52 protein-coding genes, 1 rRNA gene and 2 pseudogenes (1 of these 55 cut by a window edge) are annotated in these 55,552 nt (G+C 65.9%); 28 read left to right on the top strand and 27 right to left on the bottom strand.

Annotated elements, in window-relative coordinates:
* The first annotated feature begins 126 nt into the window (after positions 1 to 126).
* Complete coding sequence (locus tag LU688_RS23880; RefSeq protein ID WP_023631654.1) at positions 127 to 498, top strand: translation initiation factor Sui1; 372 nt, start codon at positions 127 to 129, stop codon at positions 496 to 498.
* A 152-nt stretch (positions 499 to 650) separates the two neighbouring features.
* Entirely contained in the window at positions 651 to 2,564 is a 1,914-nt protein-coding gene (gene speA / locus LU688_RS23875) for an arginine decarboxylase (RefSeq protein WP_023631655.1), read from the top strand.
* A 70-nt stretch (positions 2,565 to 2,634) separates the two neighbouring features.
* Here speA and LU688_RS23870 read toward each other — a convergent pair whose 3' ends face one another.
* A complete protein-coding gene (locus LU688_RS23870; RefSeq protein WP_160290631.1) occupies positions 2,635 to 3,522 on the bottom strand; it encodes a LysR substrate-binding domain-containing protein in 888 nt (295 codons plus the stop codon).
* 78 nt (positions 3,523 to 3,600) lie between these two features.
* Here LU688_RS23870 and LU688_RS23865 point away from each other — a divergent pair, with 78 nt between their 5' ends.
* Complete coding sequence (locus LU688_RS23865) at positions 3,601 to 4,365, top strand: sulfite exporter TauE/SafE family protein (RefSeq protein ID WP_104444876.1); 765 nt, start codon at positions 3,601 to 3,603, stop codon at positions 4,363 to 4,365.
* Here the strand turns inward: LU688_RS23865 and LU688_RS23860 are convergent.
* Positions 4,355 to 4,669 (bottom strand): putative quinol monooxygenase, encoded by a 315-nt coding sequence (locus LU688_RS23860; protein ID WP_023631587.1) that lies wholly within the window; start codon positions 4,667 to 4,669, stop codon positions 4,355 to 4,357. The two genes, LU688_RS23865 and LU688_RS23860, sit on opposite strands and share 11 nt — an antisense overlap.
* 158 nt (positions 4,670 to 4,827) lie before the next feature.
* On the opposite strand from LU688_RS23860, the gene mdaB reads away from it, so the two are divergent.
* The 3 genes from mdaB (at position 4,828) to ggt (ending at position 8,215) form a co-directional block, all read left to right on the top strand.
* Positions 4,828 to 5,418, top strand: a complete 591-nt coding sequence (mdaB, locus tag LU688_RS23855; protein WP_160290630.1) for an NADPH:quinone oxidoreductase MdaB — start codon at positions 4,828 to 4,830, stop codon at positions 5,416 to 5,418.
* A 114-nt stretch (positions 5,419 to 5,532) separates the two neighbouring features.
* Positions 5,533 to 6,429: a LysR family transcriptional regulator gene (locus LU688_RS23850; protein ID WP_160290629.1), complete on the top strand. Its 897-nt coding sequence runs from the start codon at positions 5,533 to 5,535 to the stop codon at positions 6,427 to 6,429.
* Between the two features lie 118 nt (positions 6,430 to 6,547).
* Positions 6,548 to 8,215, top strand: coding sequence for a gamma-glutamyltransferase (ggt, locus tag LU688_RS23845; RefSeq protein WP_160290628.1), 1,668 nt, complete (start codon positions 6,548 to 6,550; stop codon positions 8,213 to 8,215).
* 80 nt (positions 8,216 to 8,295) lie between these two features.
* On the opposite strand, the gene LU688_RS28065 is transcribed toward ggt, so the two are convergent.
* The 3 genes and pseudogenes from LU688_RS28065 to ypfJ form a co-directional block, all read right to left on the bottom strand.
* On the bottom strand, positions 8,296 to 9,000 hold the full coding sequence (locus LU688_RS28065; protein WP_371918342.1) for a methyl-accepting chemotaxis protein: 705 nt from the start codon (positions 8,998 to 9,000) through the stop codon (positions 8,296 to 8,298).
* 198 nt (positions 9,001 to 9,198) lie between these two features.
* Positions 9,199 to 10,080, bottom strand: a pseudogene (locus LU688_RS28060) (methyl-accepting chemotaxis protein); the annotation flags it as partial.
* A 359-nt stretch (positions 10,081 to 10,439) separates the two neighbouring features.
* On the bottom strand, positions 10,440 to 11,324 hold the full coding sequence (ypfJ, locus tag LU688_RS23835) for a KPN_02809 family neutral zinc metallopeptidase (RefSeq protein WP_038706842.1): 885 nt from the start codon (positions 11,322 to 11,324) through the stop codon (positions 10,440 to 10,442).
* A gap of 199 nt (positions 11,325 to 11,523) precedes the next feature.
* Between ypfJ and pcaH the strand changes: the two genes are divergently transcribed.
* From pcaH to LU688_RS23815, 4 genes are all read left to right on the top strand, one after another.
* A complete protein-coding gene (pcaH, locus tag LU688_RS23830; RefSeq protein WP_160290627.1) occupies positions 11,524 to 12,243 on the top strand; it encodes a protocatechuate 3,4-dioxygenase subunit beta in 720 nt (239 codons plus the stop codon).
* Between the two features lie 11 nt (positions 12,244 to 12,254).
* Positions 12,255 to 12,860, top strand: coding sequence for a protocatechuate 3,4-dioxygenase subunit alpha (gene pcaG / locus LU688_RS23825; RefSeq protein WP_023631026.1), 606 nt, complete (start codon positions 12,255 to 12,257; stop codon positions 12,858 to 12,860).
* Between the two features lie 243 nt (positions 12,861 to 13,103).
* On the top strand, positions 13,104 to 14,663 hold the full coding sequence (locus tag LU688_RS23820; protein ID WP_160290626.1) for a collagen-like triple helix repeat-containing protein: 1,560 nt from the start codon (positions 13,104 to 13,106) through the stop codon (positions 14,661 to 14,663).
* Between the two features lie 91 nt (positions 14,664 to 14,754).
* Complete coding sequence (locus tag LU688_RS23815; RefSeq protein ID WP_160290625.1) at positions 14,755 to 16,425, top strand: ShlB/FhaC/HecB family hemolysin secretion/activation protein; 1,671 nt, start codon at positions 14,755 to 14,757, stop codon at positions 16,423 to 16,425.
* A 91-nt stretch (positions 16,426 to 16,516) separates the two neighbouring features.
* Here LU688_RS23815 and LU688_RS23810 read toward each other — a convergent pair whose 3' ends face one another.
* Both LU688_RS23810 and LU688_RS23805 read right to left on the bottom strand, forming a co-directional pair.
* On the bottom strand, positions 16,517 to 16,924 hold the full coding sequence (locus LU688_RS23810; RefSeq protein WP_023632522.1) for a response regulator: 408 nt from the start codon (positions 16,922 to 16,924) through the stop codon (positions 16,517 to 16,519).
* A gap of 47 nt (positions 16,925 to 16,971) precedes the next feature.
* Entirely contained in the window at positions 16,972 to 17,154 is a 183-nt protein-coding gene (locus tag LU688_RS23805; protein WP_023632521.1) for a Flp family type IVb pilin, read from the bottom strand.
* Positions 17,155 to 17,443: 289 nt separating this feature from the next.
* Here LU688_RS23805 and cpaB point away from each other — a divergent pair, with 289 nt between their 5' ends.
* From cpaB to LU688_RS23765, 8 genes are read left to right on the top strand one after another with little or no spacing between them, the layout of a single operon-like run.
* Positions 17,444 to 18,391 (top strand): Flp pilus assembly protein CpaB, encoded by a 948-nt coding sequence (cpaB, locus tag LU688_RS23800; RefSeq protein ID WP_038706840.1) that lies wholly within the window; start codon positions 17,444 to 17,446, stop codon positions 18,389 to 18,391.
* A 19-nt stretch (positions 18,392 to 18,410) separates the two neighbouring features.
* A complete protein-coding gene (locus tag LU688_RS23795; protein WP_052062228.1) occupies positions 18,411 to 19,703 on the top strand; it encodes a type II and III secretion system protein family protein in 1,293 nt (430 codons plus the stop codon).
* On the top strand, positions 19,700 to 20,890 hold the full coding sequence (locus LU688_RS23790; RefSeq protein ID WP_038706839.1) for a CpaE/TadZ family protein: 1,191 nt from the start codon (positions 19,700 to 19,702) through the stop codon (positions 20,888 to 20,890). The genes LU688_RS23795 and LU688_RS23790 overlap by 4 nt, the downstream gene beginning before the upstream one ends.
* On the top strand, positions 20,887 to 22,143 hold the full coding sequence (locus tag LU688_RS23785; RefSeq protein WP_038706838.1) for a TadA family conjugal transfer-associated ATPase: 1,257 nt from the start codon (positions 20,887 to 20,889) through the stop codon (positions 22,141 to 22,143). Before LU688_RS23790 ends, LU688_RS23785 begins: the two co-directional genes overlap by 4 nt.
* Positions 22,140 to 23,021 (top strand): type II secretion system F family protein, encoded by an 882-nt coding sequence (locus tag LU688_RS23780; RefSeq protein WP_160290623.1) that lies wholly within the window; start codon positions 22,140 to 22,142, stop codon positions 23,019 to 23,021. The genes LU688_RS23785 and LU688_RS23780 overlap by 4 nt, the downstream gene beginning before the upstream one ends.
* 2 nt (positions 23,022 to 23,023) lie before the next feature.
* Positions 23,024 to 23,911, top strand: coding sequence for a type II secretion system F family protein (locus tag LU688_RS23775; RefSeq protein ID WP_104444882.1), 888 nt, complete (start codon positions 23,024 to 23,026; stop codon positions 23,909 to 23,911).
* A gap of 38 nt (positions 23,912 to 23,949) precedes the next feature.
* Positions 23,950 to 24,651: a tetratricopeptide repeat protein gene (locus tag LU688_RS23770; protein ID WP_094012497.1), complete on the top strand. Its 702-nt coding sequence runs from the start codon at positions 23,950 to 23,952 to the stop codon at positions 24,649 to 24,651.
* 12 nt (positions 24,652 to 24,663) lie between these two features.
* Entirely contained in the window at positions 24,664 to 24,924 is a 261-nt protein-coding gene (locus tag LU688_RS23765) for a DUF3613 domain-containing protein (RefSeq protein WP_038706834.1), read from the top strand.
* Positions 24,925 to 24,966: 42 nt separating this feature from the next.
* Here LU688_RS23765 and LU688_RS23760 read toward each other — a convergent pair whose 3' ends face one another.
* Positions 24,967 to 25,749 carry a response regulator gene (locus tag LU688_RS23760; protein WP_201754850.1) on the bottom strand — a complete coding sequence of 261 codons (783 nt, stop codon included), beginning with the start codon at positions 25,747 to 25,749 and terminating at the stop codon, positions 24,967 to 24,969.
* Positions 25,750 to 25,862: 113 nt separating this feature from the next.
* Positions 25,863 to 26,333, bottom strand: a complete 471-nt coding sequence (locus tag LU688_RS23755) for an A24 family peptidase (RefSeq protein ID WP_038706832.1) — start codon at positions 26,331 to 26,333, stop codon at positions 25,863 to 25,865.
* 75 nt (positions 26,334 to 26,408) lie between these two features.
* On the opposite strand from LU688_RS23755, the gene LU688_RS23750 reads away from it, so the two are divergent.
* Together LU688_RS23750 and LU688_RS23745 are read left to right on the top strand one after the other, a co-directional pair.
* Positions 26,409 to 26,852, top strand: coding sequence for a TadE family protein (locus tag LU688_RS23750; RefSeq protein ID WP_023632045.1), 444 nt, complete (start codon positions 26,409 to 26,411; stop codon positions 26,850 to 26,852).
* Positions 26,849 to 29,485, top strand: coding sequence for a PAS domain-containing sensor histidine kinase (locus LU688_RS23745; protein WP_232888280.1), 2,637 nt, complete (start codon positions 26,849 to 26,851; stop codon positions 29,483 to 29,485). Before LU688_RS23750 ends, LU688_RS23745 begins: the two co-directional genes overlap by 4 nt.
* Here LU688_RS23745 and LU688_RS23740 read toward each other — a convergent pair.
* From LU688_RS23740 to LU688_RS23710, 7 genes are all read right to left on the bottom strand, one after another.
* Entirely contained in the window at positions 29,470 to 31,425 is a 1,956-nt protein-coding gene (locus tag LU688_RS23740; RefSeq protein ID WP_232888279.1) for a pilus assembly protein TadG-related protein, read from the bottom strand. The two genes, LU688_RS23745 and LU688_RS23740, sit on opposite strands and share 16 nt — an antisense overlap.
* Before the next feature lie 149 nt (positions 31,426 to 31,574).
* A complete protein-coding gene (locus LU688_RS23735; RefSeq protein WP_023630953.1) occupies positions 31,575 to 32,135 on the bottom strand; it encodes a DUF4136 domain-containing protein in 561 nt (186 codons plus the stop codon).
* Positions 32,136 to 32,154: 19 nt separating this feature from the next.
* Positions 32,155 to 32,787, bottom strand: a complete 633-nt coding sequence (locus LU688_RS23730) for a DUF4136 domain-containing protein (RefSeq protein ID WP_094012502.1) — start codon at positions 32,785 to 32,787, stop codon at positions 32,155 to 32,157.
* A 20-nt stretch (positions 32,788 to 32,807) separates the two neighbouring features.
* Complete coding sequence (locus LU688_RS23725) at positions 32,808 to 33,557, bottom strand: methyltransferase domain-containing protein (protein ID WP_038706829.1); 750 nt, start codon at positions 33,555 to 33,557, stop codon at positions 32,808 to 32,810.
* Entirely contained in the window at positions 33,554 to 33,859 is a 306-nt protein-coding gene (locus LU688_RS23720) for a MazG-like family protein (RefSeq protein WP_031316949.1), read from the bottom strand. Before LU688_RS23720 ends, LU688_RS23725 begins: the two co-directional genes overlap by 4 nt.
* A 56-nt stretch (positions 33,860 to 33,915) precedes the next feature.
* On the bottom strand, positions 33,916 to 34,767 hold the full coding sequence (locus LU688_RS23715; RefSeq protein WP_160290622.1) for a MaoC family dehydratase: 852 nt from the start codon (positions 34,765 to 34,767) through the stop codon (positions 33,916 to 33,918).
* Between the two features lie 2 nt (positions 34,768 to 34,769).
* Positions 34,770 to 36,122, bottom strand: a complete 1,353-nt coding sequence (locus LU688_RS23710; RefSeq protein WP_160290621.1) for a 3-oxoacyl-ACP reductase — start codon at positions 36,120 to 36,122, stop codon at positions 34,770 to 34,772.
* 115 nt (positions 36,123 to 36,237) lie between these two features.
* Between LU688_RS23710 and LU688_RS23705 the strand changes: the two genes are divergently transcribed.
* Both LU688_RS23705 and LU688_RS23700 read left to right on the top strand, forming a co-directional pair.
* On the top strand, positions 36,238 to 37,515 hold the full coding sequence (locus LU688_RS23705) for an acetyl-CoA C-acetyltransferase (protein ID WP_160290620.1): 1,278 nt from the start codon (positions 36,238 to 36,240) through the stop codon (positions 37,513 to 37,515).
* A 59-nt stretch (positions 37,516 to 37,574) separates the two neighbouring features.
* Positions 37,575 to 38,351, top strand: coding sequence for an AraC family transcriptional regulator (locus LU688_RS23700; protein ID WP_038706826.1), 777 nt, complete (start codon positions 37,575 to 37,577; stop codon positions 38,349 to 38,351).
* Between the two features lie 66 nt (positions 38,352 to 38,417).
* Here LU688_RS23700 and LU688_RS28055 read toward each other — a convergent pair whose 3' ends face one another.
* The 5 genes and pseudogenes from LU688_RS28055 to LU688_RS23680 form a co-directional block, all read right to left on the bottom strand.
* Complete coding sequence (locus LU688_RS28055) at positions 38,418 to 39,146, bottom strand: methyl-accepting chemotaxis protein (RefSeq protein ID WP_376752419.1); 729 nt, start codon at positions 39,144 to 39,146, stop codon at positions 38,418 to 38,420.
* 129 nt (positions 39,147 to 39,275) lie between these two features.
* A pseudogene (locus LU688_RS28050) lies at positions 39,276 to 40,208 on the bottom strand (HAMP domain-containing protein); the annotation flags it as partial.
* Between the two features lie 353 nt (positions 40,209 to 40,561).
* Positions 40,562 to 40,966 carry a Cu(I)-responsive transcriptional regulator gene (gene cueR / locus LU688_RS23690; protein ID WP_023631307.1) on the bottom strand — a complete coding sequence of 135 codons (405 nt, stop codon included), beginning with the start codon at positions 40,964 to 40,966 and terminating at the stop codon, positions 40,562 to 40,564.
* Positions 40,963 to 43,362, bottom strand: coding sequence for a heavy metal translocating P-type ATPase (locus tag LU688_RS23685; RefSeq protein WP_160290619.1), 2,400 nt, complete (start codon positions 43,360 to 43,362; stop codon positions 40,963 to 40,965). The genes cueR and LU688_RS23685 overlap by 4 nt, the downstream gene beginning before the upstream one ends.
* Positions 43,363 to 43,416: 54 nt before the next feature.
* A complete protein-coding gene (locus LU688_RS23680) occupies positions 43,417 to 43,803 on the bottom strand; it encodes a hypothetical protein (protein ID WP_104444888.1) in 387 nt (128 codons plus the stop codon).
* Between the two features lie 146 nt (positions 43,804 to 43,949).
* Here LU688_RS23680 and LU688_RS23675 point away from each other — a divergent pair, with 146 nt between their 5' ends.
* Both LU688_RS23675 and LU688_RS23670 read left to right on the top strand, forming a co-directional pair.
* Positions 43,950 to 44,147, top strand: a complete 198-nt coding sequence (locus LU688_RS23675; protein WP_023632213.1) for a heavy-metal-associated domain-containing protein — start codon at positions 43,950 to 43,952, stop codon at positions 44,145 to 44,147.
* Between the two features lie 158 nt (positions 44,148 to 44,305).
* The gene (locus tag LU688_RS23670) at positions 44,306 to 45,487 is read left to right on the top strand and encodes a multidrug effflux MFS transporter (protein WP_038706823.1); all 1,182 of its coding nucleotides are present in this window, start codon (positions 44,306 to 44,308) and stop codon (positions 45,485 to 45,487) included.
* On the opposite strand, the gene LU688_RS23665 is transcribed toward LU688_RS23670, so the two are convergent.
* On the bottom strand, positions 45,438 to 45,635 hold the full coding sequence (locus LU688_RS23665) for a hypothetical protein (RefSeq protein WP_031315199.1): 198 nt from the start codon (positions 45,633 to 45,635) through the stop codon (positions 45,438 to 45,440). The genes LU688_RS23670 and LU688_RS23665 overlap by 50 nt on opposite strands.
* A 493-nt stretch (positions 45,636 to 46,128) precedes the next feature.
* On the opposite strand from LU688_RS23665, the gene LU688_RS23660 reads away from it, so the two are divergent.
* Positions 46,129 to 46,839, top strand: a complete 711-nt coding sequence (locus LU688_RS23660) for an ArsR/SmtB family transcription factor (RefSeq protein WP_023630783.1) — start codon at positions 46,129 to 46,131, stop codon at positions 46,837 to 46,839.
* On the opposite strand, the gene LU688_RS23655 is transcribed toward LU688_RS23660, so the two are convergent.
* The 5 genes from LU688_RS23655 to LU688_RS23635 form a co-directional block, all read right to left on the bottom strand.
* A complete protein-coding gene (locus tag LU688_RS23655; RefSeq protein ID WP_094012510.1) occupies positions 46,836 to 47,786 on the bottom strand; it encodes an adenosine deaminase in 951 nt (316 codons plus the stop codon). The genes LU688_RS23660 and LU688_RS23655 overlap by 4 nt on opposite strands.
* Positions 47,787 to 47,873: 87 nt before the next feature.
* On the bottom strand, positions 47,874 to 48,560 hold the full coding sequence (locus LU688_RS23650; RefSeq protein WP_023630782.1) for an SDR family oxidoreductase: 687 nt from the start codon (positions 48,558 to 48,560) through the stop codon (positions 47,874 to 47,876).
* A gap of 447 nt (positions 48,561 to 49,007) precedes the next feature.
* On the bottom strand, positions 49,008 to 49,592 hold the full coding sequence (locus LU688_RS23645; protein ID WP_038706821.1) for an IMPACT family protein: 585 nt from the start codon (positions 49,590 to 49,592) through the stop codon (positions 49,008 to 49,010).
* Positions 49,593 to 49,601: 9 nt separating this feature from the next.
* Positions 49,602 to 50,264 carry a TetR/AcrR family transcriptional regulator gene (locus LU688_RS23640; protein WP_023629633.1) on the bottom strand — a complete coding sequence of 221 codons (663 nt, stop codon included), beginning with the start codon at positions 50,262 to 50,264 and terminating at the stop codon, positions 49,602 to 49,604.
* A gap of 85 nt (positions 50,265 to 50,349) precedes the next feature.
* Positions 50,350 to 51,267 carry a LysR family transcriptional regulator gene (locus tag LU688_RS23635; RefSeq protein ID WP_023629634.1) on the bottom strand — a complete coding sequence of 306 codons (918 nt, stop codon included), beginning with the start codon at positions 51,265 to 51,267 and terminating at the stop codon, positions 50,350 to 50,352.
* Between the two features lie 119 nt (positions 51,268 to 51,386).
* On the opposite strand from LU688_RS23635, the gene aptA reads away from it, so the two are divergent.
* The 3 genes from aptA to LU688_RS23620 all read left to right on the top strand — a co-directional run.
* Positions 51,387 to 52,733: an omega-aminotransferase AptA gene (gene aptA / locus LU688_RS23630; RefSeq protein WP_023629635.1), complete on the top strand. Its 1,347-nt coding sequence runs from the start codon at positions 51,387 to 51,389 to the stop codon at positions 52,731 to 52,733.
* 70 nt (positions 52,734 to 52,803) lie between these two features.
* Positions 52,804 to 54,297, top strand: a complete 1,494-nt coding sequence (locus tag LU688_RS23625; RefSeq protein WP_023629636.1) for a CoA-acylating methylmalonate-semialdehyde dehydrogenase — start codon at positions 52,804 to 52,806, stop codon at positions 54,295 to 54,297.
* Positions 54,298 to 54,857: 560 nt separating this feature from the next.
* Positions 54,858 to 55,552: ribosomal RNA gene (locus LU688_RS23620) — 16S ribosomal RNA — on the top strand (it continues 842 nt past the right edge of the window).

The raw sequence follows: 55,552 nt of genomic DNA, 5'->3' as shown, positions 1-55,552 counted from the left end.
GTTACACTGCGCGCCCTTTTCGGGCTGCCGCACAACCTTGCGGCAGTAGCGCCGCCCCTGCCAGAGTGGGGCATCGCGGTCGGCTCCCGCCGACCAGTTTTTTGTCCTCGGCACAGAGGAACAAAAGTGGCCAAGAAAGCTTCTTCCTTTTCCGCCCTGGGCGGTCTCGTCTTTTCCACCGATGCCGGTCGGCACTGTCCCGACTGCAGCAAACCGGTGGACGACTGTATCTGCAAGCAGCAGGTCATCCCCGAGGGGGATGGCATTGCCCGCGTGCGCCGTGAAAGCAAAGGCCGTGGCGGCAAGACCGTGACCACCATCACGGGCGTCCCCCTGGCCTTGGAACCGCTCAAGGAGCTCGCCAGCACGCTCAAGCGTCGTTGCGGCACCGGCGGCGCGCTCAAGGACGGGGTCATTGAAATCCAGGGCGATCACGTCGAGCTGTTGCTCGCCGAGCTGATCAAGCAGGGTTTCAAGGCGAAGAAATCCGGCGGCTGAGTGCAGCCGCGCGATTTTTTGCCCAGCGCTTTCTAAACTCGTTCCCGTGGGCAGGGTCTATGCCTGACACGGAAGAATCGTCATTTTCAGTATTTACACTGCCAGCGCCCCGAGGTGGGGCAGTGTTTCGACTTTTCATACAGGGGACTTGAATGTCCGTACGACGCACACGCAAAGACGATGGTAGCCAGTGGACCGTGGCCGACAGCCGCAGTGTTTATGGCATCCGCCATTGGGGCGCAGGTTATTTCGCCATCAATGACGCCGGGCGCGTCGAAGTGCGCCCCAACGGCCCGGACAGCGCGCCGATCGACCTCTTCGAACAGGTCCAGGAACTGCGCCAGAGCGGCCTGTCGCTGCCGCTGCTGGTGCGTTTCCCCGACATCCTGCAGGACCGCGTGCGCCAGCTGACCGGCGCCTTCGACGCCAACATCGCCCGCCTCGAGTACCAGAGCCAGTACACCGCGCTGTATCCGATCAAGGTCAACCAGCAGGAAGCGGTGGTCGAGAACATCATCGCCACCCAGAACGTCTCCATCGGCCTGGAAGCCGGCTCCAAGCCTGAGCTGCTGGCTGTGCTGGCGCTGGCGCCGAAGGGCGGCACCATCGTCTGCAACGGCTACAAGGACCGCGAGTTCATCCGCCTGGCGCTGATGGGCCAGAAGCTTGGCCACAACGTGTTCATCGTGATCGAGAAAGAGTCCGAGGTCGCCCTGGTGATCGAGGAGGCCGCGGAGCTCAAGGTCAAGCCACAGGTCGGCCTGCGCGTGCGCCTGTCGTCGCTGGCGTCGAGCAAGTGGGCCGACACCGGCGGCGAGAAATCCAAGTTCGGCCTGTCTGCCGCCCAACTGATCTCGGTGGTGCAGCGTTTCCGTGACGCTGGGCTCGACCAGGGCATCCGCCTGCTGCACTTCCACATGGGCTCGCAGATCGCCAATCTGGCCGACTACCAGCACGGCTTCAAGGAAGCCATCCGCTATTACGGCGAGTTGCGCGCCCTGGGCCTGCCGGTCGATCACATCGACGTCGGCGGCGGCCTGGGCGTCGACTACGACGGCACCCACTCGCGCAACGCCAGCTCGATCAACTACGACATGGACGACTACGCCGGCGTGGTGGTCGGGATGCTCAAGGAGTTCTGCGACGCGCAGGGCCTGCCGCACCCGCACATCTTCTCCGAGAGCGGCCGCTCGCTCACCGCGCACCACGCCATGCTGGTGATCCAGGTAACCGACGTCGAGAGCCACAACGACGAAGTGCCGACCATCGAAAACAAGGAAAGCCTGCCCGAGACCGTGCAGTGGCTGGCCGACCTGCTCGGCCCGACCGATATCGAGATGGTCACCGAGACCTACTGGCGCGCCACCCACTACATGGGCGACGTGGCCGCGCAGTACGCCGACGGCAAGCTGACCCTGGCCGAGAAGGCCCTGGCCGAGCAGTGCTACTTCGCCGTGTGCCGGCGCCTGCACAACTCGCTCAAGGCTCGTCAGCGCTCGCACCGCCAGGTGCTGGACGAACTCAACGACAAGCTGGCCGACAAGTACATCTGCAACTTCTCGGTGTTCCAGAGCCTGCCCGACACCTGGGCCATCGGCCAGGTGCTGCCGATCATCCCGCTGCACCGCCTGGACGAAGAGCCGCTGCGCCGCGCCGTGCTGCAGGACCTGACCTGTGACTCCGACGGCAAGATCAACCAGTACGTCGACGAGCAGAGCATCGAGACCAGCATGCCGGTGCACGCGGTCAAGGAAGGTGAGGACTACCTGCTCGGCGTGTTCCTGGTCGGCGCCTACCAGGAGATCCTCGGCGACATGCACAACCTGTTCGGTGACACCGACTCGGTGAACATCTACCAGAACGCCGATGGCAGCGTGTACCACGCCGGTATCGAGACCCACGACACCATCGAGGACATGCTGCGCTACGTGCATCTGTCGCCGGAGGAGTTGATGACCCACTACCGCGACAAGGTCGCCAGCGCCAGGATCACCGCCCGCGAGCGTACCCAGTACCTCGACGCGCTGCGCCTGGGGCTGACCCGGTCCTCGTACCTGTCGTCCTGATCGTGTCCGGGTCGCCATGCGGCCCTTTGGCACAGATGCCGCCACGGGTGATCACCTGTGGCGGCAGCCTTCAGGCGGTGCTGCCCAAGCGCTCGACAAGCAGGGCGGCGTAGCCAGGCAATGCACTGAAATCCCGCGAGCACAGCAGCAAGCTGCGCTTCGCCCAGGCCTCCTGCAAGGCGACCCAGCGCAGCGGCAAGCTGTGCTCCCAGCGGCGCACCGAGGTCAGCGGGACCACTGCCACCCCCGCGCCACCTGCGACCATCCTGATCACCCCATCGAATCCTTCGGCGCGAACGCGCACCTGCATCCGTTTGCCGAGACGCAGGGCCTGTTCCTCCAGATGCAGCGCCAGGGCGCTGTCGGCACCCAGCCCCACATACCCATGGGCAAGGCTGGCGTTGAAGTCTGCCCGGTCGCTGGCCGCCAGCGGGTGCTCGCGCGGCATCACCAGCACCAGTGGATCGTCGCGAAACGGTAGGGTCTGCAGGGTTGCGCAGGGCGCGGCATTCGAGACGATACCCAGGTCCGCCATGCCCTGGCTGATCGCCTGGACGATATGCAGGCTGGGCAGTTCCTGGATATCCACGCTCACCCCCGGATGCTCGGCCAGGTAGCTCGCCAGCAGCTCCGGCAGGTACTCGGTCAGCGCCGCGGTGTTGCACAGCAGGCGCACCTGGCCTTGCAGGCCGTGGGCGTATTGCCCGAGGTCGAACTGCAGGCGCTCGACCTGCTGCGCGATCAGCCGCGCATGCTGCAGCAAGGCCTGGCCGGCGGGCGTGGGCAGCACGCCGCGGCGGTTGCGTTCGAGCAGGGGAATGCCCAGCGAGGCCTCCATGGCGCGAATGCGCGCACTGGCGGCCGGCAGCGAGAGGTGGCTGCGCCGGGCGCCGGCGGTGATGTTGCCGCTTTCAACGGTGTGCTGGAACAGCTTGAGGTCGATCAGGTCGAAATGCATCTGCCTCTGTCCTGGCAAGAGTCTGCCTGAGTATATGGCAGATTTTCAGCGCGCTTGCCGCACGGCAGGATGGTGGCCATGAATACCTTCCTGGCGTTTTATCAGAACATCGGCCCGGCGCTGTCTTTGCTGGTGATCCTGACCTTTTTCCTGGCCGGCGCGGTCAAGGGTGTCATCGGCCTGGGGTTGCCGACCGTCGCCATGGGATTGCTTGGCCTGGCTATGGCTCCGGCGCAGGCTGCGGCGCTGCTGATCGTGCCATCGACCTTGACCAACCTCTGGCAGCTGGCGGCGGGCGGCCACCTGCTCGCGCTGCTGCGCCGCCTGGGCGGGATGCTGACGATGATCTTCATCGGCACCCTGCTGGGCAGCGTCTGGCTGGGGATCGACAGCGGTCCGTGGGCGGCCCATGGCCTGGGCGCCGCTTTGCTGGTCTATGCCCTCTATGGCCTGGTCGGCCCAGGGCTGCGCGTGGCACCGGCCAGGGAGGCCTGGCTGGGGCCGCTCTGCGGGTTGCTCACGGGCGTGGTGACGGCCGCCACCGGCGTGTTCGTCATGCCCGCGGTGCCCTACCTGCAGGGCCTGGGCCTGAGCCGCGACGAGCTGGTCCAGGCGCTGGGCCTGTCGTTCACCGTCTCGACCCTTGCACTGGCGGTCGGCCTGGCCGGGCAGGACGCCCTGGGTGGCCAGGCCCTGGGGGCTTCACTGCTGGTGTTGGCACCGGCTTTGCTGGGCATGTTCGCCGGCCAGTGGCTGCGCGGACGGATCAGCGCAGCGCTGTTCAAGCGCTGCTTCTTCATCGGCCTTGCGCTGCTGGGCGGGCACCTGCTGGTCAACGGCTAGCGGAAGAGGCGCTGAGCATGTCGATCATCTGGATATCGAAATCGCGCTCCAGGTAATCCATGCGTTTTTCGAAGAAGGCACGCATATGTGGCAGTGCCGAATGCTCGTCCAGCGCGTCCTTGCTGGCCCACACCTCGAAGAACACGAACAGGCTCGGGTCTGCCTTGTCGCGCAGCATGTGGTACTCGATGCAGCCCGGTTCCTGGCGGCTCGGCTCCACGTAAGGACGGAACAGTTGTTCGAAGGCCTCGGCCTGCTCCGGGCGGGTCTTGGCTTTGAGAATGAAAGCGTATTGCTCGGTCATGGGAAAACGCTCTGTAAGGGGAGTGAGCAAATTCTAAATCAACAATATGCTTACCATTCGTGATTTACAGGCAAAAGAATTTTGCCCTGCCCTGGCTGTTTCCCCGCCGCCTGGTTGCCTAACCTGCCGGCAACTTCACTTACAGGGCTGACCCTCCCATGAAAAAGATTCTCCTGCTCAACGGCGGTAAACGCTTCGCCCATTCCGACGGCCGTCTCAACCAGACCCTGCACGATGCCGCACTGGCCCATCTGGACCGCGCCGGTTTCGATGTGCGGGAAACCTTCATCGACGGCGGCTACGACGTCCAGGCCGAGGTGGAGAAGTTCCTCTGGGCGGATGTAGTGATCTACCAGATGCCCGGTTGGTGGATGGGCGCGCCTTGGACCGTGAAGAAGTACATCGACGACGTGTTCACCGCCGGCCACGGCAGCCTTTACGCCAACGATGGCCGTACCCGTTCGGACGCCTCGCAGAAGTACGGCAGCGGCGGCCTGGTGCAGGGCAAGCAATACATGCTGTCGCTGACCTGGAACGCGCCGCAGCAGGCGTTCGACGACCCCAGCGATTTCTTCGAGGGCAAGGGCGTGGACGCGGTGTACTTCCCGTTCCACAAGGCCAACCAGTTCCTCGGCATGACGGGCCTGCCGACCTACCTGGCCGTGGACGTGATGAAGCGCCCGGATGTGCCGGCGGCGCTGGCAGCTTATGAAAAACACCTGGACGCGGTGTTTGGCAAGGCCAACTGATTTCCCGAGCGCGCGGCCCGTGGCAGCGGGCTTGCCCCGCGATCACCGCAGCTGCTTGCATACCGCTCGCTCGCCCGCTATGAATCACGGCATCCACCTGCCAAGGCCATCCGCGTGAAAACCCGATCCGAAGAACTCCAGGTATTTGTCGCCGTCATCGACAGCGGCTCGATCTCCGCCGCCGCGGAGCAGATCGGCCAGACACCCTCCGCAGTCAGCCGCACCCTGTCGCGCCTGGAGGGCAAGCTCGGTACCACGCTGGTCAACCGCACTACGCGGCGCATGGACCTGACCGAGGAAGGGCGTTTCTTCCTGGAGCGCGCCCGGGCGATCCTCGAGCAGATGGACGACATGGAAGAGCGCCTCTCGCTGAACCGCCAGACCCCGACCGGGCGCCTGCGCATCAACGCCGCCGCGCCGTTCATGCTGCACGCGATCCTGCCGTGGATCGGCGAGTTCCGTCAGCAGTACCCCGGCATCGAGCTGGAGCTGAACACCGACGACCTGATCATCGACCTGCTGGAGCAAAGCACCGACGTGGCCATCCGCATCGGCGAACTGGCCGACTCCAGCCTGCATGCCCGTTCGCTCGGCTGCAGCCCGGTGCAGGTGCTTGCCAGCCCCGACTACCTGGCTCGGCATGGCACGCCGCAGCGGGTCGAGGATCTCGAGGCCCATTGCCTGCTCGGCTTTAGCACCCTCGAGTCGCTCAACCAGTGGCCACTGCGCCATGCCCAGGGCGACCGCTGGGCGATCCGCCCGCAGCTGGTCGCCTCGAGCGGCGAGACCTTGCGTCAGCTGGCCATCGCCGGCGAGGGCATGGTCAGCCTGTCGCACTTCATGACCCACGAGGACATCCGCGCCGGCCGGCTGAACGTGATCCTCGCCGAGCACAACAATGGCTATCGCCAGCCGATCCACGCGGTCTACTACCGCAATACCCAGCTGGCCCTGCGCATCCAGTGCTTTCTCGATTTCATCCAGAAAAAGCTGGCGGTCTATGCCTGCTGAGTTGCCTGAACGCGACAGGGTCTGCCCGTCGGCGGCGTGAAACGACCGGGGTGTTTGCTTAGTGACAGGGCTTCGGCCTTAATGACTGATCAACAAAAACAACACCAAGGAAGTGCGCATGCGTATTGTCATGTTCCAGCCCCTGGCCCTCGGGGCCGCGATCCTGAGCTGCTCCTCCGCCTTTGCCGTGACGCTTGAAGGCGGCGCGGTGGCCGCGCCTGATCAATATGGCGCACAGGTGGCCGCCGACATCCTCAAGAAGGGCGGCAACGCGGTGGACGCCGCCGTCGCCACCGCCTTCACCCTGGCGGTGACCTACCCCGAGGCCGGCAACATCGGCGGCGGTGGCTTCATGACCCTGTTCGTCGACGGCAAACCCTACTTCCTCGACTACCGCGAAGTGGCGCCCAAGGCCGCGACCAAGACCATGTACCTGGACGACAAGGGCGAGGTGATCGAGAACCTCAGCCTGGTCGGCGTGCGCGCCGCCGGTGTGCCGGGCACGGTGATGGGGCTGTGGGAGGCGCATCAGAAGTTCGGCAAGCTCAAGTGGAGCGAGCTGCTGACCCCGGCCATCGGCTATGCGCAGAACGGTTTCAAAATTGCCCAGAAGCAGTACCAGTACCGTGATGACGCCCAGGGCCTGTTCAAGACCGCGACCAACTTCAACGACTACTTCGGCAGCATGAAGGTCGGCGAGCTGTTCAAGCAACCGGAGCTGGCGCAGACCCTCGAGCGCATTGCCGACAAGGGCGTCAGCGAGTTCTACCAGGGCAAGACCGCCGACTTGCTGGTGGCGCAGATGCAGGCCGACAAGGGCCTGATCAGCAAGGACGACCTCAAGGACTACAAGGCCGTGTGGCGCGACCCGATCGCCATCAACTGGCGCGGCAACGTGGTCTACACCGCGCCGCCGCCAAGCTCAGGCGGCGTCGCCCTGGCCCAGCTGCTGGGGATCAAGGAAGACCGCGCGGCGGACTTCAAGGGCGTCGAGCACAACTCCGCCAAGTACATCCACCTGCTGGCCGAGATCGAGAAGCGCGTGTTCGCCGACCGCGCCGACTATCTCGGCGATCCGGCCTTCACCAAGGTTCCGGTCGACCAGCTGGTGGCCAAGGATTACCTGGCCAAGCGTGCCGCCCAGGTCAACCCGAACGCGATTTCCGCAACCGACCAGGTCAAGCCGGGGCTGGAACCGCACCAGACCACCCACTTCTCCATCGTCGACAAGCAGGGCAACGCGGTGAGCAACACCTACACCCTCAACCTCGACTACGGCAGCGGCGTGGTGGTCAAGGGCGCGGGCTTCCTGCTCAACGACGAGATGGACGACTTCAGCGCCAAGCCGGGCGCGGCCAACGCCTTTGGCGTGGTCGGCGGCGACGCCAATGCCATCGCGCCGGGCAAGCGCATGCTCTCGTCGATGAGCCCGAGCCTGGTGGCGCGTGACGGCAAGGTGGTGCTGGTGCTGGGCACCCCGGGCGGTTCGCGGATCTTCACCTCGATCTTCCAGGTGATGAACAACCTGTACGACTTCGGCATGCCGCTGGAGAAAGCCGTGGCGGCGCAGCGCGTGCATCACCAGTTGCTGCCCAAGGACACCATCTACTTCGACAGCTATGCGCCGCTCAAGGGGCAGGTGGCTGACGACCTGAAGAAGATGGGCTACGTGCTGGAGGACCAGGGCTGGGAGATGGGCGACATCCAGGCGATCCGGGTCACCGGCGAGAAGCTGGAGACGGCGTCTGATCCGCGCGGGCGCGGGGTGGGGATGATCGTCAAGTAACCCGAGGCAGAAATGATCGCGGGGCAAGCCCGCTCCCACGAATCTGTGGGAGCGGGCTTGCCCCGCGATGCTTTACAGGATCAGACGCGGAACTGGCTGACCAGGGTCTGCAGGTGGCCACCCAGGCGCGCCAGCTCGACGCTGGAAGCGGCGGTCTCGTCGCTGGCCGCGGCGGTCTGCTCCGACACGTCGCGCACGTTGAGGATGCTGCGGCTGATCTCTTCGGCCACGGCGCTCTGCTGCTCGGCGGCGGCGGCGATCTGCTGGTTCATCGACTGGATGTTCGACACCGTGCGGGTGATGCTTTCCAGCGAACCACCGGCCTTGCGCGCCAGCTCGACGCTGCTGTCGGTCAGGTTGCGGCTGCCGTTCATCACTTCGGCAACCTGCTGGGTGCCGTGCTGCAGGCTGGCGATCAGGCCTTCGATTTCCTCGGTGGACTGCTGGGTGCGCTGGGCCAGGCCACGCACCTCGTCGGCGACCACGGCGAAACCACGCCCGGCCTCACCGGCACGCGCTGCTTCGATGGCGGCGTTTAGCGCCAGCAGGTTGGTCTGCTCGGCCACCGACTTGATCACGTCCATGACGCTGCCGATCTTCTGGCTTTCCTGCTGCAGCAAGGTCATGGCCTCGGTGGAGCGGTGAACTTCGTGGGCCAGGCGCTCGATCTGGCTGATCGCTTCACCCACTACCTTGTCGCCGACACGGGCTTCGTCGTCGGCGTTGGTCGCGGCGTGGGAGGCTTGTTCGGCGTTGCGCGCGACTTCCTGCACGGTGGCGGCCATCTCGTGCATGGCGGTGGCTACCTGGTCGGTCTCGACCTTCTGGCTGTTGGCGCCGGCGCTGGTCTGCTCGGTCACCGCCGACAGTTCTTCGGCGGCGCTGGCGATCTGGGTGACGCCGTCGCGGATGCCGGTGATCAGGTCACGCAGGGTCGTGCCCATGCGTGCGATGCCTTGCTGCAGGGCGCCCAGTTCGTCGCGGCGGGTGACGCGCAGTTGCTGGGTGAGGTCGCCGCTGGCGATGCGGTTGACCACGTCCATGGTCTCGCGCAGCGGACGGGTGATCTGACGGGTGATGATGAACGCGGCGAGCACGCCTACCAGCAGCGCCAGCAGGGTTGCGGTGGTTTGCAGGCTGCGGGCCTGGACGCTTTCGTCGTCACGGCGCTCGATCTGGATCTTGTACAGCTCGTCGCTGCGCTTGACGATATCGGCGCCCTGCACGGTCATTTCGGCACGGGCTACGCCAATGGCGGCAGTGGCGTCGCGGAACTGACGCACGGCATCACGGTAGGCCAGCACGGCGCTTTCGAACTGCTGGATGCGCGAGGCTTCGGCCGGCAGCTGGCGCTTGAGGCTGTCGATTTCGCTGAGGGCGTTTTCCAGCTGGCGCAGGGCGGCCTGCTCGGCTTCGCTGGTCAGGTCGGCGATGTAGCTGCGCACGTCCAGGCGGACCTGCACCAGCTGCTGCTTGGCCTTGCTGATCAGCAGGTATTGGGCCAGGCGGCTGGCATCGCTTTCGCTGCTGGACAGCACGGCGCCGCTGATCGCTTCGATGGCGTCGTTGGCGCGGGCTGCGGCCTGGTTCATCGAGTCGCGGGCGGTGAGGGTGGTCTTGTAGCCCTGGCGCATCTTCTCCAGCGAAACCCGGTACTCGCTGATGCTCTGGCCCTGCTCGCGCAGCAGCTTGAGGTTCTCGGGGCTCTTGAAGGTGTTGACCAGGTGCTGCTGCTGGCTGCCGAAGGCGTCGAGCTTGGCCTGGACGTTGGCTGCCGAGGCGTCGTCGCCGTTGGTCAGCATCCACTGCAGGCGGGCCACGCGCAGGTTGGTCAGGTCACTGTTGAGCTGGGTGATGTCGCTCATCCAGTTGCTGCGGTCGATAAGGCTGCCCAGGCTGTTCCAGCCGGTCAGGGCCAGCAGGCCGGTCAGGACCAGGACCAGGCCGAAGCCCAGGCCGAGTTTGAGGTTGACGCTGATATTGGCGAACCAACTGTTCATGCACGCTCTCCCAGAGAATGATTTCGCTCACTTGATCTCAAAAGTTGGGCGTTGTTGTTGTCAGATAGCCCGCAGATTTGTGTAGGACTTATCGGCAACGCTGGGAGAAGCTGAAACGCTTTTTCAGCAATTTTGTAACTTGTTGAATACGTTTACGTTTTTGATGTTGTCAATTGCGGGTCAGCGGACTCGCAGCAGGAGCCGGCTGACCGCCGATCGCTATTTCAGAGGCTACGCGCGCTGAAGGTATCGCACTGGTTCAGGTCGCCGCTGGAGAACCCGGCCTTGAACCAGCGCATGCGCTGCTGGGAGGTGCCATGGGTGAACGAGTCGGGCACCACGCGGCCCTGACCCTGCTGTTGCAAACGGTCGTCGCCAATGGCGTTGGCGGCGTTCAACGCCTCCTCGACGTCACCCGGCTCCAGCCAGTTCAGACGCTTCTGCGCCTGGTAGGCCCAGACCCCGGCCAGGCAGTCGGCCTGCAGCTCCTGGCGCACCAGCAAGCCATTGTCGCCCTCCATGCGCTGGCCACTGCGGCGCGCCGCATCGACTTTGGCCGAGACGCCCAGCAGGGTCTGCACATGGTGGCCGATCTCGTGGGCGATCACATAGGCCTGGGCGAAGTCGCCGGCGGCCTTGAAGCGGGTTTCCATTTCGCGGAAGAAGGTCATGTCCAGGTACACGCGCTGGTCGCCGGGGCAATAGAACGGCCCGACCGCCGAGGAGGCGAAGCCGCAGGCGGAGTTGACCTGGCCGCTGAACAGCACCAGCTTGGGGTCGCGGTACTGTTTGCCGGCCTGGGCGAACAGTGCCTTCCAGGTGTCCTCCGTGTCGCCGAGGATCGAGGCGACGAATTCGGCCTGCTCGTCGTTGGCCGGCGGTGCCTTGCCGTCGACGTTGGCAGGGGCGGTCTGTTGCTGCTCCATCTGCCCAGCCAGCTGGCCGAGGATCTGCAGTGGGTCCTGCCCGGTAAGCCAGCCGATGCCGACGATCAGCAGGATGGCGCCGAGCCCCAGGCCCTTGCCGCCGCCGAAGCGCATGCCGCCGCCACCCCCTTCGCCGCGGGCATCGACCACGTTGTCGCTGCGTCGGCCTTTTCGCCATTCCATGTAGAGCTCTCCGGTTGCTGAAACATGAAGTCCAAGATTAGTTCAGTGAAGACCGAGGTGTATCCCCGACCGCTGACGCATAACCAAATGGTTATGCCTGGGACCGCGGAATTCAATATTCATCCCGTCGCACCTGCCGGAAACTGCAAGTCCGCCTGCCACGCCCAGGCGTTCGATAATTCCAAGAGAGGAAACCGGCATGCCCGCCCAGGACACCAGCCGCTTCGTGATCCGTGATCGCAACTGGCACCCCAAGGCCTTCACCCCCGACTACAAGACCTCGGTGGCGCGCTCCCCGCGCCAGGCGCTGGTCAGCATCCCGCAGTCGATCAGCGAAAGCACCGGCCCGGACTTTTCCCACCTGCGCTTCGGCGCGCACGACCATGACCTGCTGCTCAACTTCAACCAGGGCGGCCTGCCCATTGGCGAGCGCATCATCGTTGCCGGACGGGTGGTCGACCAGTATGGCAAGCCGGTGCCCAACACCCTGGTGGAAATGTGGCAGGCCAATGCCGGTGGCCGTTACCGGCACAAGAACGACCGCTACCTGGCACCGCTGGACCCGAACTTCGGCGGTGTCGGCCGCTGCCTGACCGACCGCGACGGCTACTACAGCTTCCGCACCATCAAGCCCGGCCCGTACCCCTGGCGCAACGGCCCCAACGACTGGCGTCCGGCGCATATCCACTTCTCCATCAGCGGCCCGTCGATCGCCACCAAGCTGATCACCCAGTTGTACTTCGAGGGCGACCCGCTGATCCCGTTGTGCCCGATCGTCAAGTCGATCGCCAACCCGGATGCCGTCGAGCGGCTGATCGCCAGGCTCGACATGAGCCACGCCAACCCCATGGATTGCCTGGCCTACCGCTTCGACATCTTCCTGCGCGGCCAGCGCCAGACCCACTTCGAAAACCGCTGAGGAGCCCCGTCATGCCTATCGAACTGCTGCCGGAAACCCCTTCGCAGACCGCCGGCCCCTATGTGCATATCGGCCTTGCCCTGGAAGCGGCCGGCAACCCGACCCGTGACCATGAAATCTGCAACCGCCTGGCCCAGCCCGATGCACCGGGCGAGCACATATTGCTGATCGGCCAGGTGTACGACGGCAATGGCCACCTGGTGCGCGACTCGTTCCTGGAGGTGTGGCAGGCGGACGCCGAGGGCCGCTATCAGGACGAGTACCACCTCGAGAACGCCTTCAACAGCTTTGGCCGCACCGCGACCACCTTCGATGCCGGCGAGTGGACCCTGCACACGGTCAAGCCGGGGGTGGTGAACAACGCCGCGGGCGTGCCGATGGCGCCGCACATCAACCTCAGCCTGTTTGCCCGGGGCATCAATATCCACCTGCATACCCGGCTGTATTTCGATGACGAAGCCGAGGCGAACGCCAGGTGCCCGGTGCTGAACCTGATCGAACAGCCGCAGCGGCGCGAGACCTTGATTGCCAGGCGCTGCGAAGTGGACGGCAAGACGGCGTACCGCTTCGACATTCGTATTCAGGGCGACGGGGAGACAGTGTTCTTCGACTTCTGACGCCCCCGGTCGGCAAGCCCGGCAACACTGGCAGGGCTTGCCGCTTGTACTAATGAGTTACGACTAATCCTTTCGTGGCGCATCCCTGCGCGCGTCGTCAAACTACTGAAATTCTTCTTGTTTTCCCGCCCTCATTGCCCCTGCCACAGGTACTAACACCAAGTTGTGAGCTACCCGATTCGGCGCCATGCGCTTTCACTGCTGTTGTGAGCAAGAACAATCAGCAGCAGCGGGAGTCCTTCCATGAACACTCAAGCGTGGATCAAGGCGGCAACGGCGCTGACGATGGCCGTGAGTCTGGGCCTTGCCGGTTGCAGCAGCGGCGGCGGCGGGCATCACAGCGAGGTCGATGGTTCGTCGTCCGATGGCGGCGCGGGCGCGGGCGCGGGTGCCGGAGCCGGTGGCGGCGGGGGCGATGGCACGGGCGGCAGTGGTGGAGGCGGTAGCGGTGGCACCACGTCCCCGGGTGATGGCAGCGCCGGTACCGGTGGCGGCGGTGGAGGCACTGGCGGCGGCAGCACGCCTGGTGGCGGTGACGGCGGCACGGGCGGTGGTACCACACCCACCGCGCTGGTCACCGGCCAGGTGGTCGATCAATTGGGCAATACTGTGTCCGGGGTCGGTGACGGCGTGAGCAATCTCGGCCAGGTGATCGGTGCGCTGCCCATTGCCGGCAATACCTCGTTGAGCGGTGGCGTGGGCACTCTGGTGTCCTCCGCCGGCAACGCCGTGAACAGCGTCGGCGGTGGCCTGAGCGAGGGCCTGGGGCAATTGGGTACCGGCAACAATGCCGTGGGCACCACGGTCGGCGTGGTCGGTGCGGCCACCGCCGACCTGGGCGGCGGCGTCTCCGGCCTTGGCCAGGGCGTGGCCGGGCTGGCCAGCAACGGGCCGGTCGAGCAGGTGCCGGTGGTCAACCAACTGGTTGCCGGGGCCGGTCAAGGCGTCGACCGGGTCGGCCAGGCGGTGACCATGCTCGGCGACACCCTCTCGCCGGTCGGCACCAGCGGCCCGCTCGCCGGGGCGACCCAAGGCGTGAGCGATGCCTTGGTGCCGGTGGTCTCGCTGGTGGAAAACACGGCGGCCAATGCCACGCGGCAGACCGGGCTCGCCGGGCCGCTGAACCAGGCGCTGAACCAGACCGGTGGTGCCTTGAACCAGGCCGGCCAGCAACTGGCCGGGGCCGACAACGGCAACCCCTTGAGCAACACGCTCGGTCAGGCGGTGGCCAATACCGGTACCACGGTCAGCACGGCGAGCGGGCTGGCCCCTGTCACCGGCGGCCCACGCAGCGGCCTGCTGGAAACCGTCGGCGGCGTGGTGGCCGGTGCCGGCAGTGGGCTGACGGCGAGCACCACCAGCCCGACCGTGAGTGGTATTGGCGGCACTTCGGTGCAGACGGGCAATACCGTCGCCAGCCTGGGTACTGTGCTCGGTGGCAACGGCGTGGCCAACAGCGTTGCCGGGGCGCCGGTCGCGGCGCTGACCCAACAGGTGGGCAGCGGCCTCAACCCGGTGGTCACTGGTGTCTCCAGCGTGACCCAGCAAGTTGGCGCCAGTACCGGCGTTGGCGCCCCCGTGGCGGGGTTGCTGAACCAGGTCGGTGGCGCGGTGGGCTCTGCCGGCACGCAACTGGCCGGTACCACAGGCAACCCGGTTGTCAGCCAGGTTGGCGCGACGGTGACCGCGGTCGGTACAACGCTCCGCCAGGCGGGCACCTTGGTCAATGGCGGCGCGCCCGCCGGTGGTCTTGGTGGTGCGCTCAATGGTGTGTCAGGGGCTCTGGCAGGCGGGCAGCGCTGACGCCACGGGCTACGCTCAAGGTGAGTGAGACCGACCGGCGCGCCGTTCGCCGGTCGGTCACCCCGCAACTCGTGGATCATGGAGTGTCCGAATGCGCCGATTGCTGCTGACGATGCTGGGCCTGTCCGCAGCCTGCCTGGCCCGGGGCGAACCCCTGCCGAGCTTCCTCAACAGCAACGAGACCGAACGCCGCCTGCCCACGCCCAACCTGCCGGTGGATGCCTACCGGCCCGACCAGCCCGGCTTGCGCGTGCCCAGCGTGGACACCACGCGGCAACCACCGTTGCTGATGAACACCCGGGTGGCGGTGCGCAAGGTGCGTTTCGAAGGCGGCACCGTCTACCCCCTGAGCGACCTGCGCGAGCATTACCAGCCGGTGATCGGGCGCGAGGTCACGCTCGCCGAGCTGATCGAGATCACCCGCCGCCTGACCCAACGCTACCAGCAGGACGGTTACCTGCTGTCATACGCCTACCTGCCGCCCCAGGACTTCGCCGATGGCCGGGTGCGGGTGGTGCTGGTGGAAGGCTACATCCACGACTATCACATCGAGGGCGACATTGGCGCGGCGCGGGCCTACCTGGTGCAACTGCTGGACCGGCTCAAGGCCGAGCGTCCGCTGACCCGCGAAAGCTTCGAGCGCTATACCAGCCTGGCCGGGCGCATCCCCGGGGTGACGTTCCAGGCCCAGGTGCCGCCGCCGGCGACCACCGACGGCGCGACCCGCCTGCTCGCCCAGGTTTCGCGCAAGCCGGTCACCACCACCTTGAGCCTCAACGACGGCAGCCGCGACGACCTGCAGGCACTGCTGGGCGCCAGCAGCAACGCGCAGACCCGCTTCGCCGAACAATTGAGCGCCAGCGTGCTGGTACCGCCCGGCGAGGACAAGGAGCATTACTACCGCCTCGACTACAGCCAGTTCCTCGATGCCGAAGGCTCGAAACTGTTGTTGTCGGCTTCGCGCTACCGCAGCGATCCCAAGGCGCGCATTCGTCTGGACAACGGCATCGACCTGACCCAGCACCGCGAGAACGAACGCTACTCGGTGGGCATCAGCCAATCGCTGATCGCCTCGCCTAGTGAATGGCTGGAGGTGGTCGGGCGCTTCTACGTGGTCAACGACCACATCGACTACCAGGTGGTTGGCTTGCCCCTGCGCCTGGACAGCGAAACCGATATCCGCGCTCTGTCCTTCGAAGGCGACTGGCGCAAGGCTGATGCGCGCCGCCTGCGTATCCTCAGTGCCGGGGTCTATCAGGGGCTCGACCGCCTTGGCGCCAACACCAATGCCGACTACGACCTGGACTTCCTGCGCCTGCGGGTCTCGGGCGTGCAGAGCGACAACTTCAGCGACAACTGGCAGGGCGTGGCATCGGCGGCGGCCTACTGGAGCAACGACAGCCTGCCCGACAGCGAGCGGGCGGTGTTCGGCGGGCAGAACTTCGGGCGCGGCTACCCCAGCGACCAGGGCTCCGGAGACAAGGGCTGGGGGTTGGCCTACGAGCTCAACTACAGCTTCCGGCGCGACGCTGGCTGGCTCAAGGTCGTGCAGCCGTACGTGGCGCTCGACACCGCGCGGGCCTGGTTCAACGCGCTGGACGTGCGCGACTCGAAGATGTCGTCGGCGGCGCTGGGGCTGCGCTTTGGCGATATGCGCTACTACAACATTGCGCTGGAGGTGGCCAAGCCGATGTCGGACATGGCGCTGGACAGCTTCAACCGGCGGCCACGGCTGAACCTGAGTTTCAGTTATCAATTGTAAGGGGGGCCGTGCCCCTCATCGCCGGCAAGCCGGCGATGCGCCGCGTCAGCGGCGCCTTCTGTAAGGGCGTTGTACGGTGCCGACTCCGGCGTTATTTCACCGCCTGCATCAACGGTTTGGGAAACAGGTTCTCCAGCGTCTCGAGCAAGCGGGCGTGATAGATCGGCTTGCGAAACAGGTCGAGTACCTGCAGCCGCAACAGGTCGCTGACATCGTCCATGTCGGCATGCCCGGACATGACGATTACCGGCAAGTGCTGGCGGGCGGTGTGGTCACGTAGGCGCTGGACCAGGCCCAGGCCGCTCTCCTCGGGCATGCGCAGGTCGGTGATCACCAGAGCCACATCGGGATGGCGGGTCAGCTGTTGCAAGGCAGACCTGACCGAAGTGGCGGTGTGACAACAGAAACCTTCGTTTTCCAGCAGCTCGGCCAGCTCCAGCAAGGCCTCCTCCTCGTCGTCCACCAGCAGGATCTGTTGACGCAAGGAAGAGGTCGGCATGCTTGGCTCCGGGCGGTTGGACTACACGTCTCGCTGGCGCGGTGCGGTCACTGGGTGATCGCGGTCTGGATCTTGGTCATGATCTCCGACACTTCGCCCGAAATGGGGGTGACGAAGCCAGCCAGCACCACCGCGACCATGGCCGCGATCACCGCGTATTCGATACCGGAGGCGCCATCCTTGCGCAGGAGGAAGGTCTTCACGTGGAGGAGGATCTGTTGCAGCAGCATGGCACGTCTCCTTGCGCTCGATGGGCGCCGGTCGGAGGGGCTTGATAAGTGATACCCCTTTGCCATCAGAGCATCGCCAAGCCGTGGCGGCCTGCAAATGTAAAAAAGCATTAATCCAAAAGTATTGGTTGGAATTGGCGGCGCTAAGTTTTTGTTTTGTCGGTGCGTCAATTTCGTGGCTCGAAAAAACCAGCACAGGTAATGGCGAAAGATTGCGCCTCAGCTACCGTCCAATAGCGAAATAGTTACTTTTTGCCATCATTGGTCCCGGGCGTAAGGGAGAGCGCAGATGAGCAGTCGCCTGACCATGATCCTCGCCGGCCTGTTCCTGCTCGCGGCCTTGCTCGCGGGGTATTGGGGCCTGCGCTTGAGCCGTCCGCCAGAGCCGGCGCCGACGCCCTTGACCCCGCCTTCCGAGGCTGCCATTCCGGTCGCTGCCGTGCCCGCCGCGCCCCCGGAACCGGCGCGTTCGCCCATCGTTATCCTGCGCAGGGCGGTCGCGGCCAACACCCCCTTGAGCGAGGAGGATGTGCTGCTCGAGCGCCTGCAGGTGGTGCCTGCCGGCGCGTTCCAGCAACTTGACCAGGTGCTTGGGCGCAGCAGTACCCGCCCCCTTGCTGCGGGCAGTTGGCTGGACGAGTCAAGTTTTCAGGCCGGCGGTCCATTGGCGCGGATGATTCGCCCCCACGAACGGGCGGTCGCGGTGGCCATCGACGATGTGATCGGTGCCGCCGGGCAACTGCGCCCAGGCGATTATGTCGACGTGCTGCTGTTCCTGCGTGAAGAAAACAACAACCCGCAATCTTCTGCCCAGGTAGTGCTGCCGGCCTTGCGTGTGCTGAGTGTCGACCAGCAGACGGGCCTGGCCAACGATGGGCGCCCGGCCCAGACCGCCGAAGAGCTCAAGGCCCGGCGAGACCAGCAGACCATCGGTGGCAATCCGGCGCGCACCGTGGGGCTGGCGGTGCCCGAGGCCCTGGCCAGCCGGCTGATGCTGGCGGCCCAGGCCGGCACCCTGCGCCTGGCAGTGCGCAGTGCCGACGAACCGCTGCTGGCGGGGTACTGGTCCGGCCAGGACGCCAGTGCGCAGGTGGAAACGGCCAACCGCAACCTCTATCGCTTCAGCCAGCTGTCCCAGGTGCCCCTGGCCAGCCAGGCGGCGGCCGCGGCAGCTGGCGCGCCGACCATGCAGATCATCCGCGGCGCGCAGAACGGCGACAACAACAAGACTCCCTGAACCGGCAAGGATGCGATCCATGCGTAGTTCTTTGCGTGTTACTCCACGAGGTAACTGGCTGGCCCCGGCGCTGCTGGCCCTGGCCCTGCTCGCACCGACGGCGCAGGCGGCCGCAAAGGGTTGCGCGGCCTTCGGCCAACTGCCCTCGGTCATCGAGATGGACCAGGGCCTGCAGCAAGAGCTGCGCTTGCCGGTGGCCATCACCCGGGCGGCGGTGGGCGAGCCCAAGGTGGCCGATGTCCAGCCCAGCGGCGCGCGGGCCGTGCTGCTCACGGCAGTGGGGCAGGGCACCACCAGCCTCATGCTGTGGACCGACTGCGCTGCCCAGCCGCATCGGGCCATGCTGTTCGTCAAGGGCCGGGCCAGCGCCGACATGGCAGAGGCCGCGCAACTGCCCACGGCCCAGGAGGACCTGCCCGTGCAGGTGCAGGCCGATATTCGCTTCGTTGAAGTGCGCCGCCTGAAATACAAGGAGGCCGGCGCGCGGTTGTTCTTCAAGGGCTCGAACAACAGCCTGATCGGCTCGCCCAATACCGTGCCCAACACCGTGGTGCGCCCCGGCTACGTGCCGGGCGTCGCCACCGGCACCAACCCGGTGACCTACGCCGATGTGCGGCCCGGCATCCCGCTCGACAACGACGTCTTCAACATCGTCTGGGGCGGCGGCAGCAGCCGCTTCCTGGCGATGATCAACGCTTTGGAGAACAGCGGCTTCGCCTACACCCTGGCCCGCCCCAGCCTGACCGTGCTCAGCGGCCTGACCGCGAGCTTCCTGGCCGGTGGCGAGATCCCCATACCGGTGCCCAGCAGCGGCAGCGACAACGTGTCGATCGAGTACAAGGAGTTCGGCGTGCGGCTGGCGCTGACCCCGACCGTGGTCAGCCGCAACCGCATCACCCTCAAGGTGGCGCCCGAGGTCAGCGAGCTCGACTACAACAACGCGGTGGTCATTGCCGGTACCCAGGTGCCGGGCCTGAGCGTGCGCCGCACCGACACCAGCATTTCGCTGGCCGATGGCGAGAGCTTCATCATCAGCGGGCTGATCAGCAGCAACGTGCGTTCGGCCGTGGACAAGATGCCGGGCCTGGGCAACCTGCCGATCATCGGCGCGTTCTTCCGCCAGTCGGCACTCAACCGCGAAGAGACCGAGCTGCTGATGATCGTCACCCCGCACCTGGTCCAGCCGTTGGCCGTCAATGCGCGCCTGCCGGAGCTGCCGGGCGAGGCGCTGCGCACCTACGACCCCAGCTGGGGCCGCCTGTTCTTCATGGAAAACGGCAACTTCGAAGGCCGTGGCGGGTTGTCCCAATGAGCGAAAGCCTGAACCAGACCTACCTGGCCCTGACCCGCAACGACGAAGACCTGCACTGGCTGCAGGGCGCGTTGGCGCCGCTTGGGCAGGTGATCGGCGCCAGCAGTGCGAACCTCGATGAGTTGCTGGCGCTGGTCGACATGACCTTCAGCAACCTGGTGTTCATCGGCCTGGACCGCGAACAGCTGATTGGCCAGTGCGCGTTGATCGAGGGCCTGCTGGAAGCCAAGCCGATGCTGGCCATCGTCGCCCTCGGCGACGGTATGGATAACCAGCTGGTGCTGCACGCCATGCGCGCCGGCGCCCGTGACTTCGTCGCCTACGGCTCGCGCGCCAGCGAGGTGGCGGGGCTGGTGCGGCGCCTGGGCAAACGCTTGCCGACGGCCACCAGCAACCCCAGCCTGGGCGGGCTCACCGTGCTCTATGGCGCCCAGCGCGGCGCCGACGGCGCGCTGCTCACCACCCACCTGGCGCGGGTGGTACAGGAGAGCGGGCAGCAGACCCTGCTGCTCGACCTCGGCCTGCCCCGTGGCGACAGCCTGGCTTTGCTTGGCCTGGAGGCGTCGTTCCATTTCGGCGATGCCCTGCGCCACCTGCGCCGGCTCGACGCCACCCTGATCGACAGCGCCTTCACCCGCGACAAGGGCGGCCTGCGCATCCTCGCCTATGCCGACAGCGACGAGGCCCTGCAACAGTCCAGCGCCGCCGAGCTGCACATGCTCCTCGGCGCCCTGCGCCAGCACTTCCAGCACATCGTCGTGAACCTCACCGGGCAGGCCGACAGCGAGGCGCTGCGGACCCTGGTCAGCCACTGCGACAAGTTGATCGTCTACACCGACCAGAACATCCTCGACTGCCGGCGCAACCTCGACGTGCTCGAGCAGTGGCGCGACCGTGGCATCAAGCTCGAGCACGCCAGCCTGCTGGTGGACCGCTACCTGCGCCAGGTTGCGCCGGATGCCGAGGCCCTGGCCAAGCGCTACGGGCTGCCCCTGCTCAAGGTCATGCCCTACAGCCCGGAAGTGCGCCTGAACGCCAAGAACCAGGGCCTGAGCCTGTTCGAACTGGCCCCGCGTGAAAGCCTTACCCAGGCTCTGCGCGGTCTCGGTGAGCGCCTGGCGCGGCGCTCGGAGAACCTTTCGCCGCCGGGCCAGACCTGGCTGCGCCGGCTGTGGGGCAACCGATGATCAGCGAAGAACCCTTTGGCGGGCCCCGTCACGCGGCCAGTGACCCGCAGGCGCTCAAGCGCGCCTTGCACCGGCACGTGATCGATGCCATCGAGGACAGCGGCCGCAACCTGCTGGAGGGCGCGCGGCCGGTGCTGGCGCAGTTCGTCCTCGAGCAGGTGGGCGACTATGTCGCGCGCCTGCGCCTGGCCCTGTCGCGCTACGAGATGGAGCGCCTGGCCGAGGAGATCGTCGACGAGCTCACCGGTTATGGACCGTTGGAGGTGCTGCTGCGCGACCCGAGCGTCACCGAGATCCTGGTCAACGGCCCGTACCGGGTGTTCGTCGAACGCTCCGGCCTGCTGCAGCAGACCGACCTGCGCTTCATCGACGCGCACCATGTCGAGCGGGTCATGCAGCGCATCCTCGCGCCCCTTGGTCGGCGCCTGGACGAGTCGTCGCCGATGGTCGATGCGCGCATGCCCGATGGCAGCCGGGTCAACGCGATCATCCCGCCGGTGGCCCTGGACGGGCCGTGCCTGTCGATCCGCAAGTTCCGCCAGGACATGCTCAAGAGCGCCGACCTGCTGGCCACCCGGGCCATCGACCAGCCCATCTACGATTTTCTCGAACGCGCCGTGGGCCGGCGCTGCAACATCCTGGTCAGTGGCGGCACCGGCACCGGCAAGACCACCCTGCTCAACATCCTCAGCCAGATGATCGCGCCCCAGGAGCGCCTGGTGACCATCGAGGACGTGGCCGAACTGCAGCTGCACCACCCGCACGTGGTGCGCCTGGAAACTCGCCCGCCGAATGCCGAGGGCCACGGCGAGATCAAGGCCAGCGAGCTGATCCGCAATGCCCTGCGCATGCGCCCCGACCGCATCATCCTCGGCGAGATCCGCGGCGCCGAAGTGCTCGACGTGATGACCGCGATGAACACCGGCCACGACGGTTCGATGAGCACGGTGCACGCCAACACCGCCCAGGACGCCCTGCTGCGCCTGGAGACCCTGGTCGGCCTGACGGGGCGGCAGATTGCCGAGAAGACCCTGCGGCAGATGATCTGCGCCGCGCTGGACGTGGTGATCCAGCTGACCCGCCTGGCCGATGGTCGGCGCTGCGTCAGCGAGGTGCTCGAGGTGGTCGGGGTGCGTGACGACGTGTATGTCACCAACACCTTGTTCCGCCTGGACCGGCGCAGTGGCGAGGGCTTTCTGCGCGAGGCGCCGAACCCCGCCGGCGGCAAGCTGCGCCACGAAGGGGTGCTGTGATGGGCCCGCTGCTGCTGGCGCTGTCGCCCCTGTGCCTGGGCATGGCCTTGCTGCTCTGGCGTCTCGGCCTGTACAAGCGCGGCGAGGAACGCATCCTCGAACGCCTGGGCCGGGCCTACCGTGTCGTGCGCAGCGGTAAGGCCCGGCGTGACTGGCTCGACCCGTTGCTGCAGCGTGCCGGCCTTGCCCATGCCGATTTTTCCCCGCGCCCCTGGCTGCTGGGCTGGCTGGCGCTGGCCCTGCTCGCCGGCCTGCTGGCCGGCTGGGTGGCGGCGCTGATGGTGCTGGCGGGCCTCCCTTTGCTCGGCCACCTGTATCTGAGTTGGCGCTGTCGGCGTCGCCTGCAGCAGATCGTCCAGCAATTGCCCGGCCTGCTCGACTACAGCGTGCGCAGCCTCAAGGCCGGACGCACCCTCAACGAGGCGGTGCTCGGCGGCGTCGACAGCACCCGCGAGCCGTTGCGCTCGGCAATGTTGCGGGTGCGGCGCAACGTGCAGCTCGGTGTGCCGCTGGAGGATGCCGTCAGCGAATTCGCCGAACTCTACGGCCAGGCCGAGCTGCGCATGTTCGCCCTGGGATTGCGCATCAACCAGCGCCACGGCGGCAACGCCAGCGAACTGATGGAGAACCTGATCAAGCTGATCCGCGAACACGAGCAGGGCGACCGGCAACTGCGCGCCATGACCGGCGAGACCCGCATCACCGCGTGGATCCTCGGAGCGCTGCCGCTGGTGATGGTCGGCTACTTCCTGTTCGCCAACCCCACCTACCTGCTGGCCATGTGGCGTGATGCCAGCGGCCAGATGATGCTGCTGTTCGCCTTTGTCATGCAGGCGGTCGGCTGCCTGGTGCTGTGGCGCATGATGAGGAGCCTGTGACCATGGCCCTGATGCTCAGCGCCCTGTGCCTGTTCGCCGCGTTCGCCCTGCTGGCCACGCAGGCCATCGGCCAGTGGCGCGCTCGCCAGCGCGTGGCGCGGCGCCTGCAGGGGCGGCTGGACCGCGACGAGCGCCTCGGCGACTGGTTGCAGTGGCTGGGCAGCAGCCCGTGGGGGCGGCGCCTGCAACGGCTGGACGGCGAGACCCAGGCGCTGCTCGACCGCCTGGGCTGGCGACGCAGCCGGCAACGCGCACTGTTCGCCGCCGTGCAATTGGGCTTGCCGGTGCTGGCAGTGGGCATGGCGCTGCTGTTGGCCCATGGCCTGCCCGGGGAAAACCGTGGGCACTGGGGAGTGCTGTTGCTTTGTGCGCTGGGCGCGGGCTACCTGTTGCCCAAGCGCCTGCTGGTCGTGGCGGCGGCCCGGCGCCAGCGGCGGATCGCTGAGGAGGTGAGCCTGCTCATCCCGTTGCTGCGCATCCTCTTCGAAACCGGGCTGGCGGTGGAGCAGGCCCTGCGCGTGCTGGCCCTGGAAGGCCGCAGCCTGGTGCCAAACATCAGCGACGAGTTGCGCCTGGTGTTGCAGCGGGTCGATTCCGGCCTGGCCCTGGGCCCGGAGCTGGAAAAGACCGCGCGCCTGCTGGCGGTGGACGAGTTCATCGACACCTGCGTCATCCTCCAGCAACTGCTGGTGCAGGGCAGTGGCTCGATGAAGTCGCTTCTGGCACTCAAGGAACTGCTCGACGACCGCCGCTTGACCGGCCTGCAGGAGCGAGTGTCGAAGATGTCGGCGAAGATGTCGGCGGTGATGATGGTGTTTCTGTTCCCGGCCCTGCTCATTGTCCTGGCCGGGCCGGGGTTTTCCGCCCTGGCGCGGGCCTTGGGCTCATGAGCGCCGGAACATTCGGGCATTGATAGGGGAGACGCGCAATGAAAGCCATCCTGACGTTCATCAGCCTGCTGCTGCTCGGCGGCTGCGCCGGGCAGCCCCCCGAAGGCCTGGCACGCCTGCTGGGCGGCGGCACCTGTGGCAAGCCCGATGCCGACCAGCAGTTGAGCCTGGACATGGCCGACCAGATGATCAGCGAAGGCCGCCCGCACGCCGGGCTGGCCCACCTGGAGCAGTTGCCCGAGCAGCTCGAGCAGGTGCGTCTGCGCAAGGCCAAGGTGCTGCGCCTGCTCGGGCGCCCCGAGGCCGAACCGCTTTACCGCAGCCTGCTCGGCGGCTGCCTGGCCGCCGAAGGCGAGCACGGCCTGGGGCAACTGGCCTCGGCCCGTGGCGACGACACCCAGGCCCTGCGCAACCTGCAACGGGCGGCGCGGCTGGCGCCCACCGACGAGAAGGTGCGCAACGACCTGGGCGTGGTGCAGATGAATCTGGGCAATCACGAACAGGCGCGTTTCGAGTTTCTGACCGCCATCGAGCTCAAGGACGATAACCCGCTGCCGGCCGTCAACCTGGTGACCCTGTCGCTGGTGCAGGACAACTGGCGCCAGGCGGAGGACCTGGTCAATCGCCTGCACCTGAAGCCCGAGCAGTTCGCCGAGGCCCAGGCCCGGGCGCAGCGCATTCTTGCCAACGGGCGTGGCCCGCTGGCCGCCACCGAATCCCCGGCCGCGGCCATCAACTGAGCGGAGGTGAACATGTTCAAGCCCTGGATCGTCCTCGCCTGCCTGGCCGCGCCACTGTCGGCGCTGGCCGAGGACCCGCCGCGCCAGCCGCGCCCGCAGACCGCCACCGAAGCCCTGTTGCAGGTGCAGGCGAGCAACCGCCAGGCCTCCAGCGTGCGCCAGGTGCAGACCGACAAGGAGCGCGACCAGGCCATGCAGCGCTGGCTGGACAGCTACAAGTATCCGATCCCGGATTTCTACCGCTGGACCAAGATCAGTTCGTCGAACAATTGAGTGCCTGATCGCGGCCTGGCCCCGCGATCAGAATCAAGGCATTCAATGGGTGGTAAAGCGCTGATGCACTGGCGAAGAGCGTGGGGTCAGCGCCAGCGCCAGTTGCGTGCGGTTGTGCATGTGGGTCAGGCGCAGCACCTGGGAAACGTACAGCTTCACCGTGTTTTCGGTGATGCCCAGTTCGCAGGCGATCTGGTAGTTGGTCTTGCCCTTGCTCACCAGCCGGGCGACTTCCAGTTGCCGCGGTGACAGCTTCTCGAACGCCGCCGGCAGCTCCGGCTCGCCTTCCTCGCTATCGCCGGCGCGCCGATGGGCGCCTTGGCCCCGGGCTTTCTCCAGGTCCTGGTAGAGGTCGTCGATGGACTCGGCCAGCTCCTGCAGGCGTTGGTTGAGGCTGCCCAGTTCGCGGAAGTTGCGCCGCCGCTCCAGCAGCGCGGCTTCCTGCCGGCGCACGCCTTCGAGCAACTCTTCCAGGTTCATGGGTTTCTGGTAGTAGTCCGCAAAGCCCTCGCGCAGGGCGCGGATAACGTCCTGCTTGTCGGCGCGGCCGGTCAGCATGATCGCCTCGAACATGCGCTGCGGCCCGGCGATCTGCTTCAACGTGCGCACCAGTTCGATGCCATCGCGTTCGGGCATGTGCAGGTCACACAGGATCAGGCCGATGGTTTCGTCCGCCTTGAAGCAGTCGATGCCCTGGCCGGTGGAGTGGGCGGGGACACAACGGTAGCCCTCGCTTTCGAGGAATTCGCACAACTCTTCGACGATCACTGGCTGGTCGTCGACCACCAGCACTTTCACCTCACTGACGGGTTTGTTCACGATCAACTCCCTGTTGTATCGGCCCTGCTCCCGGGCCAGACGCTCTGGCAGTTAGAAAAGTAGTCGCACTTTGCCGTTATGTACATCGTTCCTACTCCAGAATCCGACCCTTCGGTCGTTTATTGGATCCATACCGCTGTCAGCAGGAAGCCAGCAAGCACGTAGGGGGCAAAGGGCTGCTTGTCGCCGACCTGTTCGGCCAGCGCCTGCAGGCGCTTCTTCACCTTGGGGTTGAGCAGGGTCCACAGGCGCCGGCGGCCGAACATCCAGGCCAGGACGGTGACCCCGGCGCCGATGAAGGTACCGAGCACGTACTGCGGGCTGGTGGCCAGCGCCAGGGCGCCCATCAGTTTCACGTCGCCGGCGCCGAATCGGCCGAGCATGTAGCCGGGCAGGGTCAGCAGCATGACGATGGCCAGGCCCCAGCCGGCCTCGCTGGCGTCGGCGCCGATCCAGCTGCGTCCGGTGGCGAACAGCCAGGCCAGGGCGCACGCCGCGACGCCCAGGGTCAGGGCGTTGGAGATTTGTCGTTCACGGACATCTTGTTCGGTGCACAAGGCAAGCCACAGCAGGAGAACAATGCTTTGCATTGGCAAATTGCCATCCCTATTCGTTGAACGGTTCTATGCTTTCAGACAGGTCTCACAGTCAGGGTAGACGCGAACATGAAAGCAGGCCCGGCGGGACAACAAAAAGGCGCGGCTGCCATCGAGTTTGTCGCGGTATTCATGGTGTTTTTCGCGGTGTTCTACGGCCTGGTCAGCTACGCCTTGCCAATGCTCATGCTGCAGTCGTTCAACCAGGCCAGCAGCGAAGCGGTGCGCCGTTGCGTGGCCGTGGACCCGAGCAGCCAGACCTACGAGCTGGATGTGCAGGGGCTGGCCCGCCAGGTGATCGGCCAGCAACTGGCGTGGATGCCCAATGCGCTGGGCTTCAATGTGAACACCGATACCCGGGTCACCGTGGGCACGGACAAGGTGCTGACGGTGGTGATCGACTATCCCCGCGAACGCCTCAATCGGGTCTTGCCGACCCTGCTGCTGCCGGTGATCGGTGATGTGCCCAAGCTGCCCGCGCGGCTGCAGGCCCAGGCGAGCCTGCAACTGTGAGTGGCGGTCTGTTCGACCGCTGGTTCGCCGCGCCGGCTCCTGCCCAGGCGCCCGAGGCGACACCCGCCGTCGGCCTGCAACTGTGGCTCGACGACCAGGCGCGGGTGCTGCGCCTGGCCGGCCCGCTGCGCAGCTTGCTGGCATTGCCCGGCCAGGCTGGCGCACGGGTGCACGACTACCTTGAGCGACACAGCTGGCTGGTGCTCGAAGGCCATCCCGCGGACTGGCAGGGGCAGCCACTGGACCTGGATTTCCATACGGTCATGGGCCACGCCCTGCACACCCGTGGCTGGCTGCAACGCCACGAGCAGGGCTGGATGCTGCAACTGTTCGACATCGGCGACCTGCTCCGCGAACAGCGCTGGGATCGCCAGCGACCGCTGCTCGGAGAGATCGGCCATGCCCTGCGCGAATGCGGCGCCGAGCGCCTGGCGCAGACGGTGCGCGAGCAGTTGCGTAGCCTGACTGAACACTGGCAGGCCGCCGCGCTGCGCCTGGTTCTGCGCGAGCCGGGCGGCTGGCGCCACTTTGCCAGCAGCGATGATGCCTGGCCCTGGCCCGATGATCGTCGGTTGCGGGACAGGCTGGACCAGTGGCCGGCCCAGACCCTGATCGAGGTGCGCGACGACCCTGATCTGCTCGCCCTGTGCGGAGGCGCCTCGCTGTTCCTGGTGCCCTATCGGCAAGGGCTGGAGGCCGAGGCCTGGATGTTGTGCGCCGGGGCGCGCCAGGTGCCTGCGGTCGACATGGCCCTGGCCCTGGTGCGCAGCCTGACCGAGCCGCTGCTGGTACGGCATCGCCGCCAGCAACTGCAGCACCAGGCCCATCACCTCGACGACCTGCAGCAGCAGTTGGGCGCGGGGTGGTGGGAGTGGCCGGCGCACGGCGACCTGCAGTTGGACCCGGCCCTGGCCGCAGCCCTTGGTTTCGACAGCCGGGTCGGCCAGGCCCAGTGGCTTGCCCGCCTGCACCCGGCCGACCGCGAGCCCGCGCAGCTGGCCCTGGACCAGGCCCGTGACGGGCAGGCGTTGAGCCTGGGCGTGCGTCTGCTGGACCGTGACCCGCTCGCGGCGCCGCGCTGGTTCCATTGGGCCGGCCAGGGCCGGGGCGGCCAGTTGCGCGGTTTCCTGCTCGATATCAGTGCCCTCAAGGCCCAGGAGCAACAGGCTGGCGCGGCCCGGGCGCGGCTGGAGAACCTGATTGCCCGCTCACCCGCGGTGATCTATGTGCAACGCTATGCCGAGGGCGCGCTGCACAGCGATTTCTACAGTGCCAGCCTGGCGCCGTTGCTGGGTTGGGAGGCCGACGGCGAACTCGCCCGCCAGCCGGGCCTTGCGGTACATCCCGACGACCGTCCACTGTGGCTGGAGCGCACCCGCAGCCTGCTGCGCGATGGCCTGGTGCGTTGCCGCTATCGCCTGCGCGACCACCTCGGTGGTTACCACTGGATGCTCGACGAGGCCCGCCTGCTGCGTGACGACTTGGGTCAGCCGCTGGAGGTGGTCGGCCTGTGGCTGGACGTCAGCGAAGCCACCGAGGCCGCCGAGCGCATGCGCCAGAGCGAGGAACGCTACCGGGTGCTGGTGGAGGACTCGCCGGCGATGATCTGCCGCTATCGCCCGGACCTCAGCGTGCTGTTCGGCAATCGCCCGCTGGCCGATTACCTGGGTTGCACGCCCGAGCAGTTGCAGGGCGCGGACCTGGGGCAATGGTTGTCCGCCGACCAGCGCGAGGGATTCATCCAGCGCCTGCGGGCACTGACGCCCGAGCAACCGGTGAGCAGCGCGGAGATCTGCCTGCAGTTGCCTGGCCGTGAGCATGCCTGGTGGGTCTGGGCCGACCGCGGCATGTTCGACGGCGAAGGCCGCCTGCTCGAGGTCCAGGCCGTGGGCCGTGACAACACCGAGGTGCGGCGCAGCCAGCAGCAGCTGTTGCAGGGGGCCAAGATGGCTACCCTCGGCGAGTTGGCCACCGGCCTGCTGCACGAGATCAACCAGCCGCTCAACGTGATGCGCATGGCGGTGGTCAATGCGCTCAAACGCCTGGAGAACGGCGCCGCCGATCCGGCCTACCTGGAGGACAAGTTGCGTCGTATCGAGGCGCAGGTAGAGCGCGCGGCCCGGCTGGTCGAGCACATGCGCGTGTATGGCCGGCGTTCGACGGTCGAGCGCGAGCGCTTCGCCGCCTGGTGCGCGGTGCAGGGCGCCCATGCATTGCTGGAGGAGGGCCTGCGCGGCAAGGGCGTGGCGCTGCAGCTGGAATCGCCCGAGGCGATGCCACAGGTGCTCGGGCATCAGGACCAGCTGGAGCAGGTGCTGATCAACCTGATGGTCAACGCCCGCGATGCCTTGCTGGAGCAGCAGGTGGCGCAGCCATGGATCCGCGTGCGCCAGGTACTGCATGGCGAGCGGCTGTGGCTGCTGGTGGAGGATAATGCCGGCGGCATCGATGCGCGGCTTCACGAGCGGATCTTCGAACCCTTTTTCACCACCAAGCCGGCTGGTGTCGGCACCGGCCTGGGGCTATCGGTCAGCCATGGCATCGTCAGCCAGATGGGCGGCGAACTGACGGTGAGCAATACGCCTGGGGGCGCGTGCTTCTGCATCGAGCTGCCGGTTCACTGCACCAGTTGAGCGTGGCCGCTGGAGCAACTGAGGTTGGCGCCGACCTCGGCGCTGGCCAGATCGATGCCCAGCACCTTGAGCAAGCCGTTGACCAGTGGATCGAGCAGCGGGCTGAGCAGGTTCCTGATGATCGGCTCGAGGATGTTCTTCACCCCATCCAGCAGGCCGGCGGTGAGCACCAGCACCTGGCCGAGGCCACTGTTGGCAGTGGGTCTGTAGGCTTCCAGATGTACTCCCGCAAGCGTGCCGGACAGACTGCCCACCACCTGGCCCTGGTCGCTATCCATGGGCTGGAACATCGGATCCTGGCCGATAGTGCGTGGGGCATGGTCGCCGGCGAAGACCAATGGTTTTTCCGTCGGGCTGCTGCCGAGCAGCTTGGTGTCCACCCGCAGGCCGATACCGCCGCCGGCATAGGGCACGCGTGTACCGCAGGAAGGCGGCAGGATCAGCAGGCGGCTGCAGACATTGGTGCCGATATCGATTACCGGCAGGGCCTGCACTTTCACTAGGTCAGGCCCATTGCTGAGGAACTCGGCCGGTGAGTCGAACTTGCCGATCGCGATCCTCGCCGCCGAGCGCTGGGTGAGAGTGGTCAGGCTCTTGGGCGCGCAGCTGTAGTTGTCGGGTGGTGCCGGGCGCAGGCGGCTGGTGCCTTCGGCCACTTCGATGCCGATGTCGATGTGCACCTGGCTGTCCAGCAGCTTGATGTCGCTGACCTTGCACGGGATGCCCAGGGCGCAGGTCAGCGACTGCACGGTGCCCAGCAGGTTCAGGCTGAGCAGGTTGTTGAGCACGTTGGTCAAGGGCGCCGCCAGGTCCAGCACGGCATTGAGCAACCCGGCGATGCCGGTCAGCAGGGGCAGGTCCAGTGATACCAGCGCGCGGATCTGCGCGGTATGGACGCGCAACTCATCGCTGCGCGGGTCGCCCACGGCGGAGTTCTGCGGGGGCTGGATCACCTTCAGATACACGCGGCCGTTGATCAGACCCAGCACGGTGATGGGGATCTCGGCGTTCACCGCTTGCCGATTAGCCGCCAGTTGAATCATGGCCTGGACCAGTTGCAGCAGTTGCACGTTCGCGTCCAGGCCGGCCTGGACGGTGCCGGTCTGCAGGTTGAGTAATTGTCCAACGGTGATCGGCCCTTTGAGGTCCGCGGCGAGTTTGAGCAGATTGCCGGTCACCTCCACGGCGGCGCCGCTTTGCTGCAGTACCTTGACGGCGACGTCCAGCAGCTTGTCGGCGGTGGTCTGGAGGTTCAGCAGTTGCTGGTAGTCGCCCAGGTTCAGGTGCAGGTCGGTGGACAGTGCGTCGAGGTAATCGAGCAGGTTGAGCTGGGTATCGGCGATGCCTTGCCAGCCCAGCACGGTGAGTTGGGTGCTGGCGCCGATGGCCTTCAACAGGGCGTTGAGAATGGCCGACTGCATCGAACTGACCTGCAGCAGTGTGCTGCGAATGCTCAGCATTGCCTGGGGCGGCCCAGGGTTGGCGGCCACCGCGCTGGCGCGCAGGGTGGTGGTGCGGGCGATGGCACCGCCCTGCACCAGCGCGTAGATGCCACCGGCAAAGCTGGTGACCACCACATTGCTGACCTCGACCTTGATCGCCTCGTTGCGCTGATTATCGGCAGTGAAGGTGCGCAGGTTGTCATTGCCGGTGCGCAGGTAGCCACAGCTGGCGATCAACGGGTTGAGCGGCGAATGGCCGTTGCGGGTGGCGGCTGTTCGGGCCAGGGTGGATGCCTGCGGGCCGCTGCCGGTGCAGGCGCCGTCATGCTCGGCGGCTTCCAGCGCAGCCATGTCGGCGATGCGTTGCAGCTTGCGTTGTTCGAGGTAGAGGCGGCCGCTGTCGACGGTCAGGAGCATGAACACCAGGGCCAGGCCCATGGTCAGCGCGGCCATCAGGCCGATCGCGCCGCGTTGGCGCACAACGGAACGGGGAACCACGGGCACTCCTTTGCCGGCCTGGGGCCCGGCAGCGTGGCGGCGGTGCAAGGAGTGTAGTCAAGGTGATGGCAAGTTGCCTTGATCGAAGTGCCCTGCCCCAGCGGCGCATCGCGGGGGCGGGGCAGCGGGTTTGCCCCGCGATCAGGGGCTCAATGTGGCGGATAGTTGCTCAGCACCTGGGTCACGGTCTTCTGGATCGCCGCGTTGCGCTCCTGCGGGCTGGGTGGGTAGTTGTTCATGATCTGTTCGGCGCTGCCACGCCACACCAGCTTGCCGTCACGCCCGTCGAACAGGTCGACCTGGATGGTCGCCACCTTGTAGTCGACGCTGCGGGTCTCGTTGTACATCGGCCCGCCCCAGTAGCCGCCCCAATAACCACCCCAGGCGCCGCCATAGTTGGTGGTGATCTGCTGCTGGCGGTCCTCGACGATCAGGTAGGCGCGCACCTTCACATCGGCCCGGGCACTGCCCTGGACCGGGCGCAGGCCACGCTGGTCGAGTTGCCCGGCGACCGCCTGACGGATGCGCTGCTCGGTCAGGTCGCTCTTGATCCGCGGATCGTCCGGACGGTATTGCAGGGCCGGCTCCTGCCAGGCCCAACTGCGGTAGGCGGCGAAGTCGCGGCTGGCATCGAAGTCCTGCTGCACGTTGTTGCTCGAACAGGCCGCCAGCAGCAGGGCGAAGGACAGAAGGACGAGACGGCGCAACATGATGGTTCTCCGTAAAGGGTCAGCTGGGAGGATAGCCGCTCATCGCCTTGCTCACCGACTCGCGCAGGGCGCTTTCGCGTTCACGCGGCGAGTCCTTGTCGCTGCCGCTTTCGGCGCTGGCGCTCCACACCGGCTGGCCGTTGCGGGCATCGAACAGGTCGATGCGCACCACCATCACTTCGACCTGGTAGGTGCGCACGATCGGCACGCTGCCATAGGCGCCATAACCATTGCGGTAGCCGCCGTAGCCGACGCTGCCATAGGGGTAGGGGCCGTAATAGGGATCGTAGTCGTAGTCGCGTACCTGGCGCAGGCGCCGCTCCAGGCGCACGTCGGCGCTGACCAGCAGGTCGGCAGGAGCATTGTGGGCCGGGCGCAGGCCGTGCTGGTCGAGGGCGCTGCTTACCGCGTCGGCCAACTGGCCCGGCGTAGCGTTCGCCAGGCCGCCGGGGGGCTGGCTGTTGCGCCAGCTCCAGCTGCGGTACCGGCCATAGTCGCGCGGTGGCGTGGGGTAGGCGCTGGCGTCGAAGGTACCGGCGGCTTGCGGCGGTGCCGGTGGCAGCGGCTTGCCGCTGGCGACATAGGGGTTGCTGCTCTGGCAGGCGGCCAGGGCGAGGGGGAGCAGGGCCAGGCAGAGCAGACGGTACGGCATGTATCCTCCTGGCGGGCGGGTCAGTGGGGCCGGCAGATCCAGTGCAGGTAACGACCCAGGCCGGCGAAGCTGGGGTGGCGACGGTGCGCCAGCTCCATCTCCAGCAGGTCGAGCAGCTCGGCCTTGGCCTGGAACTCCTTGGGCATGTAGTCGTGGAACACCCGCACGCCGCTTTCGCTTTCGACCTGCCACATGGGCTCAAGTTGCGCCTTGAGCTCGCGTGGATCAAGTGGTTTCTGTGGCGTCAGGCTCTGCTTCTCGCCGGCCAGGCGGTTATGCCGCAGCTTGCGGAAATGCCCCTTGAGCAGGTTGCGGTAGACCAGCGCGTCGCGGTTGTAGAAGGCCAGCGACAGCCAGCCGCCCGGCGCGGTCAGCTGATGAAGCACCGGCAGGATGCTTTCGGGTTCGGCCAGCCATTCGAGCACCGCGTGGCACAGCACCAGGTCGTAGGGCTCGGTGAGCTGGCCAAGCAGGTCCTGCCAGGGCGCCTGGATGAACGTCGCCTGCTGGCCGGCCTCGGCGAAGCGCGCACGGGCACCGTCGAGCATCGGCGCGGCGGGCTCGGCGAGGGTCAGTTGGTGGCCACGCTGGGCCAGCCACAGGGCCATGTGGCCCAGGCCGGCACCGATGTCGAGTACCCGCAAGGGGCGGTCGGGCAAGGCTTCGGCCAGGTCGGCCTGCAGCACCGCCAGGCGGATCGCCCCCTTGGCGCCGCCATAGATCTTCTCGGCGAAGCGGCTGGCCAGCTCATCGAAATGACGGTCGTTCATTTGGCGAAGCGCCTCTCGCTGTCGGCGAGCTTGGCCCGCACCACCTCGTTCATGTCCAGGCCAAGCTCGCTGCACAACAGCAGCAGGTAGAGGACGATATCGCCCACTTCCTGGCCGGCGTGGGCAAGCTGGTCGGCGGACAGCTGGCGCGACTGGTCTTCGCTCAGCCACTGGAAGATCTCCACCAGCTCGGCCATTTCGACGCTGGCGGCCATGGCCAGGTTCTTCGGGCTGTGGAAACCCCGCCAGTCGTTGGTGTCGCGGATGCGGTGCAGGCGTTCGGTCAGTTCTTGCAGGTTCATCGGGATCTCCTCGTGGCGCATAGCTTCCGGCGAGGTTCCTTGCAAAGCAAGCCCGATCAGAGCGCGCGCCAGCGGCCGAGCATGTGCACCAGCCCACCGTGGCCATCCAGGCGCAGTTGGCCGGTCGGCCCCGCCTCGCTGGCGCTCAGCACGACTTCCGAAGGCAGTCGCACCGGCTTGTGGAAATCCACCGCGAATTCATAACCGGCTTTGGGCAGGTGCCCCTGCAGCGCCGCCAGTGCCATGGCCTTGCTCCACATGCCGTGGGCGATCGCTCTGGGGAAACCGAACAGCCGTGCGCTGAGGCGGCTCAGGTGGATCGGGTTGTAGTCGCCGCAGACCCTGGCATAGCGCCTGCCGATGTCGCTGTCGGCGTACCAGCGGGTGGCCTCGGGCAATGCGGCGGGTGTCTGCGCGGTGACGCTGGCGGCCTGTTGCTCGAGCTTGAGGCCGCGCACCAGCATGCGGCTGGTCTCGCGCCAGAGCAGCCCGAGCCCGTCCTCGGCCTCGGTCACCAGGTCGAAGGTGCCGCCCTTTTCGTGGGGCTGCAGGTTGTCGGCGTACACCGCGAAGCGCAAGCCATCGATGCCGCCCAGTGGGCGCAGCACCCGCAGGCTGTTGTGCAGGTGCACCAGCCCGAGCAGGGGGAAGGGGAAGTCGTCGCCGGTGAGCAACTGCAATTGCAGGTTGAAGGCCATGATGTGCGGGTAGGTGCCCGGCAGGCGGCCGTCATCGGCGAAGTGGCAGAGCCGGCGATAGGCCACCAGGTTGGCGGCATCGACCCGCAGGTAGCAGCGCAGGCCCGGCTCCGGCAACTGGCTGCCACGGATCTTGCGTCTGCCGAGGGCGCGCAGGTAGAGGTTCAGGCGTGAGTCGGGGCTGTGCAGGTCGTGCCAAGGTCGGGTCATGGTCAGGCTCCCATCAAGGCCTGGCCGCAGACCCGCAGAGCCTGGCCGTTGACCGCGCCGGAACCTGGCTGGCTGAGCCAGGCGATGGCCTCGGCGACATCCTGCGGCAAGCCGCCCTGGCCGAGCGAGCTCAGGCGCCGGCCGGCTTCGCGCAGGCCCATGGGCATGGCCGCGGTCATGTGCGTCTCGATAAAGCCCGGCGCCACCGCGTTGATGCTGGCACCCTGTGCGGCCAGGCGCGGCGCCCAGGCCTGGGCGAAACCGATCAGCCCGGCCTTGCTGGCCGCGTAGTTGGACTGGCCGCGGTTGCCGGCGATGCCGCTGACCGAGGCGAGCAGGGTGATACGGGCGTCGCGCTGCAGCTTGCCACCCTCGAACAGCGCCTGGGTCAGCACCTGCGGGGCCTTTAAGTTGACGGCCAGCACCGCGTCCCAGTATTCCGGGGTCATGTTGGCAAGGGTCTTGTCGCGGGTGATGCCGGCGTTGTGCACCACGATGTCCAGGCCTTGCGGCAAGGCTTCGAGCAACTGCGCGGCGGCATCGGCGGCGCAGATGTCCAGGGCCAGGGCACGGCCGCCCAGGCGCGCGGCGAGGGCGTCGAGGTCGCGCTGCGCCTGGGGCACGTCGAGCAAGGTCACCTCGGCGCCATCGCGGGCCAGTGTTTCGGCGATGGCCGCGCCGATACCCCGCGCGGCACCGGTGACCAGGGCGTGACGGCCGGCCAGCGGGCGAGTCCAGTCTTCGACCTGGGCGGCGCACGCCGACAGGCGCAGGACCTGCCCGGAAACGAACGCACTCTTGGGCGAGAGAAAGAAGCGCAGCGCGCCTTCGAGCTGGTCTTCGGCGCCATCACCGACATACAAGAGATTGGCCGTTGCGCCGTTGCGCAACTCCTTGGCCAGCGAACGGCTGAAACCCTCCAGGGCGTGTTGGGCGACACTGGCTTGCGCATCGTCCAGGCTTTCCGGGGCGCGCCCCAGGATCACCACATGGGCGCTGGGGGCCAGGCTGCGCAGCAAGGGCTGGAAGAATTCGCGCAACTGCTTGAGCGCATCGCTGTCGGACAAGTGACTGGCATCGAACACCACGGCCTTGATTTTCGGCCCCAGGCCGGCGACCCAGACGGGGGCGTCGAGCGCTTCGGCGTCGAAGCCGTAGCAATCGGCGGTCAGGCGTGGGGCGATTGCCGCGACCTGGCTGGCCAGCGGGCCGCCACCGAGTACCAGCGCGCCCTCGATGGGGCGCAGGCGCCCGGCCTGCCAGCGCTCCAGCGGCACCGGGCGCGGCAGGCCGAGGGCATCGACCAGTTTGCGGCCAAGGGTGGAGTTGGCAAAGCCCAGATAGCGGTCGCTCATGTACGGTTCTCCCTGAAGGCAAGCATGCAAGTGTGGACCAACTTCGTGGAAGGATCGTTCGAATAGCCGAAAAGAACCTAGTCTTAAGGCTCAAATTGTTTCAGGAGGAACAGGCATGCAGTCAATTCGCCGGGTCGCGATCCTGGGGGGCAACCGGATTCCCTTCGCCCGCTCCAATGGCGCCTACGCCAAGGCCAGCAACCAGGCGATGCTCACCGCCGCCCTCGAAGGCCTGGTGGAGCGCTACCGCCTGCATGGGCTGCGCCTGGGCGAGGTCGCGGCGGGGGCGGTGCTAAAGCACTCGCGTGACATGAACCTGACCCGCGAGTGCGTGCTCGGCTCGCGCCTGTCGCCGCAGACGCCGGCCTACGATATCCAGCAGGCCTGCGGCACTGGGCTGGAGGCGGCGTTGCTGGTGGCCAACAAGATCGCCCTGGGACAGATCGACAGCGGCATCGCCGGCGGCGTCGACACCACCTCGGATGCCCCCATCGCGGTGAGCGAAGGGTTGCGTCAGATCCTGCTGCAGGCCAACCGTGGCAAGAGTCTTGGCGAGCGCCTCAAGCCTTTCCTCAAGTTGCGTCCGGGCCTGCTCAAGCCCGAGCTGCCGCGCAACGGCGAGCCGCGCACGGGGCTGTCGATGGGCGAGCATTGCGAGCGCATGGCGCAGACCTGGCAGATCGAGCGCGGCGACCAGGATGCGCTGGCGCTGCTCAGCCATCAGCACCTGGCGGCGTCCTATCGCGAGGGATGGCACGACGACCTGCTCACGCCCTACCTGGGCCTGACCCGCGACAATAACCTGCGCGCCGACCTCACCCTGGAACAGTTGGCCAAGCTCAAGCCGGTGTTCGAGCGCAGCGGCCTTGGCACGCTCACGCCGGGCAACTCCACGCCGCTGACCGATGGTGCCTCGCTGGTGCTGCTCGGCAGCGAGGCCTGGGCCGAGGAGCATGGCCTCAAGGTGCAGGCCTACTGGGTCGACGGCGAGGCGGCGGCAGTGGATTTCGTCCATGGCCAGGAGGGCCTGCTGATGGCGCCGGTGTACGCGGTGCCACGGCTGCTGGCACGCAACGGCCTGACCTTGCAGGACTTCGATTTCTACGAAATCCACGAAGCCTTTGCCGCCCAGGTGCTGTGCACTCTCAAGGCCTGGGAAGATGCCGACTACTGCCGCACACGGCTGGGGCTCGATGCGCCGCTCGGTGAGATTGACCGTACCAGGCTGAACGTGAAGGGCAGCTCGCTGGCCGCAGGGCACCCGTTCGCCGCGACGGGCGGGCGGATTCTGGCGAACATGGCCAAGCTGCTCAGCGAGCGGGGCAAGGGGCGCGGCCTGATTTCCATCTGCGCGGCGGGCGGCCAGGGAGTGACGGCGATCATCGAGCGATAGGTTCGGCGTTGACTGCGATGGCTGATACCCTTGTCCGTCCCGAGACACCAGGCCCAATCATGTCGACTATCGGCCCGCGCCCCATCCCCACGCTGGACCACTTGCCCAGGCCGCTCTATGCCCGCGCCGAGAGCCTCGGTGCCGGATCCTGGACCACCCGCCACCGCCACGACTGGGTGCAGTTCTCCTACGCCATCAGCGGGGTGCTTGGCGTGTACACCAGCGACGGCAGCTACTTCGCCCCGCCGCAATGGGGCGTGTGGATCCCGGCCGGCACCGAGCACGATGTGGTGACCTCGATGCAGGCCGAGATGCGCAGCCTGTATGTGCGCAGCGATGCCTGCCCATGGTCGCCCAGCGAATGCCGGGTGCTGGAGGTCACGCCGCTGGCGCGCGAGCTGATCAAGCAGTTCTGCACCTTCGCCGTGGCCTATCCGGAGGGCGACAGCGCCGAGGCGCGGCTGGTGGCGGTGTTGCTGGACCAACTGCGCACCCTGCCGCAGGTAGGCTTCTCGCTGCCGTTGCCGCGCCATCCGGGGTTGCTGGCGTTGTGCAACGGGCTGATCGCCGCGCCCGACCAGGTGCAGACCTTGCAGCAGTGGGCCGTGCAACTGGGGGTGTCGGAAAAGACCCTGATGCGCCTGTTCCAGCGCGAGACGGGGCTGAGCTTTCGCAACTGGCGCCAGCGCATGCGCCTGTTGACGTCGCTGGCGCTGCTGGAAGCGGGGGAGAGCGTCACCCAGGCGGCGCTGGGCTGCGGTTATGACTCGACCTCGGCCTATATTGCCGCGTTCAAGCAGTTGTTCGGGGCGACGCCGGGGGAGCTTCGCCTGTAGCAGGTAAAAGGCCGGTCGGTGGGCAACCGCGCATCTACAAGAGCGCGCGTGCCCACCGCCGGCAACTCAGGTCTTGAACCTGCGCACCAGCGCATCCAGCTCGTTGGACAGCCCGGCCAGGCTCTCGGAGTCCTGACGCGCCGCCTGGGCCAGTTCCGCCACCAGTTGGGCATCGCCATGGATCTGGCTGATGTGGCGGTTGATGTCCTCGGCCACCTGGTGCTGCTCCTCGGCGGCGGTGGCGATCTGGGTGTTCATGTCGCGGATGACGTCCACCGATTCGCGGATCTGGCCGAAGCTGTCGCGGGCCAGGCCGATACGGCTGACCGACTGCTGCGAGACCTCGATGCTGGCGTGCATCTGCTCGGCGACCTGGGCCGTGCGGCTGGCCAGGTTGCCCAGCAGGCCGTCGATCTCGGCGGTGGAGTCGGCGGTGCGCTTGGCCAGGGCGCGAACTTCGTCGGCGACCACGGCAAAGCCGCGGCCCTGCTCACCGGCGCGGGCGGCCTCGATGGCGGCGTTGAGCGCCAGCAGGTTGGTCTGCTCGGCAATCGAGCGGATGGTGCCGAGGATCGACTGGATGGCATTGCTGTCACGCTCCAGTTGCTGGATCGATTGCGCCGACTGCTCGATTTCCTGGCTCAGGCGATCGACGCTCTGCACCGCCGCGTCGATCTGCTGCTGCCCTTCACGGGCCTGCTGCTGGCCGCTGTCGGCCGATTGCGCGGCCTGGCTGCAGGAACGGGCCACTTCGTTGGCGGTGGCGACCATCTCATGGAAGGCCGTGGAGACCATGTCCACCGCTTCGCGCTGGCGCCCGGCGGCTTCGGCCATGTCGCCGGAGACGCGGGTCGAGCTGTTGGAGGTGCTGAGGATCTTGCTCGCCGCACCGCCGATGTGCTGGATCAGGCTGCGGATGGCGCCGAGGAACTGGTTGAACCAGCTGGCCAGCTGGGCGGTTTCGTCGCGGCCGCGGATCTCCAGGTTGCGGGTCAGGTCGCCTTCGCCCTGGGCGATGTTCTCCAGGCCGCTGGTGACGCTGTTGATCGGGCGCACGATGAGCTTGGCGAACGCCGCGCCTACCACGGCGAACACGGCGGCCAGGATCAACGCGACGACGCCGATCAGCCAGGTAAGGCGGGTGGTGGTCTGCATCACTTCGTCTTGCTGGATCAGGCCGATGAAGGTCCAGCCGAGTTTCTCGTCGGGGTAGACGTTGGCCATGTAGCGCTCGCCGTTCAACTGCACTTCGGCCAGGCCCTTGCCGGCCTTGGCCAGCTCGGCGTAGCCGTCGCCCAGGCTGGCGAGCTGCTTGAAGTTGTGGCTGGCGTCGCGCGGGTCGACCATCACGTTGCCGTTGTTTTCCATGAGGATCAGGTAGCCGCTCTCGCCCAGCTTGATCTGCTTGACGATTTCGGTAAGGCCCTTGAGCGACACATCGATGTTGACCACGCCGCCCGGGTTGCCCAGCGTGTTGGCCACGGCGCGCACGGTGCTGACCAGCACGGCGTCGTCGCCGGCCCAGTAGTAGGGGGCGGTGCGCAGGGTTTTGCCGGGGTTGGCCATGGCCGCCTGGTACCAGGGGCGAGTACGCGGGTCATAGTTGGCCATTTTCGGATCGCCCGGCCAGAACGCGTAGCCACCGTCCTTCAGGCCATAGGACACATAGGCGTAGTCCGGGTGGCTCTGGGCCAGGCGGCTGAACAGGTCGAACAGCGCCTTGTCCTGCTCGCCGGGAGCGATGCTGGCGGCATCGGCGCTGATGTGCTTCTTGACGTTGTCAGCGCTGGCCGCCACCAGGGGCTGTGCGGCGAGGTAGTCGACGTTCTGGGTGATGCCCTGGAAGAAGATGTCCATGGCATTGCCGACCTGGCGAATCTCCCGGCTGCTGTTGTCGAGGAAATCGTCGCGGGCTTCGCCGCGCAGGTTGAGCACCACCAGGGTGGCGACCAGGACGATGGGCAGGCCGGCGATGATGGCGAAGGCCCAGGTGAGTTTCTGCTTGATGTTCATCCACGCTCCCAGAGTTGTTCTTGTCGTTGCACGAGGCTGTAACAGTGCATCGGCAAAGCCTGGGTTTTATGTAGGCGAACGCCTGTATTTATTGGGTGAAAAGGCTATTGAAGGGGATATCGGTCGGGGTTGGCTAATATGGCATACCAAAAGGTGTCCGCAGGAGCGACGCACTGCCGCTCCCACAGGCGATACCGTCAGTGACAGCAGCCGCTGCCATTGGCCAGGTCCTTGAGGATCGGGCAATCCGGGCGGTCATCGCCCTGGCAGTGGGCCACCAGCTCACCGAGGGTGTCGCGCAGGCTCACCAGCTCTTCGATGCGCTGGTTCAGCGCGTCGATATGCTGCATGGCCAGGGCCTTCACGTCGGCGCTGGCGCGCTGGCGGTCCTGCCACAGGGTCAGCAGCTTGGCGACTTCGTCCAGGGAGAAGCCCAGGTCCCGCGAGCGCTTGATGAACGCAAGGCTGTGCAGGTCTTCCTGCTGGTACAGGCGATAGCCGCTTTCGCTGCGCGTGGCGGGGCGCAACAGACCGATGGACTCGTAGTAACGGATCATCTTGGCGCTGAGCCCGCTACGGCGGGCGGCCTGGCCGATGTTCATGGCGCCTCCTGGTCGATGGCGGTGGGTTTCCAGGTTTTCAGCCACAGGGCGTTGCTGACCACGCTGACGCTGGACAGGGCCATGGCGGCGCCGGCCAGTATCGGGTTGAGGTAACCAAGTGCGGCCAGGGGGATGCCGACCAGGTTGTAGATGAAGGCCCAGAACAGGTTCTGGCGGATCTTCGCATAGGTCTTGTGGCTGATGTCCAATGCCGCGGGCACCAGGCGCGGATCGCCGCGCATCAGGGTGATGCCGGCGGCCTGCATGGCCACGTCGGTGCCGCCGCCCATGGCGATGCCGATATCGGCGGCGGCCAGTGCCGGGGCGTCGTTGATGCCGTCGCCGACCATGGCCACCACGCCTTGCTGCTTGAGCGCGGCGACTGTAGCCGCCTTGTCCGCTGGCAGCACTTCGGCATGCACGTCATCGATGCCCAGGGCGTCGGCCACCACTTTGGCGCTGCCACGGTTGTCGCCCGTCAGCAGGTGGCTGCTGATGCCACGGGCATGCAGCGCGTCGATGGCCGCGCCGGCGCCGGGCTTGAGGCTGTCGCCGAAGGCGAACAGGCCGAGTACGCGAGGGTGCTGGCCGCGTTCGATCAACCAGGACAGCGTGCGGCCCTCGGCTTCCCAGGCCTGCGCACTGTCGGCCAGGTCACCCGGCGGCAGACCGTTTTCGTCGAGCAGGCGACGGTTGCCCAGGGCCAGTTCACGGCCATCCACCTGGCCGGCGATGCCGCGACCGGTGAGGGACTGGCTGTCGGCAACCTGTGGCACGTGCAGGCCTTGTTCGGCGCAGGCGTCGAGTACCGCTTTGGCCAAGGGGTGCTCACTGCCGCGTTGCAGGGCGCCGGCCAGGCGCAGCAACTCGTCGTTGTCGCCGCTGCTGGCTTGGCTGTGGACGATGCGCGGGCTGCCCGAGGTGAGCGTGCCGGTCTTGTCGAACACCACGCTGTTCACCGCATGGGCACGCTCCAGTGCTTCGGCGTCCTTGATCAGGATGCCGTGACGGGCGGCGACGCCGGTGCCGGCCATGATCGCGGCGGGCGTGGCCAGGCCGAGGGCGCATGGGCAGGCGATCACCAGCACGGCGACGGCGTTGATCAGGGCGGTTTCCAGCGGCGCGCCGGCCAGCCACCAGCCGACCAGGGTGATCAGCGCCAGCACCAGTACTGCTGGCACGAACACCTGGCTGACCCGGTCGACCAGCTTCTGGATGGGCGCCTTGGCCGCCTGGGCGTCCTCGACCAGGCGGATGATGCGCGCGAGCACGGTCTCGGTGCCCAGGGCCAGGGTTTTTACCAGCAGCCGGCCTTCGCCGTTGATGGCCCCACCGGTTACCGAGTCGCCAGGCGCCTTGGGCACAGGCAGGCTTTCGCCGCTGATCAGCGCTTCATCGGCATGGCTGCTGCCTTCGAGCACTTCACCATCGACCGGGAAGCGCTCGCCGGGTTTGACCACTACCAGGTCGCCCAGGCGCAACTGACTGATCGCCACCTCTTCCTCGCGCCCTTCGATGACTCGCACCGCCCGTTCCGGGCGCAGCGCCTCCAGCGCCCGGATGGCGCTGGCGGTCTGGCGCTTGGCGCGGCTTTCCAGGTACTTGCCCAGCAGCACCAGGGCGATGACCACCGCCGAAGCTTCGAAATACAGGTGCGGTTCCATGCCGTCATGGGCGTTGGCCCATTGGTACAGGCTCAGGCCGTAGCCGGCGCTGGTGCCCAGGGCGACCAGCAGGTCCATGTTGCCGGCACCGGCGCGCACGGCCTTCCAGGCGGCGACGTAGAAGCGTGCGCCGAGGATGAACTGCACCGGCGTGGCCAGCAGGAACTGCGCCCAGGCCGGCAGCATCCAGTGCACACCGAAGGGTTGCGCCAGCATCGGCAATACCAATGGCAGGGCCAGCAGCAGGGCGGCGCCGACCGCCAGGCGTTCGTTGCGCAGGCGGCGTTGGGCTTGGGCCTGGTCATCGTCGGCGGTGCGCGGCAGGCTGGCGCTGTAGCCGGCCTTTTCCACCGCGGCGATCAACACGCCGTCATCGACGGCCTGCAAAACTTCGAGGTGGGCGCGTTCGCTGGCCAGGTTGACGCTGACCTGCTCGACCCCCGGCAGCTTGCCGAGGGCGCGTTCGACACGGCCGGCGCAGCTGGCGCAGGTCATGCCGCCGATCTGCAGTTCGAGGGTGCGGGTGGGGACGCTGTAACCGGCGTCGCGCACCGCGCCGACCAATGCCGGCAAGCTGTCGGCCGGCGCCTGGACCCGGGCCTGCTCGGTGGCCAGGTTGACGCTGACATGTTCGGTGCCGGTGACCTTGCGCAGGGCGCGCTCGACCCGACCTGCGCAACTGGCGCAGGTCATGCCGCTGATCGGCAGGTCGAAGGTGGTGGATGCGGGCATGGCTCTCTCCTCCGTGGATAGGCCTTCAGCATCAACCTTGCCATGCGGGCAAGGTCAATAGCCCAGGTTGGCTTGCCTCAATTCCAAGCCCTTGTGCCCTGTGGCGATGCGGTACTTCCTGATCTGCCCCGCCTGCAACGTCAGGCGCGTGCTGCGCTGGTCTTCGATACCCGGGGCGCAACCGGGCATCTGCCCGGGGAGCAGGCGCAAGCGTACGTCGACCGGGCCCGGTGGCAGGTTGAACGAGGTCGATTGCTCCTGGAACAGCCGGCCGGCCAACTGATCATTGAGGTAGATACCGATCTCGCAACTGCTGGCCACTTCCAGGCGCTCCCGGGAAATCATCAGCACGCTGTAGTCCGAGTTGCCTTCGGCGCTGGCCGGTGGCACCACGGCCAGCGCGCCCAGCAGTCCGACTAGGCTCATTGCTGCCCTGATCATGAAGAATCTCCTGCTTGCCAAAATCGTCAAAGGCGCAGCTTGGCCGAGCCGCGCAAGGATTTCCAGCCCGGCCGTTTGACGCGGAACTTGACCTTGCCCCGATGGCAAGGCTGAAAGTAGACAAAACCCACAAGGAGGCAACCCCTATGCAAGTGTTCAATGTACAAGGCATGACCTGTGGCCATTGCGTGAAAGGCGTGACCCGTGCGGTGCAGGAGCAGGACGCCGCGGCGCGGGTAGAGGTGGACCTGGCGGCGAAGCAGGTGCGGGTGGACAGTGCGCTGGCGGCGGATCAGATCCTGGCGGCGATTCGTGAAGAGGGGTATCAGGCCGAGGTGGCCTGAACGGCTGGATTGTCCAGCTAAAGCATTTCTGTAGAAGCGGGCTGCCTGGGCAAGCCCGCGGCTACAGAAATACAGGCCAATTATTGCAAAGGTTTTCAACGCCCGATGATCCAGTGCAGGTAGACTAAACGACTTGCTTAGCCTGCTATGGATTCTCCATGAACCTGCGAACCTTGCTGATTCTCGGCGCCCTCAGTGCGTTCGGGCCTTTGGCGATCGACTTCTATCTGCCCGCCTTCCCGGCCATGGCGCATGCCTTCGCCACCGACGAAAAGCATGTGCAGGCGACCCTGGCCGCCTACTTCCTCGGCCTGTCCCTGGGGCAGCTTGCCTATGGGCCAGTGGCCGACCGATTCGGCCGGCGCATCCCGCTACTGTTCGGGGTCGGCTTGTTCACCGTGGCCTCCCTGGCCTGCGCCTACGCCCCCAACCTCGACAGCCTGATCGTGGCGCGCTTCGTCCAGGCCCTGGGCGGCTGCGCCGGCATGGTGCTGTCGCGGGCGATCGTCAGCGACAAGTGCGACGCGGTGGCCTCAGCCAAGGTGTTCTCGCAATTGATGCTGGTGATGGGCTTGGCACCGATCCTCGCGCCGATGCTCGGTGGCGTGCTGGTCAACGTGTCCGGTTGGCAGTCGATCTTCCTCGCCCTGAGCCTGTTCAGCGCGGCCTGCCTGGTGGCCGTCGGCCTGGGGCTGCCAGAGAGCTTGCCGGCCCATGTGCCGCGCCAGCCTCTGTCGGGCGCGCTGCGCCAGTACCTGCGGCTGTTCGGTGACCGGGTTTTTGTCGGTCATGCGTTGACCGGTGGTATCGCCATCGCCGGAATGTTTGCCTACATCGCCGGTTCACCGTTCGTGTTCATCAAGTTATATGGGGTGCCCGCCGAGCACTATGGCTGGCTGTTCGGCACCAACGCCGCAGGCTTCATCCTGATGGCCCAGGTCAATGCGCGCCTGCTGGCCAAGCGTGGCCCGGCGTTCCTGCTGGCGCGGGCAGTGTGGCTGTACCTGGTGGCGGCGCTGGCGCTGCTGGTGGTCGCGGCGCTGCGCCCAGCGCAGTTGTGGCCGTTGCTGGTGCCGTTGTTCATATGCATCGCCAGCCTTGGTTGCATCATCCCCAACGCCTCGGCCTGCGCCATGAGCGGGCAGGGCGCGCGGGCCGGCAGCGCCTCGGCGCTGATGGGCTGTCTGCAGTTCAGCGTCGCCGCGGGCGCGGCAGCGCTGGTCGGGGTGCTGCACGATGGCAGCGCGGTGCCCATGGCGCTGGTGATCAGCCTGTGCGGCGCACTGGTGGTCAGTGTCGCAGTGCTGACCCGGCGCTTGCAGGCCAGCCGGCCTGCGTGAGGGTGTGGGGCGCGCTCAGGCGCGCCTCCAGCAGGGCGACGAACGAGCGTGCCTCGGCCTCGCTACGGAAACTCACCACATGCTGGTCGAGCTGGACCTGCCAGGGGCAGGCGGGATTTCGGTTCGACGCACTGACGACAATCTTCATCGCGATCCACCTCCAGTGAGCGGGAGCGGATCTAGTGTAGCGCCGCTCCCGGCGCTCACCATGACCGTCAGTCACTCCCCTGACTGACGGTCATGGTGGCTTGAAGTAAGGCCACCTTCTGTTTTGCGCAGCGGAAGTTTTCACTGTGTATGTCGGACTTTTCGAGCCTGGTGATAGCGGCTGTCAGCTACGTTCCTGGCGCAGCCACAGTAGAACGGGGGCATAAGCCACTTCTGCGGCGCGGCGCGCTGACAAACGCACCTTTGCGGACGTTGCGCGGGGGACCAACGCCCACTCGGTCCGTGCATGCATGCCGCGAGGCGAGCCACCTCCAGCGGCTTATACTGCCTCCGGCGCCCAATGCCAGCGTGAGATCCTTCCTGGCCTGGCGCTGACCATCCGGCACACGAACCATCCCGTGCTTGCCCGCACAGGCGGCAGGGCGTCGGCGCTTATCGCCGCCAGACGAGTTACATCAGGGAGCTTCAGTTTCATGACCGCAGTCCGCAGCATCAGTCAGGTTGCCAGCCTGATGGCCGATCCCAAGCGCAGCGCCATGTTGTGGGCGTTGATCGATGGCACCCCGCGTGCGGCGGACGAGCTTGCCGTGATCACCGGCCTGAGCACTTCCTCGGCTTGCGCGCACCTGTCGCTGTTGTCCAGTGCCGGCTTGCTCAGGCACGAAACGCGTGGGCGCAAACGCTTTTTCCGCCTGGCAACGCCGGAGGTCGGCACCGCAGTGGAGGCCCTTGCCAGCGTCCAGTTGGCCAGCCGCTCCGTGGGTGGGCAGGGCTCTTCGCTGCAAATCCCTCTGTCGATGCGCAAGGCGCGCTTGTGCGGTGATCATCTGGGCGGCGAGGTGGCTGCCGCGCTCCTGCATCGCCTGCATGTGGCCGGTTGGTTGGAGGGCAGCGAACAGCACCTGGTCGTGAGCCAGGAGGGCAAGGGGCAACTGGAGGCGATGGGGGTGTTCATCGACGCGCTGGCCGCCGCCGACCGGCGTGGCTGTGTGATCTGCCACTGCAGCAAGTGGAACGATCAGGGTCCGCACCTCGGCGGTTGCCTGGGCCAAGCGTTGCTCAGGCTGTTCACCCAGTCGGGCTGGGTGCGTGAGCAGGAGGGCAGCCGGGCGGTGCACCTTACACCGCTCGGCCAACAGCAGATCAACGCGATCGCCTGCCTACCCTCGCGCCAGGTCGGTTAGCGCACCAGGCGTGCGTCCAGGCTGTTCTGCGCCAGGCGGCGTGCCTGCTCCTGGGTCATGCCCAGATGCTCGTGCAGGGCATGGAAGTTCTCGGTGACGTAGCCGCCGAAGTAGGCCGGGTCATCGGAGTTGACCGTGACCTTCACGCCACGCTCGAGCATGTCGAGGATGTTGTGCTGGCTCATGTGGTCGAACACGCACAGTTTGGTGTTGGACAACGGGCAGACGGTCAACGGGATCTGCTCGTCGATGATGCGCTGCATCAGGCGTTCGTCCTCGATGGCGCGCACGCCGTGGTCGATACGCTGGATCTTCAGCAGGTCGAGCGCCTCCCAGATGTATTCGGGCGGGCCTTCCTCGCCGGCATGGGCCACGGTCAAAAAGCCTTCGCTGCGGGCGCGGTCGAAGACGCGCTGGAACTTGCTGGGCGGATGGCCTTTTTCCGAGCTGTCCAGGCCTACGGCGACGAATGCGTCGCGGAAGGGCAGGGCCTGGTCGAGGGTTTGCTGCGCCTCGTCCTCGCTCAGGTGGCGCAGGAAGCTGAGGATCAAACCACTGGAGATGCCAAGCTGTTCACGGCCATCCTTGAGTGCCTGGCTGATGCCATTGAGCACCACCTCGAACGGAATGCCCCGGTCGGTATGGGTCTGCGGGTCGAAGAACGGCTCGGTGTGGATAACGTTCTGCGCCTTGCAGCGTTGCAGGTAGGCCCAGGTCAGGTCGTAGAAATCCTGCTCGGTACGCAGGACGCCGGCGCCCTGGTAATAGAGGTCGAGGAATTCCTGCAGGTTGTTGAAGGCATAGGCGCCGCGCAGGGTTTCGACATCGGCCCAGGGCAGCGCGACCTTGTTGCGTTCGGCCAGGGCGAACAGCAGTTCGGGCTCCAGCGAGCCCTCCAGGTGCATGTGCAGTTCCGCCTTGGGCAAGGCGTTCAGCCAGTCATACATGTGTGCAATCTCGATCAGGTACGGTTGGCCGCCATTCTACAGGGCCTGGCCGGGCAATGCGCCCATCCAGGCCTGTCACGCAGTGAATCACCAGGTGAGCGGCTCGCCCTTGTAGTTGATGAAACGCAGGCCGCCGTTGCCGCTCTGCGCCTTGATCTGCTCGAGCATGCCACGGGTGCTGGTGAGCACGTCGATCTCGGCATTCTCGCCGCCCATGTCGGTCTTCACCCAGCCCGGATGCATGGCCAGCACGGCAAGGTCGGGGCGCTGCAACTCGACCACGAAGCTGTTGATCATCGAGTTGAGGGCAGCCTTGCTGGCCTTGTACAGGCAGATCTCGCCGCCGTCGGGGATGGTCACGCTACCCAGGATCGAGCTCATGAAGGCCAGCACGCCGCTGCCTTGACGCACCTGGCTGGCCAGGCGCCGGGCCACACGGATCGGCGCCACGGCGTTGGTCATGAACAGCTCGCCGATCTGCTGCACCTGCACGCTTTCAAGGTCCTGCGGCAGCGGGCCCATGACTCCGGCGTTGACGAACACCAGGTCGAACACTTCACCTTGCAGGCGCTGCTTGAGCCCGTCGAGTTGGACGGTGTCGTTCATCTCCAGGCGCTCGATACGTACACCGGAAACCTCGCGCAGAGCGCCTGGCTGTTGCGGGTCGCGCACGGTGGCGACGACATTCCAGCCATCTTCGCGCAAGCGTTGCACCAGCCCGAGGCCAAGGCCTCGGGAGGCGCCGATGATCAGGGCATTCTTGTTTGCGGTCATTGCGATACTCCATATCAAAGGCGGGGCGAGCGCTGTTGTGCATAGGTTCGCTCGCCGAGCGACAACGGGGTGATTGCCCTCCACCGGGAAAGGCCTGGGTGACGAGCATAAACCAGGTACCTGGCGCTCGCCTTGTGGAGGCTGATCAAAAAACGATCGATTGCCTGGAAAGCCTGTGGGGGCTGGGCCTGGCGCTGTAGTTCACGGGTTATCCACAAGCCGCTCCACAGTAATTGTGTGCAAGCGCAGCGGGCCAGAAAATGGCGGTTTGGGGGCGAGCTTACATTGAAAGCTGGGGATAACTCACAGTCTTTCAGTCACTTGTGCCGGTGTCACACAAATGTGATCAAAATATGCTCAATGCTTCGCAGGCCTTGTCGCACAAGGCCTGTATCAGCTTGCCCCAAGCTTATCCACAGGCAGGCCCACAGTAGTTGTGGGCAACGCTCACTCTCTTTCCAGCAGGATGCGACCGCGGCTCAGGTCGGCGAGTTGCTGCTGCAGTAGGTTGAGGTGGCTTTCACCCAGGGCGATGCGCAGGTCGACGCCGTTGGCGGTGAACTGCTCGTCCAGCACCACGCCGTCCACCTCAGCCAGGCGTAGCTTGAGCAGCGCTAGTTCGCTGAAGGTGCAGCTGCAACTGAACGCGCTGCGCTGCACCAGCACACGCTTGGGTGCCTGCTGCAGGCATTTGTTGGCGCCGCCGCCGTAGGCCCGGGCCAGGCCACCGGTGCCCAGCTGGATGCCGCCATACCAGCGGATCACCAGCACCACCACCTGGTCGCAGTCCTGGGCTTCGATGGCGGCTAGGATCGGTCGCCCGGCCGTGCCGCCCGGTTCGCCGTCATCGCTGCTGCGGTACTGGGCGCCGAGCTTCCAGGCCCAGCAGTTGTGGGTGGCCGCCAGGTCGCTGTGGCGTTCGATGAAGGCCATGGCCTCGGCGGGGCTGCCGATCGGGCCGGCGAGGGTGATGAAGCGGCTCTTGCGGATTTCTTCGCGCAATTCGCAGAGCTCGAGCAGGGTAGAAGGCATAAGTCCGGGTCAGGCGGGCGTGCTGATGCCGCAGCCTTTGAGAATGATGTGGATAAGATTGTTGCTGGCGTCTTCCATGTCCTGTTTGGTCAGGCGGCTGCGGCCGGTGACCTGGCAGATCTGGGTGGCGAAGTCGGCGTAGTGCTGGGTGCTGCCCCAGAGCAGGAAGATCAGGTGCACCGGATCTACCCGGTCCATCTTGCCGGCGTCCATCCAGGCCTGGAACACCGCGGCGCGGCCACGGAACCATTCCCGGTAGTCGGCGCTGAAGTACTCGCTCAGGCACTCGCCGCCGCTGATCACTTCCATGGCGAAGATTCGCGAGGCCTGCGGGTTGCGCCGGGAGAACTCCATCTTGGTGCGAATGTACTGGCTGAGCGCCTCGGCCGGGTCGTCCTCCACGCTCAGGGCGTTGAAGGTGCTGTCCCACAGTTCGATGATGTTGCTCAGCACCGCGATGTACAGGCCCAGCTTGTTGGTGAAGTAATAATGCAGGTTGGCCTTGGGCAACCCGGCCTTGAGCGCGATGGTGTTCATGCTCGTGCCCTTGTAGCCGTGGCGGGCGAACTCGTCCTCGGCGGCCTGGATGATGGCCTGTTCGTTCTTCTGGCGAATGCGGCCGGCGGGCTTGCCCGAGGCGGGGGAGCGATGCGCAGGGACTTCTAGGGTCATGGACGATTCCGGGCGGGTCGTTACGGATGTCGGACAGATTACCTGCCTGTGCCGAAGTGACAAGCATTAGCGTCAGGGACAGGCATCAGCGTGTCGCAGCCAGGCTCTCGAGGAAGCTTTCCAGCACCAGGTTTGGTCGTCGTCCCTTGCGCGTTACCCAGCTCAGGCCCAGGTCATAGAAGCGCTGGGCGGGCTTCAGCGCCCGCAGGCGCCCTTGCTGCACCCAGAAGCTGGCGTAGTGGTCGGGCAAATAGCCGATATAGCGGCCCGTCAGGATCAGGAAGGCCATGCCTTCGCGGTCCGAGGCGCTGGCGGTACAGTGCAGGGCCTGGTAGTGCGCCTGGATGTCGGCGGGCAGGCGGAAGGTCGGGGCGATAGCGTCCTGGGCGTTGAGGCGATCGTCATCGATCTGCTGGTCTTCGGCGTAGAACAGCGGATGGCCGACCGCGCAATAAAGCAGCGAGCGCTCGCTGTACAGCGGTTGGTATTCAAGACCTGACAACGGACTGGTCTGCGGTACCACGCCCACGTGCAGGCTGCCGTCGAGCACGCCTTGCTCGACCTGGCTGGGGGCGATCATGCGGATCTGGATACGCACGTCGGGGCCGCGGTCCTTGAGTTCGGCAAGGGCGTGGGTGATGCGCATGTGTGGCAGGGTGACCAGGTTGTCGGTGAGACCAATGTTCAGCTCGCCGCGCAGGTGCTGGTGCAGGCCATTGACCTCGGTGCGGAACGTCTCCAGGGCGCTGAGGAGTTGCAGCGCCGAGTGGTAGACCTCGCGACCTTCCTCGGTCAGCGAAAAACCTGCCCGGCCACGTTGACACAGGCGCAGGCCCAAGCGCTGTTCAAGGTCATTCATCTGCTGGCTGATGGCCGAACGGCCGATGCCCAGGACGTTTTCCGCCGCTGAAAAGCCGCCGCACTCGACCACACTGCGGTAGATCTTCAATAGGCGAATGTCGAAATCGCTGACCTGCGCGAGGGGATCGGGGCGTCGGCTCATTAGTTTAGTTATCCGCTGACTGAAGGTTAGAAAAGCTGGGTTTTTCGAACTTTATCGCCGTGACAACTTAGCTGCAACAACACCCATCGTTGCCTAATCGTCTTTCGAGGAACCGCCCGATGAACATGCCCGAATCCGCTCAAGCCGGTCTGGCCAGCCAGCTCAAGCTGGATGCCCACTGGATGCCGTACACCGCCAACCGCAACTTCCAGCGCGACCCGCGGCTGATCGTGGCGGCCGAAGGCAACTACCTGGTCGACGACAAGGGCCGCAAGGTGTTCGACGCCTTGTCGGGCCTGTGGACCTGCGGCGCCGGGCATACTCGCAAAGAGATCAGCGAAGCGGTGGCCCGTCAGGTCGCCACCCTCGACTACTCGCCGGCCTTCCAGTTCGGCCACCCGCTGTCGTTCCAGCTGGCTGAGAAGATCGCCAACCTGGTGCCGGGCGACCTGAACCACGTGTTCTTCACCAACTCCGGCTCCGAGTGCGCCGACACTGCGCTGAAAATGGTGCGTGCCTACTGGCGCCTGAAAGGCCAGGCCACCAAGACCAAGATCATCGGCCGTGCCCGTGGCTATCACGGGGTGAACATCGCCGGCACCAGCCTGGGTGGCGTCAACGGTAACCGCAAGCTGTTCGGTCAGTTGCTGGACGTCGACCATCTGCCCCACACCGTGCTGCCGGGCAACGTGTTCAGCAAGGGCATGCCGGAAGAGGGCGGTATCGCCCTGGCCGACGAGATGCTCAAGCTGATCGAGCTGCATGACGCCTCGAACATCGCCGCGGTCATTGTCGAACCGCTGGCTGGTTCCGCCGGTGTGCTGCCGCCGCCGAAGGGCTACCTCAAGCGCCTGCGCGAGATCTGCAGCCAGCACAACATCCTGCTGATCTTCGATGAAGTGATCACCGGCTTCGGCCGCATGGGCGCCATGACCGGTGCCGAAGCCTTCGGCGTGACCCCGGACCTGATGTGCATCGCCAAGCAGGTCACCAACGGCGCCATCCCGATGGGCGCGGTGATCGCCACCGGCGAAATCTACCAGACCTTCATGAACCAGCCGACTCCTGAGTACGCGGTGGAATTCCCCCACGGCTACACCTACTCGGCGCACCCGGTCGCCTGCGCCGCCGGCATCGCCGCGCTGGACCTGCTGCAGAAGGAAAACCTGGTGCAGTCCGCAGCCGAGCTGGCGCCGCACTTCGAAAAGCTGCTGCATGGCGTCAAAGGCACCAAGAACGTCGTCGATATCCGCAACTACGGCCTGGCCGGCGCGATCCAGATCGCCGCGCGCGATGGCGATGCCATCGTTCGTCCGTACGAGGCGGCCATGAAGCTGTGGCAAGCCGGCTTCTATGTACGCTTCGGTGGCGACACCCTGCAGTTCGGGCCGACCTTCAACACCCAGCCTCAAGAGCTGGATCGTCTGTTCGACGCCGTGGGCGAAGCCCTGAACAAGGTCGACTGATTTTCCGATTCTGACGTCGGGCGCGTGAGTGCCACGCGCCTGTCTCTACCTTCTTTATCTGGAGTTATGCATGAGCATTGTTCAGCACCTGATCCACGGCGAACTGGTCAGCAAGGGCGAGCGCACCGCTGATGTCTTCAACCCGTCGACCGGCCAGGCGGTGCGCAAGGTCGAGCTGGCCAGCCGCGCCACTATCCAGCAGGCCATCGATTCGGCCAAGGCCGCCTTCCCGGCCTGGCGCAATACCCCACCGGCCAAGCGCGCCCAGGTGATGTTCCGCTTCAAGCAGCTGCTTGAGCAGAACGAAGCGAAAATCTCGCAGATGATCAGCGAGGAACACGGCAAGACCGTGGAGGACGCTGCGGGCGAGCTCAAGCGTGGCATCGAGAACGTCGAGTTCGCCTGCGCCGCCCCGGAGCTGCTCAAGGGCGAGTACAGCCGCAACGTCGGCCCGAACATCGACGCCTGGTCCGATTTCCAGCCGCTGGGCATCGTCGCCGGTATCACGCCGTTCAACTTCCCGGCCATGGTGCCGCTGTGGATGTACCCGCTGGCCATCGCCTGCGGCAACGCATTCATTCTCAAACCGTCCGAGCGTGACCCGAGCTCGACCCTGTACATCGCCCAGCTGCTGCTGGAAGCCGGCCTGCCGAAGGGCATCCTCAACGTGGTGCACGGCGACAAGGAAGCGGTCGACGCACTGATCGAGGCGCCAGAGGTCAAGGCCCTGAGCTTTGTCGGCTCGACCCCGATCGCTGAATACATCTATGCCGAAGGCACCAAGCGCGGCAAGCGCGTGCAGGCCTTGGGCGGTGCGAAGAACCATGCGGTGCTGATGCCCGACGCCGATCTGGATAACGCGGTCAGCGCGCTGATGGGCGCTGCCTATGGTTCTTGCGGCGAGCGCTGCATGGCCATTTCGGTGGCGGTGTGTGTCGGCGACCAGGTGGCCGATGCGCTGATCGCCAAGCTGGAGCCGCAGATCAAGGCGCTGAAGATCGGTGCCGGTACGTCCTGCGGCCTGGACATGGGCCCGCTGGTGACCGCGGCCGCCCGTGACAAGGTTGTGGGTTACATTGACGACGGCGTCGCCGCTGGCGCCAAGCTGGTGGTCGATGGGCGCGGTTTCCGTGTGGCCGGTAACGAAGATGGCTATTTCGTCGGTGGCACCTTGTTCGACAAGGTAACCCCCGAAATGCGTATCTATAAGGAAGAGATTTTCGGGCCGGTGCTGTGCGTGGTGCGGGTGAACAGCCTGGAGCAAGCCATGCAGTTGATCAACGAGCATGAGTACGGCAACGGTACCTGCATCTTCACCCGTGACGGTGAGGCGGCGCGGCTGTTCTGCGATGAGATCGAAGTGGGCATGGTCGGCGTCAACGTGCCGCTGCCGGTGCCGGTGGCGTATCACAGCTTCGGTGGCTGGAAGCGTTCGCTGTTTGGTGATCTGCATGCCTATGGCCCGGACGGTGTGCGTTTCTATACCCGTCGTAAGGCGATCACCCAGCGTTGGCCGCAGCGGGCCAGCCATGAGGCGTCGCAGTTTGCCTTCCCTAGCTTGTAAGGCGCAGGGATGAAAGCGGGGCGGCCGAGAGGCCGCCCCGCTTAGTTTTGAGGTTTTGCTTTATATAACTGAAATAAAGGTTGACGGGGTTTCAGATCCCCTTATAATGCGCCCCACTTCCAGCGACATCGGAACGAAAAACTCCTTGAATATCAATGAGTTGATTGTTTGGAGAGGTTGCGGAAGTGCTTCGATCGTCAGATCGGCAGTGGTGAAAAAGGCAGTTGACAGCAGGTTGTAACGCTGTATGATTCGCCTCCCGCTACGAGAGATCGCAGCGAGTCAAGTGTTTGAAGTTGAACGGGTTTCTCGCAAAATACTTCAAAATAAACGCTTGACAGCCAATGAGGAAAGCGTAGAATGCGCGCCTCGGTTGAGACGAAAAGCTCTTAACCAAACGCTCTTTAACAAATTGAATCAAGCAATTCGTGTGGGTGCTTGTGAGTATGGACTGATAGTCGCCAAGATTATCAGCATCACAAGTGGCCATGCGAGAAATCACATAGTCATTTGAGATTGCTGAGCCAAGTTTAGGGTTTCTTAAAAACCCAAGCAGTATTGAACTGAAGAGTTTGATCATGGCTCAGATTGAACGCTGGCGGCAGGCCTAACACATGCAAGTCGAGCGGATGACGGGAGCTTGCTCCTTGATTCAGCGGCGGACGGGTGAGTAATGCCTAGGAATCTGCCTGGTAGTGGGGGACAACGTTTCGAAAGGAACGCTAATACCGCATACGTCCTACGGGAGAAAGCAGGGGACCTTCGGGCCTTGCGCTATCAGATGAGCCTAGGTCGGATTAGCTAGTAGGTGAGGTAATGGCTCACCTAGGCGACGATCCGTAACTGGTCTGAGAGGATGATCAGTCACACTGGAACTGAGACACGGTCCAGACTCCTACGGGAGGCAGCAGTGGGGAATATTGGACAATGGGCGAAAGCCTGATCCAGCCATGCCGCGTGTGTGAAGAAGGTCTTCGGATTGTAAAGCACTTTAAGTTGGGAGGAAGGGTTGTACGCTAATACCGTGCAATTTTGACGTTACCGACAGAATAAGCACCGGCTAACTCTGTGCCAGCAGCCGCGGTAATACAGAGGGTGCAAGCGTTAATCGGAATTACTGGGCGTAAAGCGCGCGTAGGTGGTTCGTTAAGTTGGATGTGAAAGCCCCGGGCTCAACCTGGGAACTGCATCCAAAACTGGCGAGCTAGAGTATGGTAGAGGGTGGTGGAATTTCCTGTGTAGCGGTGAAATGCGT

This window comes from Pseudomonas soli (assembly GCF_021283165.2).
Taxonomy (GTDB): domain Bacteria; phylum Pseudomonadota; class Gammaproteobacteria; order Pseudomonadales; family Pseudomonadaceae; genus Aquipseudomonas; species Aquipseudomonas soli.
The sequence above is the reverse complement of the archived record's forward strand: the minus strand, read 5'-3'. Positions and strand labels throughout refer to the sequence as shown.

Excerpts from the sequence above, each read along its gene's own strand:
- LU688_RS23700 (WP_038706826.1), top strand. The coding sequence starts at position 37,575 with ATGTCGACTATCGGCCCGCGCCCCATCCCCACGCTGGACCACTTGCCC.
- LU688_RS23710 (WP_160290621.1), bottom strand. The coding sequence starts at position 36,122 with ATGAGCGACCGCTATCTGGGCTTTGCCAACTCCACCCTTGGCCGCAAA.
- LU688_RS23650 (WP_023630782.1), bottom strand. The coding sequence starts at position 48,560 with ATGACCGCAAACAAGAATGCCCTGATCATCGGCGCCTCCCGAGGCCTT.
- LU688_RS23790 (WP_038706839.1), top strand. The coding sequence starts at position 19,700 with ATGAGCGAAAGCCTGAACCAGACCTACCTGGCCCTGACCCGCAACGAC.
- speA (WP_023631655.1), top strand. The coding sequence starts at position 651 with ATGTCCGTACGACGCACACGCAAAGACGATGGTAGCCAGTGGACCGTG.
- LU688_RS23820 (WP_160290626.1), top strand. The coding sequence starts at position 13,104 with ATGAACACTCAAGCGTGGATCAAGGCGGCAACGGCGCTGACGATGGCC.
- LU688_RS23735 (WP_023630953.1), bottom strand. The coding sequence starts at position 32,135 with ATGTTGCGCCGTCTCGTCCTTCTGTCCTTCGCCCTGCTGCTGGCGGCC.
- cueR (WP_023631307.1), bottom strand. The coding sequence starts at position 40,966 with ATGAACATCGGCCAGGCCGCCCGCCGTAGCGGGCTCAGCGCCAAGATG.
- LU688_RS23640 (WP_023629633.1), bottom strand. The coding sequence starts at position 50,264 with ATGACCCTAGAAGTCCCTGCGCATCGCTCCCCCGCCTCGGGCAAGCCC.
- pcaH (WP_160290627.1), top strand. The coding sequence starts at position 11,524 with ATGCCCGCCCAGGACACCAGCCGCTTCGTGATCCGTGATCGCAACTGG.
- LU688_RS23720 (WP_031316949.1), bottom strand. The coding sequence starts at position 33,859 with ATGAACCTGCAAGAACTGACCGAACGCCTGCACCGCATCCGCGACACC.
- ypfJ (WP_038706842.1), bottom strand. The coding sequence starts at position 11,324 with ATGGAATGGCGAAAAGGCCGACGCAGCGACAACGTGGTCGATGCCCGC.
- LU688_RS23750 (WP_023632045.1), top strand. The coding sequence starts at position 26,409 with ATGAAAGCAGGCCCGGCGGGACAACAAAAAGGCGCGGCTGCCATCGAG.
- LU688_RS23725 (WP_038706829.1), bottom strand. The coding sequence starts at position 33,557 with ATGAACGACCGTCATTTCGATGAGCTGGCCAGCCGCTTCGCCGAGAAG.
- LU688_RS23670 (WP_038706823.1), top strand. The coding sequence starts at position 44,306 with ATGAACCTGCGAACCTTGCTGATTCTCGGCGCCCTCAGTGCGTTCGGG.
- LU688_RS23785 (WP_038706838.1), top strand. The coding sequence starts at position 20,887 with ATGATCAGCGAAGAACCCTTTGGCGGGCCCCGTCACGCGGCCAGTGAC.
- LU688_RS23730 (WP_094012502.1), bottom strand. The coding sequence starts at position 32,787 with ATGCCGTACCGTCTGCTCTGCCTGGCCCTGCTCCCCCTCGCCCTGGCC.
- ggt (WP_160290628.1), top strand. The coding sequence starts at position 6,548 with ATGCGTATTGTCATGTTCCAGCCCCTGGCCCTCGGGGCCGCGATCCTG.
- LU688_RS23775 (WP_104444882.1), top strand. The coding sequence starts at position 23,024 with ATGGCCCTGATGCTCAGCGCCCTGTGCCTGTTCGCCGCGTTCGCCCTG.
- LU688_RS23795 (WP_052062228.1), top strand. The coding sequence starts at position 18,411 with ATGCGTAGTTCTTTGCGTGTTACTCCACGAGGTAACTGGCTGGCCCCG.
- cpaB (WP_038706840.1), top strand. The coding sequence starts at position 17,444 with ATGAGCAGTCGCCTGACCATGATCCTCGCCGGCCTGTTCCTGCTCGCG.
- LU688_RS23755 (WP_038706832.1), bottom strand. The coding sequence starts at position 26,333 with ATGCAAAGCATTGTTCTCCTGCTGTGGCTTGCCTTGTGCACCGAACAA.
- LU688_RS28065 (WP_371918342.1), bottom strand. The coding sequence starts at position 9,000 with ATGGCCGCCACCGTGCAGGAAGTCGCGCGCAACGCCGAACAAGCCTCC.
- LU688_RS23815 (WP_160290625.1), top strand. The coding sequence starts at position 14,755 with ATGCGCCGATTGCTGCTGACGATGCTGGGCCTGTCCGCAGCCTGCCTG.
- LU688_RS23655 (WP_094012510.1), bottom strand. The coding sequence starts at position 47,786 with ATGTATGACTGGCTGAACGCCTTGCCCAAGGCGGAACTGCACATGCAC.
- LU688_RS23680 (WP_104444888.1), bottom strand. The coding sequence starts at position 43,803 with ATGATCAGGGCAGCAATGAGCCTAGTCGGACTGCTGGGCGCGCTGGCC.
- LU688_RS23685 (WP_160290619.1), bottom strand. The coding sequence starts at position 43,362 with ATGCCCGCATCCACCACCTTCGACCTGCCGATCAGCGGCATGACCTGC.
- LU688_RS23635 (WP_023629634.1), bottom strand. The coding sequence starts at position 51,267 with ATGAGCCGACGCCCCGATCCCCTCGCGCAGGTCAGCGATTTCGACATT.
- LU688_RS28055 (WP_376752419.1), bottom strand. The coding sequence starts at position 39,146 with ATGGTCTCCACGGCCTTCCATGAGATGGTCGCCACCGCCAACGAAGTG.
- aptA (WP_023629635.1), top strand. The coding sequence starts at position 51,387 with ATGAACATGCCCGAATCCGCTCAAGCCGGTCTGGCCAGCCAGCTCAAG.
- LU688_RS23805 (WP_023632521.1), bottom strand. The coding sequence starts at position 17,154 with ATGCTGCTGCAACAGATCCTCCTCCACGTGAAGACCTTCCTCCTGCGC.
- LU688_RS23860 (WP_023631587.1), bottom strand. The coding sequence starts at position 4,669 with ATGACCGAGCAATACGCTTTCATTCTCAAAGCCAAGACCCGCCCGGAG.
- LU688_RS23665 (WP_031315199.1), bottom strand. The coding sequence starts at position 45,635 with ATGAAGATTGTCGTCAGTGCGTCGAACCGAAATCCCGCCTGCCCCTGG.
- LU688_RS23645 (WP_038706821.1), bottom strand. The coding sequence starts at position 49,592 with ATGCCTTCTACCCTGCTCGAGCTCTGCGAATTGCGCGAAGAAATCCGC.
- LU688_RS23715 (WP_160290622.1), bottom strand. The coding sequence starts at position 34,767 with ATGACCCGACCTTGGCACGACCTGCACAGCCCCGACTCACGCCTGAAC.
- LU688_RS23865 (WP_104444876.1), top strand. The coding sequence starts at position 3,601 with ATGAATACCTTCCTGGCGTTTTATCAGAACATCGGCCCGGCGCTGTCT.
- LU688_RS23625 (WP_023629636.1), top strand. The coding sequence starts at position 52,804 with ATGAGCATTGTTCAGCACCTGATCCACGGCGAACTGGTCAGCAAGGGC.
- LU688_RS23810 (WP_023632522.1), bottom strand. The coding sequence starts at position 16,924 with ATGCCGACCTCTTCCTTGCGTCAACAGATCCTGCTGGTGGACGACGAG.
- LU688_RS23870 (WP_160290631.1), bottom strand. The coding sequence starts at position 3,522 with ATGCATTTCGACCTGATCGACCTCAAGCTGTTCCAGCACACCGTTGAA.
- LU688_RS23675 (WP_023632213.1), top strand. The coding sequence starts at position 43,950 with ATGCAAGTGTTCAATGTACAAGGCATGACCTGTGGCCATTGCGTGAAA.
- pcaG (WP_023631026.1), top strand. The coding sequence starts at position 12,255 with ATGCCTATCGAACTGCTGCCGGAAACCCCTTCGCAGACCGCCGGCCCC.
- LU688_RS23705 (WP_160290620.1), top strand. The coding sequence starts at position 36,238 with ATGCAGTCAATTCGCCGGGTCGCGATCCTGGGGGGCAACCGGATTCCC.
- LU688_RS23770 (WP_094012497.1), top strand. The coding sequence starts at position 23,950 with ATGAAAGCCATCCTGACGTTCATCAGCCTGCTGCTGCTCGGCGGCTGC.
- LU688_RS23660 (WP_023630783.1), top strand. The coding sequence starts at position 46,129 with ATGACCGCAGTCCGCAGCATCAGTCAGGTTGCCAGCCTGATGGCCGAT.
- LU688_RS23765 (WP_038706834.1), top strand. The coding sequence starts at position 24,664 with ATGTTCAAGCCCTGGATCGTCCTCGCCTGCCTGGCCGCGCCACTGTCG.
- mdaB (WP_160290630.1), top strand. The coding sequence starts at position 4,828 with ATGAAAAAGATTCTCCTGCTCAACGGCGGTAAACGCTTCGCCCATTCC.